The organism is Ammoniphilus soli (assembly GCF_040813775.1).
On sequence record NZ_JBEGDL010000004.1, the window covers coordinates 227,928 to 285,598 of the forward strand.

At 46.5% G+C, this 57,671-nt stretch carries 57 protein-coding genes, 1 other RNA gene and 1 pseudogene (2 of these 59 cut by a window edge); 3 read left to right on the forward strand and 56 right to left on the reverse strand.

Going from position 1 to position 57,671, the window contains the following annotated elements:
- From ABLT31_RS11375 to uidA, 22 genes and pseudogenes are all read right to left on the reverse strand, one after another.
- Positions 1-646, reverse strand: partial view of an endonuclease/exonuclease/phosphatase family protein gene (locus tag ABLT31_RS11375; protein WP_367751633.1) — the 5' portion only. 143 nt of this gene lie to the left of the window's left edge; 646 of the gene's 789 nt are visible here — the first part of the coding sequence; the start codon lies at positions 644-646; the stop codon falls past the left edge of the window.
- 5 nt (positions 647-651) lie between these two features.
- Entirely contained in the window at positions 652-2,304 is a 1,653-nt protein-coding gene (locus tag ABLT31_RS11380) for a PTS transporter subunit IIBC (protein WP_367751634.1), read from the reverse strand.
- Positions 2,305-2,327: 23 nt separating this feature from the next.
- Complete coding sequence (locus ABLT31_RS11385) at positions 2,328-3,998, reverse strand: glycoside hydrolase family 13 protein (protein ID WP_367751635.1); 1,671 nt, start codon at positions 3,996-3,998, stop codon at positions 2,328-2,330.
- Positions 3,999-4,245: 247 nt separating this feature from the next.
- On the reverse strand, positions 4,246-4,983 hold the full coding sequence (locus ABLT31_RS11390; protein ID WP_367751636.1) for an SDR family NAD(P)-dependent oxidoreductase: 738 nt from the start codon (positions 4,981-4,983) through the stop codon (positions 4,246-4,248).
- Between the two features lie 286 nt (positions 4,984-5,269).
- Positions 5,270-6,133: a class II fructose-1,6-bisphosphate aldolase gene (gene fba / locus ABLT31_RS11395; protein ID WP_367751637.1), complete on the reverse strand. Its 864-nt coding sequence runs from the start codon at positions 6,131-6,133 to the stop codon at positions 5,270-5,272.
- 89 nt (positions 6,134-6,222) lie between these two features.
- Positions 6,223-6,990 (reverse strand): IclR family transcriptional regulator, encoded by a 768-nt coding sequence (locus tag ABLT31_RS11400; RefSeq protein WP_367751638.1) that lies wholly within the window; start codon positions 6,988-6,990, stop codon positions 6,223-6,225.
- Positions 6,991-7,103: 113 nt separating this feature from the next.
- Complete coding sequence (locus ABLT31_RS11405) at positions 7,104-8,015, reverse strand: TIM barrel protein (protein WP_367751639.1); 912 nt, start codon at positions 8,013-8,015, stop codon at positions 7,104-7,106.
- A gap of 85 nt (positions 8,016-8,100) precedes the next feature.
- The gene (locus ABLT31_RS11410) at positions 8,101-9,828 is read right to left on the reverse strand and encodes a thiamine pyrophosphate-binding protein (RefSeq protein ID WP_367751640.1); all 1,728 of its coding nucleotides are present in this window, start codon (positions 9,826-9,828) and stop codon (positions 8,101-8,103) included.
- Between the two features lie 19 nt (positions 9,829-9,847).
- On the reverse strand, positions 9,848-11,290 hold the full coding sequence (locus tag ABLT31_RS11415) for a four-carbon acid sugar kinase family protein (protein WP_367751641.1): 1,443 nt from the start codon (positions 11,288-11,290) through the stop codon (positions 9,848-9,850).
- Between the two features lie 17 nt (positions 11,291-11,307).
- The gene (locus tag ABLT31_RS11420; protein WP_367751642.1) at positions 11,308-12,249 is read right to left on the reverse strand and encodes a transketolase family protein; all 942 of its coding nucleotides are present in this window, start codon (positions 12,247-12,249) and stop codon (positions 11,308-11,310) included.
- Positions 12,250-13,074 (reverse strand): transketolase, encoded by an 825-nt coding sequence (locus tag ABLT31_RS11425; RefSeq protein WP_367751643.1) that lies wholly within the window; start codon positions 13,072-13,074, stop codon positions 12,250-12,252.
- A gap of 250 nt (positions 13,075-13,324) precedes the next feature.
- A complete protein-coding gene (locus tag ABLT31_RS11430; protein ID WP_367751644.1) occupies positions 13,325-14,050 on the reverse strand; it encodes a maleate cis-trans isomerase family protein in 726 nt (241 codons plus the stop codon).
- A 200-nt stretch (positions 14,051-14,250) separates the two neighbouring features.
- Entirely contained in the window at positions 14,251-14,580 is a 330-nt protein-coding gene (locus ABLT31_RS11435) for an MFS transporter (protein ID WP_367751645.1), read from the reverse strand.
- On the reverse strand, positions 14,577-15,578 hold the full coding sequence (locus ABLT31_RS11440; RefSeq protein WP_367751646.1) for an MFS transporter: 1,002 nt from the start codon (positions 15,576-15,578) through the stop codon (positions 14,577-14,579). The genes ABLT31_RS11435 and ABLT31_RS11440 overlap by 4 nt, the downstream gene beginning before the upstream one ends.
- 144 nt (positions 15,579-15,722) lie before the next feature.
- Positions 15,723-17,087, reverse strand: a complete 1,365-nt coding sequence (gene hydA / locus ABLT31_RS11445) for a dihydropyrimidinase (protein WP_367751759.1) — start codon at positions 17,085-17,087, stop codon at positions 15,723-15,725.
- A 222-nt stretch (positions 17,088-17,309) separates the two neighbouring features.
- A complete protein-coding gene (locus tag ABLT31_RS11450) occupies positions 17,310-18,179 on the reverse strand; it encodes a fumarylacetoacetate hydrolase family protein (protein WP_367751647.1) in 870 nt (289 codons plus the stop codon).
- Positions 18,180-18,256: 77 nt separating this feature from the next.
- A complete protein-coding gene (locus ABLT31_RS11455) occupies positions 18,257-18,586 on the reverse strand; it encodes an MFS transporter (RefSeq protein ID WP_367751645.1) in 330 nt (109 codons plus the stop codon).
- Positions 18,583-19,584: an MFS transporter gene (locus ABLT31_RS11460; protein WP_367751648.1), complete on the reverse strand. Its 1,002-nt coding sequence runs from the start codon at positions 19,582-19,584 to the stop codon at positions 18,583-18,585. Before ABLT31_RS11460 ends, ABLT31_RS11455 begins: the two co-directional genes overlap by 4 nt.
- Positions 19,585-19,928: 344 nt before the next feature.
- Positions 19,929-20,639 (reverse strand): GntR family transcriptional regulator, encoded by a 711-nt coding sequence (locus tag ABLT31_RS11465; protein WP_367751649.1) that lies wholly within the window; start codon positions 20,637-20,639, stop codon positions 19,929-19,931.
- 503 nt (positions 20,640-21,142) lie between these two features.
- Positions 21,143-21,303, reverse strand: a pseudogene (locus ABLT31_RS11470) (beta-ketoacyl-[acyl-carrier-protein] synthase II); the annotation flags it as partial.
- A 9-nt stretch (positions 21,304-21,312) separates the two neighbouring features.
- A complete protein-coding gene (locus ABLT31_RS11475) occupies positions 21,313-22,722 on the reverse strand; it encodes an MFS transporter (RefSeq protein WP_367751650.1) in 1,410 nt (469 codons plus the stop codon).
- Positions 22,723-22,859: 137 nt separating this feature from the next.
- Positions 22,860-24,671, reverse strand: coding sequence for a beta-glucuronidase (uidA, locus tag ABLT31_RS11480; protein WP_367751651.1), 1,812 nt, complete (start codon positions 24,669-24,671; stop codon positions 22,860-22,862).
- Positions 24,672-24,877: 206 nt separating this feature from the next.
- Between uidA and ABLT31_RS11485 the strand changes: the two genes are divergently transcribed.
- Positions 24,878-26,044: a helix-turn-helix transcriptional regulator gene (locus ABLT31_RS11485; protein WP_367751652.1), complete on the forward strand. Its 1,167-nt coding sequence runs from the start codon at positions 24,878-24,880 to the stop codon at positions 26,042-26,044.
- Between the two features lie 49 nt (positions 26,045-26,093).
- Here ABLT31_RS11485 and ABLT31_RS11490 read toward each other — a convergent pair whose 3' ends face one another.
- From ABLT31_RS11490 to ABLT31_RS11560, 15 genes are all read right to left on the reverse strand, one after another.
- The gene (locus ABLT31_RS11490) at positions 26,094-26,303 is read right to left on the reverse strand and encodes a small, acid-soluble spore protein, alpha/beta type (protein ID WP_367751653.1); all 210 of its coding nucleotides are present in this window, start codon (positions 26,301-26,303) and stop codon (positions 26,094-26,096) included.
- Between the two features lie 214 nt (positions 26,304-26,517).
- Positions 26,518-26,874, reverse strand: a transfer-messenger RNA (tmRNA) gene (gene ssrA, locus ABLT31_RS11495).
- Between the two features lie 72 nt (positions 26,875-26,946).
- Positions 26,947-27,408 (reverse strand): SsrA-binding protein SmpB, encoded by a 462-nt coding sequence (gene smpB, locus ABLT31_RS11500; RefSeq protein WP_367751760.1) that lies wholly within the window; start codon positions 27,406-27,408, stop codon positions 26,947-26,949.
- 598 nt (positions 27,409-28,006) lie between these two features.
- Entirely contained in the window at positions 28,007-30,340 is a 2,334-nt protein-coding gene (gene rnr, locus ABLT31_RS11505) for a ribonuclease R (protein ID WP_367751654.1), read from the reverse strand.
- 85 nt (positions 30,341-30,425) lie between these two features.
- On the reverse strand, positions 30,426-31,181 hold the full coding sequence (locus tag ABLT31_RS11510; protein ID WP_367751655.1) for an alpha/beta hydrolase: 756 nt from the start codon (positions 31,179-31,181) through the stop codon (positions 30,426-30,428).
- Positions 31,174-31,881, reverse strand: coding sequence for an alpha/beta hydrolase (locus tag ABLT31_RS11515; RefSeq protein WP_367751656.1), 708 nt, complete (start codon positions 31,879-31,881; stop codon positions 31,174-31,176). Before ABLT31_RS11515 ends, ABLT31_RS11510 begins: the two co-directional genes overlap by 8 nt.
- A gap of 170 nt (positions 31,882-32,051) precedes the next feature.
- A complete protein-coding gene (gene secG, locus ABLT31_RS11520; protein WP_367751657.1) occupies positions 32,052-32,294 on the reverse strand; it encodes a preprotein translocase subunit SecG in 243 nt (80 codons plus the stop codon).
- Between the two features lie 139 nt (positions 32,295-32,433).
- On the reverse strand, positions 32,434-33,720 hold the full coding sequence (gene eno / locus ABLT31_RS11525; protein ID WP_367751658.1) for a phosphopyruvate hydratase: 1,287 nt from the start codon (positions 33,718-33,720) through the stop codon (positions 32,434-32,436).
- Between the two features lie 34 nt (positions 33,721-33,754).
- Positions 33,755-35,293 carry a 2,3-bisphosphoglycerate-independent phosphoglycerate mutase gene (gpmI, locus tag ABLT31_RS11530; protein WP_367751761.1) on the reverse strand — a complete coding sequence of 513 codons (1,539 nt, stop codon included), beginning with the start codon at positions 35,291-35,293 and terminating at the stop codon, positions 33,755-33,757.
- Positions 35,290-36,036, reverse strand: coding sequence for a triose-phosphate isomerase (gene tpiA, locus ABLT31_RS11535; RefSeq protein ID WP_367751659.1), 747 nt, complete (start codon positions 36,034-36,036; stop codon positions 35,290-35,292). The genes gpmI and tpiA overlap by 4 nt, the downstream gene beginning before the upstream one ends.
- A 10-nt stretch (positions 36,037-36,046) precedes the next feature.
- Entirely contained in the window at positions 36,047-37,228 is a 1,182-nt protein-coding gene (locus ABLT31_RS11540; RefSeq protein WP_367751660.1) for a phosphoglycerate kinase, read from the reverse strand.
- A gap of 98 nt (positions 37,229-37,326) precedes the next feature.
- Positions 37,327-38,331, reverse strand: coding sequence for a type I glyceraldehyde-3-phosphate dehydrogenase (gene gap, locus ABLT31_RS11545; RefSeq protein WP_367751661.1), 1,005 nt, complete (start codon positions 38,329-38,331; stop codon positions 37,327-37,329).
- A gap of 287 nt (positions 38,332-38,618) precedes the next feature.
- Positions 38,619-38,882: a glutaredoxin family protein gene (locus ABLT31_RS11550; RefSeq protein WP_367751662.1), complete on the reverse strand. Its 264-nt coding sequence runs from the start codon at positions 38,880-38,882 to the stop codon at positions 38,619-38,621.
- A gap of 3 nt (positions 38,883-38,885) precedes the next feature.
- A complete protein-coding gene (gene rpoN, locus ABLT31_RS11555) occupies positions 38,886-40,268 on the reverse strand; it encodes an RNA polymerase factor sigma-54 (protein ID WP_367751663.1) in 1,383 nt (460 codons plus the stop codon).
- Positions 40,269-40,649: 381 nt separating this feature from the next.
- A complete protein-coding gene (locus ABLT31_RS11560; protein WP_367751664.1) occupies positions 40,650-40,862 on the reverse strand; it encodes a hypothetical protein in 213 nt (70 codons plus the stop codon).
- Positions 40,863-40,936: 74 nt separating this feature from the next.
- Here ABLT31_RS11560 and ABLT31_RS11565 point away from each other — a divergent pair, with 74 nt between their 5' ends.
- Both ABLT31_RS11565 and clpP read left to right on the forward strand, forming a co-directional pair.
- Entirely contained in the window at positions 40,937-41,104 is a 168-nt protein-coding gene (locus tag ABLT31_RS11565) for a hypothetical protein (RefSeq protein ID WP_367751665.1), read from the forward strand.
- Between the two features lie 127 nt (positions 41,105-41,231).
- A complete protein-coding gene (gene clpP, locus ABLT31_RS11570) occupies positions 41,232-41,822 on the forward strand; it encodes an ATP-dependent Clp endopeptidase proteolytic subunit ClpP (protein ID WP_367751666.1) in 591 nt (196 codons plus the stop codon).
- A gap of 245 nt (positions 41,823-42,067) precedes the next feature.
- Here clpP and ABLT31_RS11575 read toward each other — a convergent pair whose 3' ends face one another.
- The 19 genes from ABLT31_RS11575 to hprK form a co-directional block, all read right to left on the reverse strand.
- Positions 42,068-42,328 (reverse strand): HPr family phosphocarrier protein, encoded by a 261-nt coding sequence (locus tag ABLT31_RS11575; protein WP_367751667.1) that lies wholly within the window; start codon positions 42,326-42,328, stop codon positions 42,068-42,070.
- A 59-nt stretch (positions 42,329-42,387) separates the two neighbouring features.
- Positions 42,388-43,323 carry a DNA-binding protein WhiA gene (whiA, locus tag ABLT31_RS11580; protein WP_367751668.1) on the reverse strand — a complete coding sequence of 312 codons (936 nt, stop codon included), beginning with the start codon at positions 43,321-43,323 and terminating at the stop codon, positions 42,388-42,390.
- Between the two features lie 10 nt (positions 43,324-43,333).
- Positions 43,334-44,311, reverse strand: coding sequence for a gluconeogenesis factor YvcK family protein (locus ABLT31_RS11585; protein ID WP_367751669.1), 978 nt, complete (start codon positions 44,309-44,311; stop codon positions 43,334-43,336).
- Between the two features lie 9 nt (positions 44,312-44,320).
- Entirely contained in the window at positions 44,321-45,193 is an 873-nt protein-coding gene (gene rapZ / locus ABLT31_RS11590; protein WP_367751670.1) for an RNase adapter RapZ, read from the reverse strand.
- 194 nt (positions 45,194-45,387) lie between these two features.
- A complete protein-coding gene (gene trxB, locus ABLT31_RS11595; protein WP_367751671.1) occupies positions 45,388-46,347 on the reverse strand; it encodes a thioredoxin-disulfide reductase in 960 nt (319 codons plus the stop codon).
- Between the two features lie 94 nt (positions 46,348-46,441).
- Positions 46,442-48,061: a tetratricopeptide repeat protein gene (locus ABLT31_RS11600; RefSeq protein ID WP_367751672.1), complete on the reverse strand. Its 1,620-nt coding sequence runs from the start codon at positions 48,059-48,061 to the stop codon at positions 46,442-46,444.
- Between the two features lie 175 nt (positions 48,062-48,236).
- The gene (hisIE, locus tag ABLT31_RS11605) at positions 48,237-48,860 is read right to left on the reverse strand and encodes a bifunctional phosphoribosyl-AMP cyclohydrolase/phosphoribosyl-ATP diphosphatase HisIE (protein WP_367751673.1); all 624 of its coding nucleotides are present in this window, start codon (positions 48,858-48,860) and stop codon (positions 48,237-48,239) included.
- Positions 48,857-49,618 (reverse strand): imidazole glycerol phosphate synthase subunit HisF, encoded by a 762-nt coding sequence (gene hisF / locus ABLT31_RS11610; RefSeq protein WP_367751674.1) that lies wholly within the window; start codon positions 49,616-49,618, stop codon positions 48,857-48,859. The genes hisIE and hisF overlap by 4 nt, the downstream gene beginning before the upstream one ends.
- A 1-nt stretch (position 49,619) precedes the next feature.
- Positions 49,620-50,360 carry a 1-(5-phosphoribosyl)-5-[(5-phosphoribosylamino)methylideneamino]imidazole-4-carboxamide isomerase gene (hisA, locus tag ABLT31_RS11615; RefSeq protein WP_367751675.1) on the reverse strand — a complete coding sequence of 247 codons (741 nt, stop codon included), beginning with the start codon at positions 50,358-50,360 and terminating at the stop codon, positions 49,620-49,622.
- Positions 50,353-50,982, reverse strand: coding sequence for an imidazole glycerol phosphate synthase subunit HisH (hisH, locus tag ABLT31_RS11620; protein ID WP_367751676.1), 630 nt, complete (start codon positions 50,980-50,982; stop codon positions 50,353-50,355). Before hisH ends, hisA begins: the two co-directional genes overlap by 8 nt.
- The gene (gene hisB / locus ABLT31_RS11625) at positions 50,983-51,567 is read right to left on the reverse strand and encodes an imidazoleglycerol-phosphate dehydratase HisB (protein WP_367751677.1); all 585 of its coding nucleotides are present in this window, start codon (positions 51,565-51,567) and stop codon (positions 50,983-50,985) included.
- Positions 51,568-51,576: 9 nt separating this feature from the next.
- Entirely contained in the window at positions 51,577-52,851 is a 1,275-nt protein-coding gene (hisD, locus tag ABLT31_RS11630) for a histidinol dehydrogenase (protein ID WP_367751762.1), read from the reverse strand.
- 7 nt (positions 52,852-52,858) lie between these two features.
- A complete protein-coding gene (gene hisG / locus ABLT31_RS11635; RefSeq protein ID WP_367751678.1) occupies positions 52,859-53,488 on the reverse strand; it encodes an ATP phosphoribosyltransferase in 630 nt (209 codons plus the stop codon).
- On the reverse strand, positions 53,481-54,635 hold the full coding sequence (locus tag ABLT31_RS11640; protein ID WP_367751679.1) for an ATP phosphoribosyltransferase regulatory subunit: 1,155 nt from the start codon (positions 54,633-54,635) through the stop codon (positions 53,481-53,483). The genes hisG and ABLT31_RS11640 overlap by 8 nt, the downstream gene beginning before the upstream one ends.
- A gap of 272 nt (positions 54,636-54,907) precedes the next feature.
- Entirely contained in the window at positions 54,908-55,198 is a 291-nt protein-coding gene (locus tag ABLT31_RS11645; RefSeq protein ID WP_367751680.1) for a hypothetical protein, read from the reverse strand.
- On the reverse strand, positions 55,195-55,692 hold the full coding sequence (locus ABLT31_RS11650; protein WP_367751681.1) for an acyltransferase: 498 nt from the start codon (positions 55,690-55,692) through the stop codon (positions 55,195-55,197). Before ABLT31_RS11650 ends, ABLT31_RS11645 begins: the two co-directional genes overlap by 4 nt.
- Before the next feature lie 3 nt (positions 55,693-55,695).
- Positions 55,696-56,346: a pyrophosphatase PpaX gene (ppaX, locus tag ABLT31_RS11655; protein WP_367751682.1), complete on the reverse strand. Its 651-nt coding sequence runs from the start codon at positions 56,344-56,346 to the stop codon at positions 55,696-55,698.
- 6 nt (positions 56,347-56,352) lie between these two features.
- The gene (gene lgt / locus ABLT31_RS11660) at positions 56,353-57,162 is read right to left on the reverse strand and encodes a prolipoprotein diacylglyceryl transferase (protein WP_367751683.1); all 810 of its coding nucleotides are present in this window, start codon (positions 57,160-57,162) and stop codon (positions 56,353-56,355) included.
- Between the two features lie 20 nt (positions 57,163-57,182).
- Positions 57,183-57,671 carry the 3' portion of an HPr(Ser) kinase/phosphatase gene (hprK, locus tag ABLT31_RS11665; protein ID WP_367751684.1) on the reverse strand. Its footprint extends 444 nt past the window's final position, so the window shows 489 of its 933 coding nt (coding positions 445-933); its start codon lies off the right edge, out of view; the stop codon is at positions 57,183-57,185.

The following is a 57,671-nucleotide window of genomic DNA, read 5'->3' on the forward strand; positions in this document are numbered from 1 at the left end:
CTGCAATGGCTCCGCTCACCGTGACTCCATCATCTCTTTCCTCAGCCAGCTCATACGTATCGTAAACACCTTGACGGCTCAGATAATCATATCCTTCTCCTTCGATAAACGCATTATTGTTGAAATCACCCATCAAGAAATAAGGCTCATCCTTTTTAGCCTGGCGAAGAAGATTGTCCACTTGATGCTTAAAGGGCTCTTCCTCGTCATGCCACCAACCCAAATGGCACGAATAGAAGGAAATCAATTCTTCATTAATTCGAATCTTTGCACCGACAATCTTTCTTGTTTTCCAACGATGGATATCCTGGCTTCTGGAGATGAAAAAAGAGTTCGCTTGCTCAATGGGATGCTTGGTCAACAGCGCGAGTCCTTCCTCATATTTTTCCTCATAAGCCAAATGCGAGAGATCCCAAACGGCTTGGTAATCATAAACTTCCAACTTCTCGAGTTCATCCAGAAGAACTCTCACATAATTGTCTTCTGAAACACGTCCGTTTTCCTCTTGCTTCCGATGGAGCTGGCTTACCTCCTGCAGAGCAATGACATCATAGTCTTCAGCCTGAATCGTCTCCGCCAGGCATTTGATTTTCTCCATTTGATTTTCTTCCTGCCAGGAATGGCAGTTTAAAGTTAATAGCTTCATGGTTCTCATGCTCCTAACTTATCTTGAATGTCCGATTTCAAGACATCCGCTTTGGGACCATAAATGGCTTGTACCCCATTGTCTTTCACAATCAGGCCCATCGCTCCATTCTTCTTCCAGTCCTGTTCGGAAGCCACGGCCTTCACGTCTTTTACAGTAATGCGCAGGCGAGTCATGCATGCATCCACTTCTTCAATGTTTTCTCGGCCGCCTAATAGACGGATCACCGCAGAGGCGAGCGAATCTTTGTTATCCTCCTCATTTTGGCCTTTTTCTTGTATTGGCGAAGCAGGCTTCTCTTCTTCAATATAGTTCCCCAAGCGGCCCGGAGTGGCTAATTTAAATCGCTTAATCATAAAGTTGGCGATTGAAAAGTTCAATCCGAAAAAGACCACGCACGCGATCACAAAATTGAGAAGGTCCAGCCATAGACCTGCTTTAATAATCATCGGTGTACGCGTTAAAAGCTCAATGAATCCGAATGAATGAATGCGAACATGAACGATATCCACGATGGCAAAAGCTAAACCGGTCAGTATCGCATAGATCACATAAAGAACCGGAGCGACAAACATAAACATGAACTCGATCGGTTCGGTTACCCCTGTCAAAAATACGGCCAAACCCGCAGAAAAGAACATCGATTTATATTTTGAACGCTTCTCTGGATCCACGTTGCGGTACATCGCTAAGGCGATGCCTAGCAAAGCCGCAGAGGAAAGAATCATTTGCCCTACTTTAAATCGGGCCGGTGTAACCTCATGCAATAACTGATTATAGCTTTGGATATCGCCTGCCACTAACAAGTTATTCAAGTCAGCAATCCAAGCCAGCCACAATGGATCTTGTCCTGCCACCGTCTGGCCCGCGCTCGATCCGGTCAGAATGGTATAGGTACCGCCCAGTTCCGTATAATTCATGGTAACGGTTAACATATGGTGTAAGCCAAATGGCAATAATAAGCGCTCTAATGCCCCAAACACCAACGGCGCAATGACGGGTGCCGTGTTGCGGGATGATGCAATCCAACCCCCGAAATCATTCAATATCCCTTGAATAGATGGCCAAATGAAAGAAAGCACGACGGCCGTAAGGATGGAATGAACAATGACCACAAACGGAACAAAGCGTTTGCCGTTAAAGAAAGCAAGAGCTTGCGGCAGCTTGTCAAAATTATAGTACTTATTAAATATACTCGCTCCCAGAAAACCGGAAATAATTCCAATAAATACGCCCATATTCAAGGCTGGGGCGCCGAGAATAGATGTAAAATAATCTTTTACGACTAAGGGACTGCCGAAGAGCGAGGCCACTGTCGCTTCCGGGTTTAAGAGCATATCTGGTTTTACATTGAATATAGCTCCGGTAATTCGATTGATCAGAATAAAAGCGATTAACGCCGCAAAAGCTCCGCCCGCCCGCTCTTTGGCCCATGATCCGCCAATGGCAACAGCAAATAGGACATGCAAGTTGCCAATAAGCCCCCAGCCGATTTCTTCAACAATATGAGCAATCGTTTGCACTAAAGCCAAATCGCCACCCATCATACCGATCAGCTTCCCGATGGAAATCATCAGCCCCGCAGCAGGCATCACGGCAACAACAACAATGAGGGCCTTCCCAAACTTCTGCCAGAAATCAAAAGAAGTGAATTTCATTTGCCGTTCCTCTCCTTTTTTGTTTAGGTTAATAGATATACTCTAGCTTCATACGGCCTTAATGTGATTTCTTGAATGTCTTCTTCTGCTTCGATAGAATAATTGCTGATTAATAATTGTCTGGATTTCCCAACTATGTTCGCAGGTAGTTCAAAGATAGCTTCCTCTTTGGAGAGGTTCGTGATGATAAGCAGCATTTCATTATTTAATGTTCTGGTATAGGAATAAATATATTCATGGTCTTCCAAAATCAGGTCATAGGTGCCATAAACAGCGACAGGGAATAGCTTTCTCAATTGTATCAATTTCTTATAGTAATGGTAGATCGAATCCGGCTCCTGAAGCGCCTTCTGTACATTGATTTCTTTGTAATTTGGATTGACTTTCAGCCAAGGCGCGCTGGCTGTCGTGAACCCGGCATGGGTTCCCTGATCCCACTGCATAGGGGTTCTTGAATTGTCCCGGCTGTTCTTCCAGATGATGCTCATCATCTCCCGGTGGGATTTCCCATTTTCCATCTCCGTACGATATAGGTTTTTCGTGGCTACATCGTTGTAATCCTCAATGGATGGAAACTGCACATTGGTCATGCCGATTTCCTGTCCCTGATAGATAAAAGGAGTCCCTTGCATCAGAAAATACAGAGTCGCCAGGCATTTCGATGATTCATCCCAGTATTCCTTATCATCGCCCCAAGAGGAGACGGATCGCGGCTGGTCATGATTTTCCAGAAATAAGGCGTTCCAGCCTCTTCCTTCAAGACCCTTTTGCCATTTCGTCAAGGTTTTTTTGAGTCCATGAATGTCGATGCCGGAGGTTTCACCTTTTCCCCACAAATCTAAATGCTCAAATTGGAAAATCATATTGAATTTTCCGTTCTTTTCGCCTACCCATAGGTCAGCCTCTTCAACTTTTACCCCATTGGCCTCCCCTACAGTCATAATGTCGTATTTTTCAAATGTCTCCCTCTTTAGCTCTTCCAGAAAGACATGAATTCCTTCTCGATTCATATGACCGTCAAGGGAAGGAACGTATTTCAGTTTCTTTGGATTAGGCAGGTCAGGAAATCCCGGAACCTTTTTGATGTGTGAGATCGCATCCACCCGGAATCCATCAATGCCCTTATCCAGCCACCAATTGATCATCTCATATAAGTCTTGGCGCACCTTGGGATTTTCCCAATTCAAATCTGGCTGTTTTCGCGAGAAGACATGCATAAAGTACTCTTTTGTTGCTGCATCATATTCCCATGCGGAACCGCTAAAGATGGATTCCCAATTATTTGGCTCTTTCCCGTTTCTTCCCGGATGCCAGATATAATAGTCGCGATAGGGATTGTCCTTCGATGAACGGGACTCGATAAACCATGGATGTTCATCCGATGTATGGTTAATCACCAGATCCATGATCAGCTTCATGTCTCGTTTATGGACTTCCTCCAGCAGCTGATCAAAATCCTTCATCGTGCCAAAGTCAGCCATTATGCCTTTATAATCGCTTATGTCGTAACCGTTATCATCATTAGGAGAACTATAGATCGGACAGATCCAAATCACATCAATCCCAAAATCCTTCAAGTAATCCAGTTTGGAAATGACTCCTTGTATATCCCCGATTCCATCACCATTGGAATCCATAAAACTGCGTGGATAAATTTGATAGGCTACAGCTTCTTTCCACCATTTTTTTTGCATAGATTCTTCCCCCTTACACTGTTACTAGTAGATTAACACAATATTCTCTTTCGTGCAATCGTTTGCGCAAAGTGTTAAAAGAACAGCACACTTCTAAAGATGAAGTGAGCTGTGCAAAAAACACCTAGCAAGTTAATCTCGATTTCACCAACCAGGCACCTCCAATGGCACCTGCATCATTGCCTAATGTTTGTAATAGCTAACTCTGCACCTTGTGCTACTCTTGGAAGTTAGCATTGTCCAGCGTTTAAATAAACATTCCGCCATCTACGACAATGTTTTGTCCTGTTACAAAATGAGAATGGGCAATCAGGGAATACGCAACCTCCGACACATCCTCTGGGGTGGCAATCCTCCCCAGAGGTGTACCGTGAGCAAGATGATTGATATGTTCTTCTTGACCTTCTACCCAACGGGTTTGAACGATTCCCGGAGATATGCTATTTACCCTTACTTCCGGTGCCATCACTCGCGCTAATGATTTGGTCACGCTTATGGCCGCTGCTTTAGAAGCAGCATAAGCAATGGAACTTCCCAGACCCGTCATCCCCGCTATCGAAGTGATATTAATGATGCAACCTTTTTGTTTTCTTAATTCTGGAGCAGCAGCTCGGCAACATTGAAACATGCCCTTCACGTTTACATTCATCGCTCGATCCCAATATTCTTCCTTTAGCCCCTCTAAGTCATGATGTTCAACAAAATTAGTTACACCTGCATTATTGATTAAAATATCTAACCGACCGAATTTTGCAACAGTTTCTTCTACCATGAGACGGACTGCCGCATCATCGGATACATCCGCTTTGGACAAGAAACTTAAGACTCCGTAAGCATCTATTTCTTTTTGTGTCTGCTGTGCTTCCTTTTCAGACCGAGAATAATTGATCGTTATATGTACTCCCTCGCGAGCTAAACGAAGCGCGACAGCACGTCCGATCCCCGTAGCTGCTCCTGTAATCAATGCCACTTTTCCGCTTAACAATGAAATCGCCACCTTTATAAGATTCTTTCAATGATGGTGTTTCGCAACACCTGATTCCAATTAATAAAATAAAAAGAAAAGATCTTCTACAATTTCTGTTTTCCCGTTCCATTTGTTTAATAGATTAATATAATGCCTAACCACAAAGATAGAATAAAAGAACAGAAAAAAAGGGAGGTTCACCTCCCAAGTAAGGGGTGGAGAGTAAGTCCTAAATAGAGTCCAAACACTCCATCTGCTTGCTTTGAATGAGTCGGATTCCAAAGCAAGCATAGCAGTGATTGGTTTAGTTTTTGCCAAATGAACCAAACTCGCGAATTTTCGCTTTTACTGATTCTTTAACAGCATCTCGGGCTGTTCCCATATAAGTACGCAAATAATATAGCTCTGGCTCTTCGTTTAAAGTCTTTCTGACTGTCTCCGCAAATAAGATTTGGTTTTCTGTATTCACATTGATTTTGGAGATTCCTAAAGAAATGGCTTTTCGAATATCATCCGCCGGAATTCCTGTCCCTCCATGCAATGCCAAAGGGATGTTCGTTAACATCCTTACTCTTTCTAGCACATCAAACCGGAGATTCGGCTCTCCCTTGTATGTGCCGTGAACAGAACCGAGGGATGGAGCAAGGCAAGTAACGCCAGTCTCCGAAACAAATCGCTGACAGTCCTCAGGCAAAGCGATCGAACCCTCGCTTTCATCGATGACCATGTCATCCTCTTGACCGCTAATGCGTCCCAATTCCGCTTCAACAGATACGCCAAGAGGAGCTGCTGCACTCAAGACCCTTGCGGTAACCTCTATATTCTTCTCCAAAGGAAGATGGGATCCATCTATCATGACAGAAGTAAAGCCTGCCTGCATGGCTTTCATACAAAGATCAAAGGAAGTGCAGTGATCCAAATGGAGAGCTACAGGTACCGTGATTTCATATTCATGCATCATTAATTGAACGATTGAAGCAATGGGATTCAAACCGCCCATATATTCGACAACGGGCTCTGTCACTCCCAAAATAATGGGTGACTTTTCTTCTTGAGCAGCCTGGATAAATGCCTGGATGAACTCCAGACTGTTCACGTTGAATTGCCCTACAGCATATTTCCGCTGGAATGCATCATGAAGCATTTCCTTCATTGAAACTAAAGGCATTCAGCAATCCCCCCATGTCTTAAGATGCACGATGAGGGCAAGATTTTTCAAACCACAATCAGGGTTACATTTAATGAGTCCCGTACCCTTTAGCCACGATACCCTAATCTGAATGAAATCTTTTTACTCACATCCATCATTTTATTTTTTAATTCCTCCAATGTTTCCGGCGTCATTCTCATGGTTGGCCCGGAAACGCTAACCGCCGCTATCACTTTTCCCGTACGATCGAAGATAGGTGTAGCAATGCAAGTGATCCCCAGTTCGTTCTCTTCTAAATCCAGTGCATACCCTTTCTTCCTTACTTCAATCAGATGGTCGTATAAGGCTTCTTTATCTGTAATCGTGTATGGCGTATGCTTATCGAAATCATATTTCTCGAATATCTTCGTCACTTCGTCCGGAGGCAAGAAAGCAAGAATGGCCTTTCCTACAGAAGTGCAATGCATAGGGGCTCTGGTTCCTACTTTGGAATGCATGCGCAAGGTTTCATTGCCTTCCAGTTTTTCAATGTATACCACTTCGCCGCGATCATAGACAACGAGATGAATCACTTCATTAGTGAGTTGTTCTAATTCCTTTAAAAACGGTTTCGCTTCCGTTCGCAAGTCTATGGATTCAAGCAATGAAGAACTTAACTCTAAAATTTTGTAGCCTAATTTATATCTCTCGGTTTCCGAATCCTGTTCAACATATCCATGCCGGACAAATGTGGCTAACATCCGATAAACGGATGTCTTGTTTAGATCCATTTCTCTTGAGATTTCAGTTACTCCAAAACCTTGCTGCTTTGTGCTTAATATATCAAGTATTTGTAAGGCCCGATCCAGCGATTTTACATTCGGTTCAGTGGACATATGTGATACACTCCGATCTTTCATTTTCAAAAACTATATCTATTAATATATATCACATACGAAGAGAATCCAAGAAACGGTATGCCAACCGGACGGGCCTTACGATCTCGGTGTTACAGCTTACTCCATGCCCTCATGAGCGTACGCTTGCTTTGAGCAATAACAATATCTGATGACTCATTCCCAACAGGTTTAACCTCAAATGCAACGACATTGGATTGCCCTTCTCCTATATATCCGATTTCCATCAATACTTTTAAATACTCTCTTAACTCTTCCACATCATTTTCACTTCCCGGATATCCGAAACGAGGATGTTGATCGCCATAAGTGGGATCTTTCGGGTCCTTAATATAGCAGTTCCCGATATGCGCATGATTGAGGTAATCCCGAGTCGTGTAGAGAGCGTCTCTTGAAGTTTCCCGCTGCATTGGCAAATGGCTGAGATCAAGCATCAATCCGAATGTCGGATCGGCTTTTCTCACTTCTTTTGCCACTTCCACCGCAAGGCGGTTCGACCCGATCAGGCATTTCTTGTCGGTCACATCATCAAAGGTTTCTAGTGAAATGACCAAATTGCCTTTGCTTCTCGCATATTGGCAGATCTCGCTTAATGAATCAGCCAGTAACGCAAGCGCCCGATCTTCATTCCTATCCGGCTTGGGTCCGCTAAGTAAGCCTAGCTTTCCGGCATGCAATTCATAGGCTTGGTCAATCGCTCCCTTAACGAGATCAATGGCGACTCTGCGCTTTTCTTCATCAAAAGAATTCAGATCTGCTTTATTTCTTAGCAATACAGGCTGAGCTCCGAGTCCCGTCGTCATGCGCCCGGATTGAAGCATCCCGGCAACGGTCTTCCTCTGTTCCGGATCGTTGATTTGTGTGATCTCAATAGCCGAAAAGAAATCATCCGTAATGATCTTATTTACGGTTTCGATGATGGGGCCGTCCCCTGCCATCGTTTGCGGATAAGCCATGAAGTGAACAATCCCGACTTGCATGTAATGTTGAATGTCGCCTTTCATTTGTTAACACTCCTTTCATAATCTTCTTTCTCCTCCCAAAAGGGGGAGGAGAAATATTAATCTGAACTTTCCGAAAACAATGAACCTAGTTTACAGCGTAATCCACGGTAGAAAGTCTTCCGTTTGGCGAGAAGCCACATTCAGCAGCAGGGTCAACGATCACTTCAATGAGATAAGGCTTGCCGAGTTCCGCTGCACGTTGAAGAGCTGGTTTGATATCTCTCCAATCGGTGACAAGTTCTCCGCGTACCCCCATCCCTTCAGCAGTTTTTACGAAGTCAATTCCACGCTCGCCATTATCGCATAGTTCATTTGTGTAAATGAGGTCCGTGGAAATGCGGCGCTTTTCATACCACCAGTTTTGCTGTTGGCGAATCAAACCAAGCAAGGAGTTGTTCATAACAAATACAATGATTGGGATATTAAACTTAGCGGCAGTAGCCAAATCCTGCAGGGACATACCTAAACTGCCGTCACCTACGATATTTACGCTTTGACGCTCAGGGAAAGCTAATTTTGCTGCCATCGCAGCTCCAAGGCCCCAACCCATGGTACCTGCTCCTCCAGTAATCAAATAAGAGCGCGGGACATAGGTTTCAAACAGCTGGCAAGACCAGATCTGGCTGATGCCGCAGTCATGAGAAACGAATGCGTCACGATCCAGGAATTCACGAAGCTCTCTTAACGCACGCTGAGGCTTAATCGGTGTGGAATCAAAATCGGTTTTACGCGCCAGTCTGGTGCGTTCTTCGGTTAAATCCAATGGCTTTATTTCTAATGCTGTAGCTGCTACTTCTTGAGTCAGTGCTTTTACGGCCTGGGTCAGCTTCACCATAAAAGACTTAACATCAGCTACCACAGCCAATTCCGTTTCAAGATATTTTCCGATTTGTTTCTTATCTAAGTTGACATGGACAATTTTCTTGTTTGCCTTAAATTCTTCGAAGTTACCGATACTTCGGTCACCGAAACGTCCGCCAAGGTTAATGACCATGTCCGCTTCCAGGATCGTCTTGTTTCCAAGTGGAGTATTCAGCATGGTACCCATACGTCCCGCAAACAACGGATGGTCATTCGGGAAGGTATCAATTCCCATTACTGATGTAACTACTGGTATTTGCAGAGTTTCTGCCAATTCTTTTAGCTCAGCTGTCGCATTGGCCAGGTTTATACCACCTCCGGAAACAATGGCAGGCTTCTTCGCTTCTCTCAGAAGCTCAATGGTTTTAGCAATAAGTTCATCCGTAGCTTGCGGTAATTCCACAGGTACGCTCACAAATTCATCCAGATCAACTTCAACTACCGTTTTTTGTACGTCTACGCATAGGTCGACTAATACAGGACCCATTTTTCCAGTAGTTGCAGTTTCCCAAGCTTCGTGGAATCTTTGTACCGCAGTATTCGCATCGTTCATCAAGTAAACTTCTTTACTTACTGGTCTAGCAATTTCTGTAATCGGCACTTCCTGGAAAGACTGTGTACCGATCAGGTGAGTAGCTACTTGGCCGGTAAAAGCGATCATTGGGACGCAATCCATGTATGCACCATACAGACCGGTAATGAAGTTGGTACCGCCAGGACCGGATGTAGCTGCACATACGCCTACCTTACCGGTGGCACGAGAATAAGCATCAGCCATAAAAATACCGGTTTGTTCATGACGAACGACGTAGGATTCGATATCTGTCAATTCCCGAATCGCATCATATAGTGGAAGAATTGCAACACCGGGAACACCGTAAATCTGTTCTACCCCTTTTTTCTTCAAATAAAGTGCAATTGCTTCTGCTACCGTCATTTTTTGCTTTGCCATAGTGAATCCTCCTTAGTTATCATGAAATGGATTTTATATTCCTGATAATCCCAACTAAAGTATCTCGTTCGCCCACATTCCCCGGAAAAACGATATAGGGTATGTTCGGGAAGGTCGCTTCCGGACCGGTATACCATACAGGAATTCCCGATGCCGCTTGACCTAGAACTTTTGCTTTTTTGATTTGTAATCCTTGTGTTGCGATATCGCTTGATGTAATGCCGCCTTTAGCCACGATAAACTGCGGTGTGACGGATAGGGTTCTCACGATTTCGGCTAGGCTGGCTGAAATCGTCTGGCTAATCGTTAAGTTATCCGCTATATCCGCTGCTGTCACGACCTTTCTGCTGGTAAAGAGGATCGTATCCAGACCATTCGAAATTCTGTCCTCAATTATCGTAAGCGCATGCTCCAATTGAATTTTTCTGGAAGTATCATCTAACAGTTGCACGACGTCCATCTCAACCGTTTTTATATCAAACTCACTCACCAGCTGGTTCAACTGCTCCGTCGTTTTCTTGGTGTGTGAGCCAACAATGATCAATCCGCCGTGGTTCTTCCCCTCTGCCGCGACCATTTCCTCGCCATGTAGAAACGGGCGGGCAGCTATTCCCCCAAAAGATTTGACAAATGAAGCTGCGGTTCGATATAAAAATCTTTTTCCTGCTTCCAAAGCCCGAATGAGTGCCAAGGAGATAATATTCAAATCATCATAAGAAGCCGCATTCACCACGATCGGACAATTATCATGAGCTTCAAGAAGAATATGGAGCACCCGCGCAACACTGCCCTCGCGGATATCTTCAAGAGAAATCGATCTGACTTGTTCAGTCTTTTGCGCCCCTCCCTTTTCGACAACCCAATTGGGAAGATTGGCATCGGTAAAACCGAACACCAGATCATTCGCAAATTCCGTTTCATGAACCGGCACCAGATGATTGCCTTCGCGGAGGTAGTGGGTATCACCAATCGTATATCTGCCGCCTTCAAAGAAAGCTGGAATGATCAAGTGCCCATCAAAAGACTTGCCCGCGCATCTAGTCAGCTCTTTTGCCATCACGTCGATTTCCAATGGGTAGTGACCGCGCAGGGTTGAATCACCTCGGCTAATCACCGAAAAATCAACTTGCAGTTCATCAGCCACTGCACAAAGATTCATGATGATCTCACGATTGATCCTTTCAGTCATCTCTGGCGTATAGCTTCTGGTATTCGCCAGAATATAAAGGACATTTCTTTCGTCAGACAATCCTTGGCGAATCCATTCTTTGGTCCAATCTGTAATGACGTATATATCATGAACGGTTTGTACACCGGTTGGATCATCATCGAGTACGACTAACTTATGGCCATTTTGTTTCCACAATCGGCGAATCTCATCGCCCATGTCATCTTCTTCAATGATAGGAGGAAGGCAGGCAAACACATCTTCAACGGTTTTATGGCTGGATGTTCGATTCATTTAACATCCTCCTCTCCTTATACTGTTACGGTTAAAAGCTCTTCGACCGCCTTGATGACATTGGCTGCTCTTAATCCAAAGAAATCTAGCAGTTCATTCATTTTGCCGGATACGCCGAAACGGTCTTGTGTTCCCACTCTGCGCAGCGGAGTTGGCTGATATTCGGCAAGGACTTCAGCCACGGCACTGCCTAAGCCTCCGATGATGGAATGTTCTTCAACGGTAACGACGCGGCCGGTCTTTTTGGCGGTTTGCACAATCGCCTCTACGTCTATTGGCTTAATCGTATGAACATGGATAATTTCCGCATGAATCCCTCGCTTTTGCAATTCCTCCGCTGCCTTCAAGGTTTCACTGAGCATAATGCCTGTAGAAACAATCGATACATCAGAGCCTTCACGATAACGAATCGCCTTTCCGATCCGGAACGGATCTTCGGCTTGGGTGACGATTGGAGTCGGAAGCTTCCCGACGCGCAAATATACGGGTCCTTCATGGTTGTATGCAGCTTCTACAGCCTTTTCCATTTCAACGGAATCTGCAGGAACCAATACAGTCATGCGAGGCAAGGAACGCATAAGTGAAATATCCTCTAAAGGAAGATGGGTAGCCCCCTCCTGTGCAGCTGACGTTCCGGCATTATGCCCGATGATTTTTACATTGTTATTGGCATAGCAGACGGAAATCCGCATCTGGTCGAAACCGCGGCCGGTCAAAAAGTTAGCATAAGCGTTAGCAAAAGGGATTTTTCCCGCTAGCGCTAGTCCGGCAGCTGTCCCTACAAGGTCACATTCCGAAATCCCAATATTGAAGAAACGCTCTGGAAATTGATCTCTGAACAAATTGGTTAGATTCGATTTCGCACAATCCGCATCCAACACAACCAAATCCTGATGCTTGCTGCCCAAGCGGATAAGCGCTTCACTGTATCCTTCACGCGGTTCTTTCAATTGAGCCATTTATGCCAACTCCTTTAACGCAGTTTCTAGTTCCTCATCGCTTGGAGCCAATCCATGCCATTTGCTTGTATTTTCCATAAAGGAAATCCCTTTCCCCTTAACGGTGTGAGCCAAAATGACTGTAGGTCTTCCTTTCGTTTCCTTCGCTTCTCTAAACGCATGATCTACTGCATCTACATCGTGGCCGTCGATTTCGATTACATGCCATCCGAAAGACTTCCATTTTCCAGCTAAATCTGCTGCGCCTTTTACATTTTCCACATAGTCATCGAGCTGGATCTTATTCCAGTCCACAATCGCGCAAACACTATCCAACCCGAAATGCGGAGCCGTCATAGCCGCTTCCCAAACCTGACCTTCCTGAAGTTCACCGTCGCCAATCATGACATACTGGCGGCTGGACTTACCATCCAATTTTGCAGCCAACGCCACTCCGTTAGCGACTGAAAGCCCTTGACCAAGCGAACCGGAAGAAATATCCACGCCAGGGCAATGTTCACTGCACGGATGACCATGCAATCGGCCATCGACGTCACGGAAAGTCATGAGTTCTTCCTCTGGAAAAAAACCTTTCAGCGCTAGTACAGAATAGTAAACCGGAGTACAATGACCTTTCGAAAGGAAAAAGGTATCGCGGTCTGGCCAATTTGGATTTTGGGGATCGACATTCATGTGTTCAAAGAATAGCACCGAAAGCAATTCCGTAGCGGATAGGGAGCCGCCCGGATGACCGCTCCCCGCGTGATTCGTCATTTTGACAATGTACCTGCGAATCTTCTTCGTGATTTCTTGGTATTGCTCTAATTTATCTGCGGTGAAAGCCATACAATGATTCCTCCTTTTTATTTCTAATTAAGAAACATCGTTTCACATATATTTTGTTTTTTAAAATTGTTTCTATATGAGAAACATCGTTTCTTTATTTGGGTGTGAATTATTCTGCCACCAAGAGCGTCGTCTTTACTACTTGCTGCAAGCTGCTTCCGGTCAATCGTTAGGCTTACTTTGAGAAGAGAGCACTCAAGTCTACGAATTGAATGCTCTTTTACCCAATACATAGTAAAAAGATTAATCCCTAGATTTGAAACAGCCTTCCCCATCCTTTTACCTTTTGCGGATCCACGTCTACCATTTTTAAGCACTGCCATATCAACACGTTAATCGTATCGTACATCGTTAAGCCATACGTATCTTCGTAATATTCCACTCGGTTGACCGCTGGGAAGTTCGTGCATACAACGCTTAATGCATCCGCAGGAGAAGCGGATACCGCCTGGATCATGTTCTCGATTCGGCTTTGGTCCACTTGGCTGAACGAACGGTTGACCGTTTGCGCACATCCTTCCATCTTAATCGTTTCAATGCCGCCATGTTTCTTGTATTGCTCGGTAATTAATTGATTGATCTCCGGAATATATGGGGTCACCAGGTGCAACGACTGGATGTTATGGGCTTTAAACGCTTCCATTTGCGCTAACATAGACGTCGTTGCAGGAATGCCCGTTCTCCTCGTTATCGCTGCACAAAGTTCCTGGTCAACGTCAAAACCAAGCCACCCCCCGGATGTTCCGTTCCATGCAATCACATCCACTTCGGCATGCGCCAACAGTTCTGCCGCGTGCAGCATCGGTTCAAAGTTGAATTGGGCTAAGGCATCCTGTTCCAGAGAAATCTTTGTTACTTCAAATCGTCCATAATGGCAAGTCACCTCAGGCACGTCATGCAGCATGCGGGAACATACCGGCTCTAAAATCGTGTTCGAAGATGGGGTCAACATTCCAATTTTTTTAGGTTCTTTCATCTTATATTCCTCCGCTTATTTTTTTATTTTGTTCTCATATATAAAAATCTGATATAATAAACTTTAAGATATTTTTCTACGACTGATAAAGGGTTGCTGTAGGCATCAGCTGCAGCGTAAAATCATTCCTGTGATCGATCTCAGCTTCGCTTCTGTCGTCGATCCGGCACCGGTGTCGCGCCAACGATCCATGTGCCTGCTTATGTCCCTACTTTTTTCGTGTAATTGATCATGGAACCTGCAGTTGCCAATAATAATCCCGCAAAGGCAAGCACCATGAGGGCAATGAAAAAGGATCCCGTAAAGGATACGATCAAGCCTACATAGATCGGCGTGATGACGCCCGCAACATTCCCCGCAAAGTTCATGCATCCGCCAACCACTCCCACATGCTGGCGTTGGGCAATCGCAGCCGGCACGCTCCAGAACACACCTCCCCAACGAAGGAAGAACAGCGTAACGGCAAGCAAGCCGATGGCGACATACAAGGACGTTGTTTTCGTTAGCAAAAAGATAGACACTGAGCTCATGTCCCTGCGATACCGAAAACCGTACGCATCACCGTATTATGATTTCCGCCGTTTTCTCGCCATTTGTCTACGACCCATCCGCCCACTAATTCACCGACAAAGCCCGCTCCAAAAATAATCAAGATCGAGGAACCAATGCTCTTAATATCCAAATTTTGCGTTTCGGCTAGGTAGTTCGGACCCCATGTCATCAGTCCGTAAAAGACGGTATTGAAAGAGAACCACCCCAAGCACATCCCCCAGAAGTTTCGGCTGCTCAAGTAGGTTTTCATGCCTACATTGAGAACCGCCTGCTTCTTATTCGCCTCGTATTCTTCCTCTAGTGCTCTTCTTATATATTCGCGCTCCGCTTCGTTGACTCGCGGATTGGTTTCAGGGGTTCCTTTGATCACCAGATAGCATAACCAGGCAATGATAATGGTCAAAATTCCGGCTCCAATTAAAGCTCCCCGCCAACCCCCAAACCAAGTCATAAACGCGATAATGATCGGGCCCCCGATAGCCGTACCCAGCGGCGCACCACTGTCTAGCAAGGTAGCTCCGCGTCCTCTTTCCTTGGAAGTCAGCCACACCGATTGCAGCTTTGCCCCACCCGGAAATACCGGCGCTTCGGTAATGCCCAGCAACACGCGAAGAAAGATGAGCATTTTGCTTCCATGGACAAATCCGGTTAGCGTTTGCACAATCCCCCAAAGGATTCCCGCTCCAACCACCATCTTATCCGGTCGGTAACGATCCGCCAGCCAGCCTGAAGGAATTTGCATCAGGGCATATCCCCAGAAGAATGAGCTTAAGATGATACCGACAATCGCAGGGTCCAGATTTAAGTCTTTTTGAATTTCCGGCATCGCAATCGAAAGCACGGCGCGATCCACATAGTTGATGGCTGCAAGAACCAGCAAGACATAAAATACGTGCCAGCGGACTCGCGTCGGTTTCCCTAATTCTAAGACTTTTGTCTCGTGTGAGGTACGAACACCTTCACTTTGATGTTGCATAGACATCCCCCTTTTTCGAAAAATTTAAAAACAAACGAAGCTATCGCCGGACATGGCCTGTACCTTGTCCACTCTATCACCCCCTTTCAGTTGGCTTAGATTTAATAGATTAATTGAGATTTTTTAATCTAATTGTCCCATCTCTTATCGAGCAAGGAACCGGCCTCGTCCTGACTCGCTTGTCAGTGAACCCTCCCTTACAATTTCTTCGCCGCGGGATAATACATGAGAGATTACTCCTTGAACTTCGATTCCTTCATATAGGTTATAATCGGTGCCTTGTTTTTGCGTATCTTTTGATATCACTCTAGAACGACTCGGATCCAGGATGACCAGATCTGCATCACTCCCTACAGCGATCGTTCCCTTTTTCGGATGAAGCCCGAAAATCTTCGCCGGGCCTGAACTCGTGATCTCCACAAACTTTTGAAGGGAGATTCGCCCTTGATGAACCCCAAAATGATATACGATAGAAAATAGGTCTTCTATACCAGGGCACCCATTCATAATTTCAGAAAAATTATTTACTCCCAACTCCTTTCCCCCTTTAAACGGGATAGAAGAATGATCCGAGGCAACAGTCGAAATCAGTCCGGATGAAATCCCTTTCCATAGGGCTTCCTGATTCGATTCTTCACGAAGGGGCGGAGAACAGATATATGGGGCACTTTCTTCAAATGACATCTCCAAATAGCTGCTATCTAGCACTAAATAGTGTGGGCAAGTCTCGGCATAAGCTTCAACCCCTCTTTTTTTCGCCAATTCAACCTGGAACAAAGCATCTTCGCAGGAGACATGAACAATGTAAATGGATGCATTGGCGGCTTCCGCAATCCGCAGCGCCCGATTGGTCGCTTCCGCTTCAAGAGAAGTCGGTCTAGTATAAGCATGGTAAATAGGATCATTGTTTCCTTTCATAATGGCCTCTGCGACAAGTTCATCAATCACATCCCCATTCTCAGCATGAACGTTGATGATGATTCCCGCTTCGCCAGCTTTCTTCATTAACTTATACATTTCTAAATCATTTACCATGAGGTGCCCTTTATAGGCCATAAATAATTTAATTGACTGGATTCCTTCTACTTGTGCCAAGAGCGGAATTTCTTCTAGAACCTTCTCGTTGCATTCATTAATGATGCAATGAAAGCTATAATCAATGTACGCTGGTTTAGCTTTCTTCTTCCATTCTCTAACGTTTTCTAATATAGACTGGCCCTTTTTCGGATCAGTAAAGTTAATGATGCTTGTAATTCCTCCAACAGCTGCTGCCTTCGTACCACTTTCAAAACCATCCACGGTACCTGGGAATGCCAGGTGGGTATGGACATCAATCGCCCCTGGAAAAACATATTGATCGGAGGCATCGATCACCCTATCGCCAGCGGATGGGATGATGTTGTCGGCGATTGTCGTGATTACCTCTCCCTCAATCAGGATATCTGCCTTGAAAGAATCGGCCGCCGTTACAATTGTTCCGTTTTGAATAATCGTTCTCAAACCAAACACCTCCATCATGGTCTAAATGGCAAACTAGGTGCACAAATCAAGAAATAAGTGTTTTAACCACCTTCAACTCATTGTCTGAAACAAGTATCACTCTGCTCATTCTGCCTACTGTCGACAGTTAAAGGGTATATGCGAGAGTAACAGATTATTTAAACCTTAAACTAGCACCTCCATTTCAGAGATTCCTATATTATAGCCTTTCCTATTCACTTTGTTTCTTAATTAGAAACATTGTTTCTTTTGTATTTCAACGGTTACCTCATCCCCATCGTTTAACCAGGTTCTGCGCGCTTCCGAGTACCCCATGATTACACCTTCAGGAGTCCCTGTAAGAATGATATCCCCTGGATTTAAGGTCATATGCTGAGATATGTAGCTCACAATTTCTTCACAGCTAAAAATCATATCTGAAGTATTGGAGTCTTGTCTCGTATTTCCGTTAACCAAACACCGAATGCGTAATTCATTAGGATTATCCACTTCTTCCTTACTGACTAAATACGGTCCTATAGGGCCAAACCCATCACAAGTTTTACCCAATAGCCATTGAGAGCTTTTCGATTGCCAATCACGTGCCGACAAGTCATTTGCAATGCAATAACCATAGACATAGGAAAGAGCCTCTTCCTTCTCAATATCTTTAGCAGCCTTTCCTACAACAATAGCCAACTCAGCTTCATAATCAATTTGCAAAGACTTCGAAGGCAATATGATCTCCTGCTGATGGCCTGATAGCGTGTTGCTAAACTTGCTGAAAAGGATAGGCGTGTCTGGATAGGGCATTTTGCATTCTTCTGCATGCCGTTTATAATTTAATCCTACACATATAATTTTTTGTGGTTCCGATACACAAGGTCCAAACTCCAGTGAATCCTCTTGAAGGAATAACGAATCCTCCTGATAAACGGTATCCACCAATTCAGCTAAACTTTCTCTACCTTTTTCCCCATCTTCTATCAAATTTGATACGGTTTTGGGAATGTACTTGTGTTCTCTGCACTGTTTTATCGCTTCTTCTACATCTAGTATTCCTTTTTCGGTTTTAACTCCCAATGTCAATCTGTTTCCTTTGTAAAAATTAATTGTGATCATTTTTGACCTCCAAGAGCCCTGTTTTTATAACTGTCTTTATCCGGCACCGGTGTCGCGCCAACGGTCCATGTGCCTGCCTATGTCCCTACTTTTTTCGTGTAATTGATCATGGAACCTGCAGTTGCCAATAATAATCCCGCAAAGGCAAGCACCATGAGGGCAATGAAAAAGGATCCCGTAAAGGATACGATCAAGCCTACATAGATCGGCGTGATGACGCCCGCAACATTCCCCGCAAAGTTCATGCATCCGCCAACCACTCCCACATGCTGGCGTTGGGCAATCGCAGCCGGCACGCTCCAGAACACACCTCCCCAACGAAGGAAGAACAGCGTAACGGCAAGCAAGCCGATGGCGACATACAAGGACGTTGTTTTCGTTAGCAAAAAGATAGACACTGAGCTCATGTCCCTGCGATACCGAAAACCGTACGCATCACCGTATTATGATTTCCGCCGTTTTCTCGCCATTTGTCTACGACCCATCCGCCCACTAATTCACCGACAAAGCCCGCTCCAAAAATAATCAAGATCGAGGAACCAATGCTCTTAATATCCAAATTTTGCGTTTCGGCTAGGTAGTTCGGACCCCATGTCATCAGTCCGTAAAAGACGGTATTGAAAGAGAACCACCCCAAGCACATCCCCCAGAAGTTTCGGCTGCTCAAGTAGGTTTTCATGCCTACATTGAGAACCGCCTGCTTCTTATTCGCCTCGTATTCTTCCTCTAGTGCTCTTCTTATATATTCGCGCTCCGCTTCGTTGACTCGCGGATTGGTTTCAGGGGTTCCTTTGATCACCAGATAGCATAACCAGGCAATGATAATGGTCAAAATTCCGGCTCCAATTAAAGCTCCCCGCCAACCCCCAAACCAAGTCATAAACGCGATAATGATCGGGCCCCCGATAGCCGTACCCAGCGGCGCACCACTGTCTAGCAAGGTAGCTCCGCGTCCTCTTTCCTTGGAAGTCAGCCACACCGATTGCAGCTTTGCCCCACCCGGAAATACCGGCGCTTCGGTAATGCCCAGCAACACGCGAAGAAAGATGAGCATTTTGCTTCCATGGACAAATCCGGTTAGCGTTTGCACAATCCCCCAAAGGATTCCCGCTCCAACCACCATCTTATCCGGTCGGTAACGATCCGCCAGCCAGCCTGAAGGAATTTGCATCAGGGCATATCCCCAGAAGAATGAGCTTAAGATGATACCGACAATCGCAGGGTCCAGATTTAAGTCTTTTTGAATTTCCGGCATCGCAATCGAAAGCACGGCGCGATCCACATAGTTGATGGCTGCAAGAACCAGCAAGACATAAAATACGTGCCAGCGGACTCGCGTCGGTTTCCCTAATTCCAAGACTTTTGTCTCGTGTGAGGTACGAACACCTTCACTTTGCTGTTGCATAGACTTCCCCTTTTCGAAAAAATTAAAAACAAACGGTTTATTTCAGGACATGGCCTGCATCTTGTCCCCCTATCACCCCCTTTTCATATGTAAACCTCTTCATAACTCCTGATTGCAAAAGGATGATATGCAACTATTTTTAAGTCAAGAATGATTAGATAAATGAATATCTCTTTATCTAAGGAAAGCACGCATTGTTTTGTTCTCTTTTTAAGGAATGGATAATCACCCATTCGTATACGCTTACAAAATTTAAAAATTAAATGATTCAAAAAATTACGTGCAACAAATCAGATTTCAATAAACCTAAAAAACGTATCTGATCTAATTATGGGATCAACACCTTATGATCCCATAATTCCTTTTATGTTCAAAAGTGTAGTGTTATCAAGGCTGCTGGTTATCTTCTTAAAATGCAGGAGATCGTTTGTAATATGCTTAGCCATAGCAGCTGAAGCTTTTTCAGCGTCTCTGGCCAACATGAAATTCAATATCTCTTCATGCTCTTTATATAGCGTCCATTCTCTTTTATCTCCCTTAAAATTCATAACTCGGTAATAGTGACTTAGTGAACGCAGGTCATATAGTTGTTTCTGCAGTCTGCTATTCTGACTATACCTTGTGATCAATTCGTGAAACTCGGCATTCAAGTCAATAATACTTTCACGGTTATGGTCTTCCTTCTCTAAGTATTTTCTGGTTTGGACAATCACGTTCTCGATTTCGGAAAGTTGCTCTTGTGTAGCTAGTCTTGTTGTCAATTGAGTAGCCAACGACTCAAGAACGATTCGACATTGATATATCTCTTCAAAATCCTTTACCGTCGGATTAAAAACAGAAATTCTTGATTTGTCATCAACTACTAATAACCCTTCTTTTTCTAATATCTTTACCGCTTCTCTAACCGGGCTTCGGCTAACATTAAATTCCCTTGCAATCTTTGCCTCATATACCCTTTCACCCGGTTTGAAAACTCCATTAAAAATCATCTCTCGAATAGACTGATAGATTTGGTCATAGTAAGGCAATGATTTTTCGACTGCATATTCATCCATATTCTTTCCCTCTCCTATTTTCTTTTTACTGTATTTTATTTTTTCTTAAAATAGGGCCCCGTAAACACACGTAGATAGGCACAACCCATTAAACCCCTAATATTCCATCGTTCATAATTATTATAGATAATAATATAATGACTACTGTCGACAGTTTTCGTCTCAAAAAAATAGGGATTTCTCATATCTCCCCCGAAAAGTCAAACTTAGTTGAACCTACTTTTAAATAATCAATCGGTCCACTCATATGTGTGTACTGTCGACAGTTTTTAGTAAAAAGTAACAACTTACTGGATTAAGAATATCCCTTTTGCAATAATTATAAATGGATTTGACAAAAACATCTAGTGTTTTTTGCCAATCTAAAAGCCAACAAATTATCAACTGCTGTGAAATTTATATTAACACAGGTAATTCGAAGATTCAATATATTATTTTAATTCACAAAGAAGACTGCTTAAAAGCAGCCCTCTTTTTTAAATAACGTCTCCCATCGTACAATTTCATTCGTACTTTTTCAATACAATGACGGCATTGTGACCACCAAAACCAAAGGAATGGGATAGCCCTATCCTAACATTCGCTTTACGTGCAACGTTCGGTACATAGTCTTAATTGTTGGAGGAATGATGCCTTCTTGAAGAACTTTTGCTAACGCAATGGAAAAGCTGGCTTAATTCTGGGCTCTTCTCAGTTCTAAATCCTCGGCTAGCTGGATTGTACGTTTCCGGTTCAACGGGTAACCGAATACTATAATCAAGAAAATCACAACAAAGGTGATGGCAGGGACGAGAGTAGCTAGCGTATGAATGCCATCTAGCGCAGCTTCGGTTTGCACCTTTTGAGCGGCATCATATCCGACGGCAGCGACTGCCAAACCGCCGATCCCGCCAGCAATCGCTTGGCCTATTTTGCGTGCCATGGAATAAATGGAGTAAACGGTTGCGTCTTCCCGCAATCCTGTTACATATTCATGATAATCGATCACGTCGGTTATAAATGCCCAAATCACTAGATTAAAGAAGGCGTATCCAAACATAGCAATCGATAAAAGGGCTATAAATTGAGTGGACGTTAAGTCCGGCAAAAAGTATAAAAGAACATATACAAAGGCTGCAAGCAATACCCCCGCGGATACCGTTTCTTTTTTCCCGAATTTCTCCACTAATGGCTTTACCATCGGCATGGCAATAAAAACAGTGACGGATTGGAGAAGTCCTACCATGCTTAACGCCTTGGCGTTGCCAAAATAATCTTTAAACAAATACACGTTAACGGCACTGATCAGCATAAAGCACACCATAAACGTGAGCGATGCAGTAAGGATCCAAAGTAAAGGCTTGTTTTGCAAAAGACCTTTTAATGTTTGGCCTACGGTATTCTTTGGTTGAGAAGTTGCAGGTGCAACAATACGTTCCGTAGATAATTTATAACACATCATGTAACAAGAGAGGGCAAGAAGGCCAAAAATAATCGCTACCATCAAAAAACGGTCAGCATCTGCCTTATTGTCTACAAACAGGACCAATGGTCCGGCCACATTAATGATTAAAGCAGCTAAATAAGCGCCCATGGTTCGGTATGTGGATAAGGTTGTACGCTCCACAGGATCACTCGTCATAACGGATGCCATGGATCCGTAAGGTATATTTACTGTACTATATAAAGTTCCCCATACAAGATAGGTGATGAAAGCGTAGGCCAAATAAAACCCGTCAGACATGCCGGGAATTTTTACGAACATCAATACGCCTGACAGGACGAGCGGAAAAGACATTCTGAAAATCCACGGCTTGAATTTTCCATGCCGGCTCGGTCTTCTTGTATCAATGAAACGCCCCCATGCCACATCCGCAAAAGCATCCCATAATCGGGCAATTAAAAAGAGTACCCCTACCGTCGCTGCACTGATATTAAAAATATCGGTATAGTAAACCATGAGGAATGAACTGACTAGCATAAAAAAGAAATCATTGCCGAAATCACCAAATAAGTAGCCAATCTTATCTTTCATTCCAAACTTGCTCATTTCCCCATTTGCACTTGCCGTATCCGTCGTTTTTACAAGAGCCCCTTGATTCATATTTTCCCCTCCTTTAAGCTTTCTTTTGCAACCCTTTACAAAAATGTGAAAGTGGTTGATCCCCTTCTTCATTCTTTGATAAGGGGGAGTCCGTTTTTGGAATACATCCCCCAATCCAGACTCCCATTTTCATGGAACTATTTTGCTCTATTTTGCTTGTAGCCAAAATCAGGAATCGCAGACCATCTGTTGCGCAACTCGTGCGCTGCAAACTTCGGCTTTCTTTCCCGCGTAAAAATCCCCTTCTTGTTCCCCTGAACCCTCATCACTCCTTGACTGGTGTTGAAATCAGCAAAATTCCATACGTGTTCGCCGACAAAGTTGGAAAATTCATCAAAAACCTGGTGATTGGCCCGCAAGAACTCCACCTGATACTCTTCGGTAAACATGACCGGGTCCACATCATGCAATCCGGCTACAGTGTCCGCTCCGTACTCCGTCATGAGGATCGGCTTTCCGGGACAGCGTTTGTTCCAGCCAGCCAATTCTTCACGAAGCTTCACCTTCGCGATTTCTAATTCTCCGCCTTCCACGTACCAGCCGTAATAGCGGTTTAGTCCCAGCACGTCGACAAGTTCGGCGATTTTGCAGGTTTCCGGTGTAGACCACAAGTGCGTGACGATGGTTACCGGTCTTTTCTGCGGGTCGCATTCCTTAGCCAATTCCACAAGCGGCTTGAAGTATTCATAGGCCCCCTCTTCCTCAGAAGCCGGTTCATTGGCAATCGACCACAAGACCACGGATGGATGGTTTTTATCTCTGGCGATCAGTTCGCGAATGATATCCTGATGATGTTCAAAGGTTTGGATATGTTCCCATGTATTTCTCTTTTCTCTCTCCCCGAAAAGAGCTGCGGCAAAATTCAAATGCACCCCTACGGCTGGCGTTTCGTCAATTACGACGATTCCTTCCCGGTCCGCAAGTCTCATCAATTCTTCCGAATAAGGATAATGCGCCGTGCGAAACGAATTGGCCCCGATCCACTTCATCAATTGGAAGTCCATCACATTCACCGCTTCATCAAAGCCTCTGCCGTGAATGGGAGAGTCCTCGTGCTTTCCGAATCCCTTAAAATAAAACGGCTTGTTGTTAATCAGGAACTGACCGTCTTTTACCTCCACTGTTCTGATGCCAAATGGCTGCTCGTACACATCCATGATCTCTCCGTCTTCCAACAGCTCTACCTTAAGAGTATACAGATAACCTTGAAGCGGCTCCCATAAGCTGGGATCTTCTAATCTGAATTCACCTTTTTCCCCGTGTGCTTCTGCCACAACCCTATCCGATTGGTCCACAACACTTGCCTTAACCTTTGCCTCCCCTTCCATCGCCACATCATAGCGCACAATTCCCATCGCATTTTCAATGTCGGTGATAATGGTGATATCCTTGACATACGTTTGCGGGGTGGTATAAATTTTGACTGGCCTATGGATGCCCGCATAATTAAAAAAGTCGAAATTCGGGGTGTTTTTCACTACTTTCCCCATGCCGGGAATTTCTCTTTCTGAATAAAATCCTACAGGTAGGGTAGATTCGTCCAGAATATTGCTTACAGCGACGGTTACCCTATTTTTGCCGGCTTTCAGGAAGGGATTGATTTCCGCCTCAAAGGGAGTAAATCCGCCTTTATGTTCAACGGCAAGCTCTCCGTTCACATAAACCTTCGCCACATGAGTAGCAGAGCCTAGTCTTAATACAATCCTCTGGGAAAAGAATACACTCGGAACCGTAAATTCTCTTTCGTACCATACCCATCCTACATGATTGCGAATGCTGGCACTCACTCCTATATCGTTGTAAGAGGATGGAACCGCCATGCTCATGGTGTCCGTCAGTTTTTCTTCATGCCACTTTTCCTCAAATCCCTTTCCGGAATCCAGCTTGAAATTCCAAATTCCGTTTAAATCAATGATGCTTCGTGAGTCTGTGATGACTGGATACAACATGCTTCCCACTCCTTTGTTTTAGTTTCTATATGAACGTTCCGTACTTGAAATCGTTTACGTAATTCATTATACTCAGCATATCGCAAAGGTAATAGGACGGTAATTGCTTTATTACGACGATTTTAACATGGAAAGGGTTTCTTAAAATGAGCGAACATTCTTCTCTTCTTATTTCCGCAGCTACAACCCTCTTTTATTTAAACGATATGAACACATTTGTGTTAAAAAAGGACGGTTCAATCCTTTTAGCGTTTGAGAGGAATCCATTGCCGGAATTTATGAAGGAGATTCAGCACAAGGATTTTTCGATCCTATGGATGGAGACCCTGCAGCATGCGGATTCTTGCTGCCTTTATACCAATGCCTTCGGTCTTTCCTATTTAGCTAGTTTGGTTAAAATAGAGGGAGAAAAAACCGAGCTTTTTGTCATGGGTCCCTTTTTGAAGAAAACACCGGATACCAATAAACTTAGGACAGCTATCGATATCGATCAAAAGAAGCAAATTATACTTGAAGAGTTCCTGCGGGGACTCAAACTGATGGGCAGTTCAAAAATAAGGAGCTTGGCCAACATCCTTTATAATAATAGCGGCCTATTCCAGCATGCTCCGCTTCATGCCGTGAATGAACAGCCTGAGACTTTTCATGCGCGAAAAGTGCCATCCATACACCATGCCTTGCAGCAGCCGGATGAAGAATATGTGGATTTGATTGAACTGAGATATCAGCTGCAGAAAGAATTGATGCATGCCGTTGAGCGCGGCGATAAGGATAAGGTACAGGAAACTTTTCTAAAATCCATCGATCTGTTTGATTTTTCCGAGCGTCTTCCGAATCAACCGATCCGGATAATGAAAAATGCAGCTATCGTTTTAAATACTCTCCTGCGCATTGCAGCGGAAAACGGAAAAGTCCAACCCTTCTTCCTTCATCACTTGTCGGAGAAGTTCGCCATTCATATTGAGAGAGTGGAAAGTTTGGAATCCCTAAATAAGCTGATCGAAACCATGTGTTATGAATATTGCGATTTAGTGAAAAACCATTCCATCGTTGACTATTCCCCGCTTATTCAAAAAGCGGTAAGCTTCTTGACTGTGCGCTTCAGCCACCCATTCAACCTAAAGGATCTTGCCCAACATTGCTTAGTCCACCCTGCCCACTTATCCAGGCAATTTAAGAAAGAAACCGGAATGACCATTACCGATTTTCTTCATAAGCTCCGGATAGAGGAAGCCAAAACCATGCTGAAAATGGAACGCACTCCCATTGATATCATTGCAGGGAATGTTGGTTTTGATGATGCCGGCTATTTCACGCGCGTCTTTAAAAAGTGGGAAGGCATGACCCCAACAAAATACAGAAACTCTAACTAAGGACAAAAAAAAGCCTTGAGACTCTAAATCCTCTCAAGGCTTCTTTTCATTAATGGATTCTTCCGGATAGGGCTTGCTCCGCAAATCGAACCAAACGCTTCGTGATTTCTCCACCGACAGATCCATTCACGCGGGATGTTTGATCCGCCCCTAATTGTACTCCAAACTCTTGAGCGATTTCAAACTTCATCTGATCAATCGAACGGGCTGCTTGCGGAACAAGCTTCTGATTGGAATTACGACTTTCTTGTTGCCTCATGAAAATCAACCTCCATAGGTAAAATTATGAATATCATTGTGAAGGTTAGGATCTCACCTTTTTGGAGGGTTATTCACAGTTAATTATGTCAAATATTTACAAGTGCACGATCATGCTGTAAACCTATTTAAAATAAAAAAACATCCCGTCCATATAGGACAAGATGTTTATTCGATAATATTTAGGAACAAATAAAAAACTCCACCAGTATGTATGGTGGAGGCGGTGGGAATCGAACCCACGTCCGAAAGCAACGCAACATAAGCTTCTCCGAGTGCAGTCGCTGCATTGAGATTCGCCGCCCCGACGCCCAACGACAGGCTTCAGGATTGGCTAGTTACCTACATTTCACTTTCCGGTCAGTAACCCTCCGGACGAGCTATCCCACTGAGATGACCTTCTATAGCAAACATGGGCGATCTGCTATGGAAGGATTAAACTGCAATTAAGCAGCTAATTGTAATTTAGGTTGTTTTGCAGTTATATTTAACTCCGCGTTGTTAACGAGGCCCGCAGCCCCCCGACTCGCTACTCATGCCCGAACTACCCCCGTCGAATCCAGAACGCCCCCGTAAAGGGATATCAAGTACTTCAAGCACGTACTAATAATATAGCATAGGCTATAGCACATTTCAAATGGTAATTATCGTAAACGTTCCTTGATTGCCTTGGCCATCTCGCGCTGGGCATCCTTTTTCTTCAGATCTTCCCGCTTATCGTATTCCTTTTTCCCTTTGGCTGTAGCCAGCTGAACTTTAGCTAGTCCATTCTTTAAGTAAATCTTCAAAGGAACGAGCGTATATCCCTTCTCCTTAATCAACCCGATCAGCTTGTTGATTTCTTCCTTGTGCAGGAGAAGCTTTCGTGTTCTTAACGGTTCATGATTATAACGGTTCCCCTGCTCATACGGACTAATATGCATGTTATGCAGGGTGACTTCACCCTTCCTGATCTGAGCAAAGCTGTCACGCATATTAACCTTGCCCTGGCGGATCGATTTGATTTCAGTTCCCGTCAGAACAATGCCAGCCTCATATTTATCTTCAATATGGTAATCGTGGAATGCCTTTTTGTTTTGTGCAACCAATTTTTCCCCTCGTGTGATCGCCACTTTCTTCACCTCATCATGCTTTAGCGTGTTCCTATTATACCAGAGGACCGAGATGAAAAAAAGCGAGGATCCATTTTGAGCAATTATAAAGGAAAAAAGTTCCCATAATACAAAGGGCTTGTTCCAAAAAAACTCTACTTATTTAGAAAATGGCTCTGTTAAGGCGGACATAGGGTTCGCTAATCTCGTGAAAAACAGCTATAGGAGCCTTTTTCGGACATTGAGTTTGTTATTTACTAAAAAATGGTGAAGTAGAGCAGAATCTTAACAAAATAACGGAACTTATGTCCACTCTACTCTCAATCAAGGCGATTTTTTCCCATTTAACGAATCTTACGTCCGCAATGGAACAGGATGGGCAAAATCAACCATGACAGATAACAGAGCCTAAAAAGGAAGAAAAGTAATAAGAGAATAGTTGGAAAAAGTCCACTTATCATCAATAAAACGATCTAAAACTCAGTCTTTATCGTGATTAGTAGTACAATTTCCAACTATTTCATATCAAATCTCATAAAATTTTATTGTAAGTGGAGATTTTCCAGCTATTCCATTGGCTCCACCTAACCTAAGCTACTTTTGAGAAACCTGATTACTTCTTCTTTTTCTTCTTCGGCTTCGCCTTCTTCGGCCCTTTCTTATTGCCGGCTTTCGCAGCTTCTTTCCAGAAAGGCTGGTCGCCTTTTTTCTTGCCAGCTGCTACCGCTACCTTGCCAGGCTTGGCTTTTTTCTCCCGCTTGCCAGCTTCGATCACGATCTTGGCTTTCTTCGGTTTCCGCTCGGCTCGCTGTGCCATGCCCACGACTTCAAAATCAACGGTATGCTCATCTTTATTGACACCCACGACACGGATATTGACCATGTCGCCAATTCGATAAGATTTTTTCGTCCGTTCACCGACAAGGGCATAGGTTCTTTCATCGTAATGGTAATAGTCATCCGTGAGGTAGCTCATATGAACGAGCCCTTCAATCGTATTCGGAAGCTCCACGAACATCCCAAAGTTGGTTACGCTGCTGACCATTCCCTCAAATTCCTGGCCAACTTTATCTTCCATAAACTCAGCTTTCTTCAGGTCGTCTGTTTCCCGTTCCGCATCAACGGCTACGCGCTCCCGTTCTGAGGTATGGCGGGCGATGTCAGGCAGCTTTTCGGCCCACTCTTCCTTTTGCTCCTCCGTCATCGGGCCTTGCTCCAGCCAATGGCGGATCAGGCGGTGTACGATCAAATCGGGATAACGGCGGATAGGGGATGTAAAATGCGTATAGTACTCAGCCGCTAATCCGAAGTGGCCATTATTGGCTGCCTCATACTTCGCTTGCTTCATGGATCGCAGCATGACTTTGCTAATGACGGTTTCTTCCGGTGTCCCATGTACCTGATCTAGTAGCATTTGCAGGGCACGAGGATGAATGTCGCTAGGTGTACCTTTGACTACATAACCAAAGTTTTGAATAAACTGGAGGAAGTTGCGCAGCTTTCCTTCGTCCGGGTCTTCGTGTGTCCGGTAAATGAAAGGCTGATTCAGCCAATGGAAGTGCTCAGCCACCGTTTCGTTGGCAGCCAGCATGAACTCTTCGATGATCTGCTCAGCAATCGTCCGATCGCGCAAAATCACTTCGGTCGGTTTGCCCTCCGGATCAACGAGGATTTTCGATTCTTTAAAATCAAAATCAATCGCCCCTCGCTCCATCCGCTTGTTCCGGAGCCTCAATGCCACATCTTTCATCATCCGGAACATCGGAACGAGCGGTTCGTATCGGTCAATCAGCTCCTGATCTTCCTCTTCGAGGATTTTATAGACATCCGAATAGGTCATTCGCTCATTCGTTTTAATTACGCTCGCGTAGATATCATGGCGAACAACCTTCGCGTCTTCATCCAATTCCATGTCGCACGTCAAGGTGAGCCGGTTAACCTGAGGATTCAAACTGCAGATTCCATTGGATAAACGATGGGGCAGCATCGGAATCACGCGGTCCACCAGATAAACACTCGTTCCTCGTCGATAAGCCTCTTCATCCAAAGGAGAGCCTTCCTTTACATAATGGCTTACATCCGCAATGTGAACTCCAAGCAGATAATTTCCGTTATCCAGCTTTTCTAGAGACACCGCATCATCCAAATCTTTCGCATCGGCGCCATCAATGGTCACCATCACACGGTCGCGAAGGTCTCGGCGGCCTTGGCCCTGCAATTCTTCTTCCGAAATTTCATCAGGAACCGACTCAGCTTGGACCATGACATGGTCATCAAACCCTTCGGCCAGCTCGTATTTATGAATAATCGACAGGATGTCGACACCTGGATCGTTCTTGTGGCCAAGGATCTCCACAATCTTACCTTCCGGGTTGGTACGTCCATCCTCGGAGTACTTGGAAATCTCAGCGATGACTTTATGCCCATCGACTGCTCCCATACTCATGTTTTTAGGAACGAAAATGTCCTTGGACATGCGCTTGTCATCCACAATGACAAAGCCATAGTTCTTTTCATCAGAGTAGGTTCCTACAAAACGATTATTCGCCCGCTGCAGGATCCGGATAATCTCTCCTTCCACCCGGGAACCGCTTTTTACTTTCGGGCTTGGACGACAGAGCACGATATCCCCATTCAAGGCACCGTTCATATCATGAGCTGAAATGTAAATATCCGGTTCACCGGCCGTTTCCTGAATGACAAAGCCGAACCCCTTTGCATTACCCTGCAGCTTTCCTTTGATCAGATTCATGCGCTCAGGAACACCATAGCGATTCGAGCGGGTACGGATAATTTTACCTTCCTCTTCCAAGAGGTTTAAAAGCTTGATGAACTCCTTGAAATCCGTCGCCGATTCGACGCCAAAAGCTTCCTCCAGCTCTTGGACCGTCATCGGATGGTAAGCCTCTTCCCTCATAAATTCTACAATTCTTTGTTCAGTGACCACACTTGTCACTCCTTTTTCTCTATATAGTTATCAGACCAGAAAACTTGGTGGGGGCCATGCCCTCGATAAGGATAAAAAAAGGAGGTTATCTCCCCTCCACATCCCAAGTAATCTCTTCAAAATATGTGGCAATGTCCATAAATAGCTGATGCCGATCATGGTCTAACGTGATGATATGGCTGGATTGAGGATAATAAATGATTTTCTTATAGTTTGACCCAATTTGGTTGTAGATATAATCAGCACTTGCCGGATTGACGGTTTCGTCCTGCCCGCTCTGGCCAATGAAGATGGGCGTCTTTATTTGCGGCAAGTCTTGCTTGACGGTTTCAATCAACTGCTGGAGACTATGAACGGAGGCCAGCGGCGTCCTCGAGTAGGGAAGGATGTGCTTTTCAATGTGAGGTGCTTTTTTCTCCCGTGACCCTGGGACATAAGGAACAATCCACTTAGCCCAGCGGGCATGCTTGATCCGGGTATCGCGAACGAAAATGGGCGAACTGAGGGTAGCTATGGCGCGAAATTCATATTGCCTCGCCAGCTTCAAAGCCAGGATCCCACCCATCGAGAGACCGACGGCATATACGGTATGACATCCGGCATCCACCAGCTGATGGTAGCCTTCTTCCGCTGAATAAAGCCAATCTTTCCACGTTGTTTTTCGCAATTGCTCAGGAGAGCTGCCATGACCAGCTAAAAGAGGAGCGGAAATAGCAAATCCGCTCCCTCTAAAAAATTCCGCTGCCGGCTTCATTTCCATCGTGGTTCCAGTGAACCCGTGCAGCAGGAGAATCCCTCGACCATTATGACCTTTATGAAAGATGGAACGAACTTCAAACACGAACCTCCGCTCCCTCCAATTCCTTTGTAAGAAAATCCTCAACCAAAGCGAAAACCTGCTCTTTCTCACAATCATGGCATAGTATATGCTTCGATTGGGGAAAAAAATGAATTTCCTTCACTTCGGATTGAATCTGCTGATAAATGTAATGGGCGCTTCTGGGTTCCACCAAGTCATCGCATTCCCCTTGGAGAATGAGGGTGGGCACCGTCACTTTATCCAGTTCAGGTTTCAGAACCTTCACTAATCTACGAAAATGAACGACCGCACGTACAGGGGTAGACATCGTCTTCTGCATGTAGCGCTTCATAAGATCGCGTGAATCCGCTTTAAAATTGGACTTAATAGCTTCTGCCATATTCGCGAACATTTGTCCCGGATTCATATAAAATACGCTAGCATTCAACAGAACAAGCTTCGCAACAGGATATTTTGTAGAGAGATAGGCAGCGATCATGCCTCCCATCGAAAAACCAATCACATAAACGACAGAACATTCCTGGAGCAACTCACGAATCTCTTCTTCTGCTTTCTGGATCCAGTCTTTCCATGTGACTTTCTTCATGTCTTCCTTGAAAGCACCATGGCCCGGTAACGTTGGCATGGCGATTTTCCAGCCATGCTTGCTCAGATGAACGGCAAGGGGTTCTACTTCATGAGGGCTGCCCGTAAAGCCATGAAGAAGCAAACAACCTATCATAGTACCTCTCCTTATTCCATGTGTGGCATATAATACGCAAGATTGGGTTTGTACCCACATTTTCCAATATACCATAAATCCTCTCGAAGTTACCTTACAATTTTGTAACAATTTGAAACCAAATAGAAAAGGAAGTAACCCCATCCGGCTACTTCCTTCCCTATTTCCTATTATACTGCGCCTCTAGTAAAGAATGCTACAGCAATCGCCAAAATCATAAAACCAGCTGCCAGTACGATGGTGATTTTATTCAAAATGGCATCAATGCCACGCGCCTTCTGCTTACCCATCATCTGTTCCGCTCCCCCTGCAATCGCGCCAGACAAGCCTGCGCTTTTACCGGATTGAAGCAATACGACTACGATTAAGCCAATGCAAAAGATAACCAGTAAGACTTTAAGAAAAAGAGCCATGCCCAGTACCTCCATACTCCTAGCCCATATGAGGCCTAGGTTGTCCATTCTAAGTATATACTATATAACTTTAGCATAAAGCTGGCTGGCTTACAAGAACAAAAGGGATAGCTCATTCGCTATCCCTTTTTTCAAAAACTTATCCCTTTAAATTATAGAAAGCCTTTCTTCCGCCGTATTGGCTCACTGGACCTAGCTCGTCTTGGATGCGAAGCAATTGGTTGTACTTCGCTACGCGATCCGTACGGGAAGGAGCACCGGTTTTGATCTGACCTGCATTTGTCGCAACTGCGATATCCGCAATGGTAGAATCTTCGGTTTCCCCGGAGCGGTGAGAAATAACCGCTGTATAACCTGCACGCTTCGCCATTTCAATCGCATCAAACGTCTCAGTCAATGTACCGATTTGGTTTACCTTAACCAAGATGGAATTCGCTGTGCTGGCTTCGATTCCGCGAGATAAGCGCTCGGTGTTGGTTACGAACAAGTCATCTCCAACCAGCTGAACACGCGATCCGATTCGGTCAGTCAGCATTTTCCAGCCATCCCAATCATCTTCGGACAAGCCATCCTCGATCGAGATGATCGGATATTTATCCGCAAGGGTCGCCAAGTAGTCAACCATTTCCGCTGTTGTCTTGGTCACGCCTTCGCCTTCTAGATGGTAAGCTCCGTCCTTGTACATTTCCGTTGCCGCCACGTCAAGCGCAAGGAAAACATCTTTTCCAGGCTCATAGCCCGCTTGCTTGATCGCTTCAAGGATCGTGGTAATGGCTTCCTCATTCGAACCTAGGTTAGGGGCAAAACCGCCTTCATCCCCTACTGCTGTGTTCAAGCCTTTTTCTTTTAATACGGATTTCAACTGATGGAAGATTTCAGCGCCCATGCGAAGAGCTTGAGAGAAGTTTTCGGCTCCCACAGGCATAACCATGAACTCTTGAATGTCTACGTTGTTGTCCGCATGCTCCCCGCCATTTAAGATGTTCATCATCGGTACAGGCAATTGCTTGGCATTGAATCCTCCAAGATACACATATAAAGGAATATCCAATTCATTCGCTGCCGCACGCGCTACCGCCATGGATACGCCAAGGATAGCATTCGCTCCCAGCTTTCCTTTGTTCGGCGTTCCGTCCAATTCGATCATCAACTGATCGATTCCCACTTGGTCTAGGGCGTCCAGGCCAATCAATTCTGGTGCAATGATTTCATTTACGTTATCTACCGCTTGAAGAACACCCTTGCCTAAATAACGGGACTTGTCCCCATCGCGAAGCTCTACGGCTTCATATGCACCTGTGGATGCCCCGGATGGCACCATCGCACGGCCAAATGCGCCGGTTTCTAAGTAAACTTCAACCTCAACTGTAGGATTTCCACGAGAATCTAGTACTTCTCTTGCGTAAACGTCAGAAATAATGGTCATGGCTTTGTTCGCTCCTTCTTGTCTATGAATGAATTTAGTATAAAGACTTTCCTGTCATTTCCTTAGGTTGGTTTACACCCAATAGCTTAAGCATCGTCGGAGAAATATCCGCCAAAACTCCATCCCCGCGCAGCTCTAGACCATCCTGTGTGATGATCAAGGGAACCGGGTACGTACTATGTGAAGTAATGGGGTTTCCATCCGGATCCAACATTAAATCGGCGTTTCCATGGTCTGCCGTAATCAAGGCTACCCCGCCTTTAGACAGAATGGCGTCGACCACCGCACCCATGCAACGATCCACAGTTTCTACCGCTTGAATGGTAGGTTCCATTCTTCCCGAGTGACCCACCATATCGCAGTTGGCAAAGTTAAGGATAATCACATCATGGAGATCCTTGTCCAACTCCGCGAGCAGTGCATCGGTAATTCCTTGAGCGCTCATTTCCGGCTTAAGGTCATAGGTAGCGACATCCTTCGGAGAAGAAATCAGGACGCGGGTTTCTCCCTCAAATTCCTCCTCGCGGCCACCGCTGAAGAAAAACGTCACATGAGGGTATTTTTCCGTCTCGGCAATTCTCAATTGCTTGAGGCCTTGTTGACTAAGAACTTCCCCAAGCGTATTATCCAGATTCGTCGGCTTATAGGCCACATACCCTTGGACCGACTCACTGAATTTGGTCAGGCAGACATAATAGAGGTTCTTAGGCATCTTTTCTCCGCGATCAAATCCTCGGAAATCCTCATTCGTAAACACTTGAGACAATTGAATAGCCCGGTCTGGCCGGAAGTTAAAGAAAATAACGGCATCGTTGTCTTCTACCAGGCCATTAGGGCGACCTTCGCTGTCGGTAATGACGGTTGGCATGACAAACTCATCAAAAATACTTTTTTCATGAGATTCCTGTACTGCACGCAATGGATCTTCATAGGCCGGTCCTTCGCCATAAACCATGGCGCGGTAAGATTTTTCCGTGCGCTCCCAGCGCTTGTCCCGATCCATGGCATAATAGCGCCCTTGGACTGTCGCAAATTTCCCAATGCCCAGCTCTTGCATCTTTTGCTGCGTTTCCTGAATGTACCGTGTCGCGCTGTCCGGGGTAACATCTCGCCCGTCCAGAAAAGCATGTATGTATACATTATCAACCTGCTGTTTCTTGGCAAGCTCCAGTAACGCAAAGAGGTGGCGAATATGGCTATGCACACCGCCGTCCGACAGCAATCCATACAAGTGCAATTTGCTGCCCTTTTCCTTCACATGACGCATCGCACCTAAAAAGGTTTCATTTTCGAAAAAATGGCCTTCGCGAATTTCCTTGGTGACTCTCGTCAAGTCCTGATAAACCACCCGGCCGGCGCCTAAGTTTAAATGTCCTACTTCAGAATTCCCCATCTGACCGTCGGGCAGACCGACGGCTTCCCCGCTGGCTTGCAAAAGGGTATGAGGGTACTGGTTCCGGAAACGCTCAAAGTTTGGCTTGTTGGCTTGAGCCACCGCATTTCCATAGGTTTCCTCCCGGATGGCAAAACCATCCAGGATAATTAAAGCAACGGGTTTCGATCTGCTCATTATTCGGCTCCTTTCACTAAAGCAAGGAAGGACTCGGGCTGTAGGCTCGCCCCGCCGACTAGCGCTCCATCGATGTCTTTTTGCGACATGAATCCGGCAATATTGTCCGGTTTCACACTTCCCCCATACTGGATGCGCACCTGATTGGCCAAGTCCTGGTCATACTGGTCAGCAATCAGCTCTCGGATGAAGCCAATAACTTCATTGGCATCTTCAGCCGAAGAGGTTTTTCCGGTACCAATCGCCCAGATCGGTTCATACGCAATCACCAGGTTTACGATTTGTTCCGCGCTGACATCCCTCATCGCGGCTTCCATCTGCACCTTGACCACTTTCTTGGTTTCTCCCCCTTCTCGTTGCGTCAAATCTTCCCCTACGCAAACAATCGGAGTGATTCCATGCTTTAACGCTGCATGAATACGCTGATTTACCGTTTCATCCGTCTCACCGAAAAAAGCGCGCCGTTCGGAGTGACCGATAATGGCAAATTGAACCCCCAGCTCCTTCAGCATTAAAGGACTGATTTCTCCCGTAAAAGCGCCTTCTTCTGCCCAATGGACATTTTGCGCCCCAAGAGAAATGTTCTTGCCCTTCAAAGTTTCAGCCAAGGCAGGAAGCAGGGTATAAGGGGCACAAATTACCGCCTCCACCTGATCTCCCTGAGTGGGAAGCGCGTCAGCAAACTGCTTCGCTTCCGCGATGGTCTTGAACATTTTCCAGTTTCCTGCAATAATTGGTTTTCTCATGATCATCACCCTATTTATCTTCCAGGATCGTTACCCCTGGAAGCTGTTTTCCTTCCATAAATTCTAAGGAGGCCCCGCCGCCGGTTGAAATATGTGACATTTTTTCTGCCACTCCAGCTTTTTCTACTGCCGCTACCGAATCGCCGCCTCCGATGATGGTCGTTCCCTGCACCTTCACCATGGCTTGGGCAATGGCTTCTGTCCCTTTCATAAACGTTTCCATTTCAAAAACGCCCATCGGTCCATTCCATACTACGGTTTTGGATGCGGCAACAACTTCCTGATACGTTGCTGTCGTTTCTGAACCAATATCCAAGGCTTGCCACCCCTCTGGAATGGCACTTACCGATACCTGCTGGGTATTGGCATCATTAGAAAAACGATCGGCCACTAGCACATCCGTTGGAATATAAAATTGGACGCCCTTATCTTTCGCCTTTTGGATAAAAGAAGCCGCTAAGTCCACTTTATCCTCTTCCAGCAAGGAAGCTCCCACATCATGCCCTTGGGCCTTAATGAAGGTGTTGGCTAGACCTCCGCCAATGATTAGGTTGTCCACTTTATCCAGCAGACTTTCAATTACCCCAATTTTATCCTTCACTTTCGCCCCGCCGATAATGGCAGTAAAAGGACGTTCTGGTTTGGAAAGCGCTCCGCCCAGGAACTCAAGCTCTTTCTCCATTAAGAATCCTGACACGGCAGGGATGAAATGTCCAATCCCCTCCGTAGAAGCATGAGCCCGATGCGCCGCACCAAAGGCATCATTGACGAAAAGATCAGCGAGGGAAGCAAATTGCTTGGCTAATTCCGGATCATTCTTCTCTTCCCCAGGATGGAACCGCACGTTTTCTAATAACAGCACGTCCCCGTCCCGCATCTCCTGGACTTGGGCCGTTACGGCCTCACCCACCACTTCCTTCGCACTCGCCACCGGACTGCCCAATAATTCTGACAATCTTTCAGCTACGGCTGTCAATCGCATCTCCTCGTTCACTTTCCCCTTCGGACGACCCAAGTGGCTGGCAAGAATCACCTTCGCCCCTTGCTCCTTCAGGTATTGGATCGTAGGGATCGCCGCGCGAATTCGCGTATCATCAGTAATCGTCCCTTCACTCATCGGGACATTAAAGTCTACTCGGCAAAACACCTTTTTTCCTGAGACTTCTACATCTCGAACTGTCTTTTTCTGCATAGCTGGCCTCCTTGATCTATTGAGGGCAATATATACGGAAAAGGGAGAAATCCATATGCAACTTCTCCCTTTCTCAACACACGATTATTATTTTACTTTTACAAGCCCTTTTTGGCAATATAATCCGCTAAATCCACTACTCGGTTAGAATAGCCCCATTCGTTGTCATACCAAGAGACAATCTTGACCATATTTCCTTCCAGCACCATTGTAGACAATCCATCAACCGAAGAAGAATGAGGATCGCCATTATAATCCAAGGATACTAAAGGTTCGTCAGAATAAGCCATGATGCCTTTCAGCGGACCTTCTGCAGCTTCTTTCAGAGCGGAGTTGATTTCTTCAACCGTCACATCCACATTCAGCTCTGCAACCAAATCTACAACGGATACGTTAGGAGTAGGCACCCTCATGGCAAAGCCATTCAGTTTTCCTTTCAGTTCCGGAAGTACCAATCCAACTGCTTTCGCAGCCCCGGTTGAAGTCGGGATGATGTTCTCCGCTGCAGCACGTGCTCTGCGCAAATCCTTATGCGGCAAATCCAAGATCTGCTGGTCATTCGTATAGGAGTGAACAGTCGTCATTAATCCACGACGGATCCCGAACTTATCGTTGATTACCTTGGCAAACGGAGCCAAACAGTTGGTCGTACAAGATGCATTGGAAATCACATGATGATTGGCCGCATCGTATTTATCTTCGTTTACGCCCAAAACGATGGTGATGTCTTCATTATTAGCCGGTGCAGAAATGATGACTTTCTTCGCTCCGCCTTCCATATGCTTCGCAGCATCTTCGCGCTTCGTGAAGCGACCTGTGGATTCCACCACGATATCTACTCCGAGCTCCCCCCATGGAAGCTGTGCAGGATCGCGCTCTGCCAATACTTTAATCTCTCTGCCGTTCACTGTAATATAACCATCTCCTGCACGAACCTCTGCATCCAGTTTGCCATGGACACTGTCGTATTTGAGCAAGTGCGCTAACGTTTCGGCATCTGTCAAATCATTTACTGCAACAATTTCTACCTCAGGATGATTGAGTGCAGCACGAAATACATTTCTTCCGATTCTACCGAATCCGTTTATTCCTAATTTTACCATAAGTCATTCCTCCTCTGGTTTAGCCAGCTATATGTGATTTGAATTTTGCATCCTCTAGACTTTTTATCCTGCTTAGTATGTTTCAGGTATGGATCAAATATTTAAAGGGACAATTTTCGTCCATACATATTCATTTATGTCCCACAAGACTTATTTTCTCATGAGATTTTCCAATTGTCAATGAGCAAATTGGAAAAACCGCACATGAAAAATTTCTGAGAAGAGCAAAAAAAATCCCAAGAAAAGAACACACCTTCTTTTCTTGGGATTTCTATTGAGATATTTGACTACCCCTTGCTTGCCAAACGCTTATCCAGTTCCCTTCGCAGCCAAAGCTCTGCCATTTTGGAGACAAAAACCTCTTCCCCATCAATATGCACAACGGGAATCGTCCATTTATATTTTTCATAAATTTCCTCATCCGTCGTGATATCAAACAGCTCTAGCTCAATAGGGTAATCCTGGGCGACGCGCTCCACCCGTTCCTTGACATCATCGCAGAGACAGCATCCGTCCCGGGTAAAGATCGTCACTTGAAAGGACTTCACCATTTTTTAGTACCTCTTTCTTTTTGCCGAGGATAAAATCCCCAGTTCCTCCCGGTATTTCGCTACCGTTCTTCGGGAGATCTCAATCCCTGCTTCATTCAGCAACTCACAAAGCTTCTGGTCCGATAGCGGCTTTTTGCGATCTTCCTTATCAATCAATTGCTTTAGCTTTGCCTTCACGCTCTCAGAAGAAGTAGCATCTCCATTCGCTGTCGTAAGGCCAGAGGAGAAAAAGTATTTCAGCTCAAATACGCCTCTAGGCGTTTGCACATATTTATTATTGGTGGCCCGGCTAATGGTTGATTCATGCAGATCCACGATTTCGGCGATTTCTTTGAGGTTCATCGGCTTCAAGCAAGCAATTCCCTTTTCAAAGAATTCCTTTTGCTCCTTTACGATAGCCTCGGTTACCTTATAGATCGTCATTCTCCGCTGCTCAATGCTTTTAATCAGCCACATCGCTGAATTCATCTTATCATGAATATACTTTTTGGCATGGCCGTCTTCTTTCAACAGTCTCTCATAGTAGCTGCTAATGCTCAATCGAGGGCTGGTAGAATCATTGACAAGGATAATGTATTCGTCGTCCACCTTTTCGACGGTTACATCCGGAATGACATATTTGGGCTCATCTCGGTAATAATCTGAGCCAGGACGCGGATTTAGCGTACGAATGACGTCCGCCGCCTCTTGAACCTCCTGAGGTGTCACCTGGAGTTCCCCGGCAATTTTGCTTATCCGTCCTTCCGCCAGATCCATGAGGTACTGTTCCACAATAGCGTGTGCCAACGAATCCTTCTTTCCATCGTACTCGAGCTGGATAATCAAGCATTCCTTCAGATCCCTCGCCCCAACGCCTCTCGGCTCCAAGCTTTGGACGACCCACAGCGCCTGCTCAACCGCTTCCAGATCAACTCCCAAAGTTTGGGCCACCTGTTCGAGGGCAAGTTCCAAGTAGCCTTTTTCATCCAGATTGCCAATGATATATTTAGCCGTTTCCCGAATCGATTCAGGCAGCTGACGTATATAAGAAAGCTGCTCCAGCAGGTGCTTCTCTAACGAAACATCATTCCTTGCCACCCAATCCAACGGATTGTATTCGTTTTCATACGATCTTATGGAAGTACCAGCATAATCCCCTTGCGCCCGGTCGCGTATAAACTCCGACCAATCCACGTCCCCTGTTGCCGAAGAGGAAGACTTGATTTCGGTTTCCCTGTTCATTTCCATATCTAAAGGTTCAATGACCGGGTTTTCGCTAAGCTGTTGGTTAATGTACTCCAGTAAGTCCAGTGCCGAGAATTGAAGAATCGTGATCGCTTGACGCAGTTCTGGCGTCATCACTAACTTCATAGACTGCTCTTGATAGAGTCCGTACCCCATCTGCATCATTATCACCCCTTAATTATACTGTCAGTATTTATAACTTCGTTACAAAATATATGGACAGCACGAGGAAAACTTGTAGCTTATGCGCGAGCCAAGTTTTCTTGTGAGAAATCTCCGATACTTGCATTAAGAACTATATATTCGTGATAATAAGCGAAATCCCTGCTTAAATCTACTGGTATTTTTAGAAGAAAGACTTGGTGGCTCGCGTCCAGCAGTTCTGATACTATACATTTTATCAGAATTAAAGGTCTACCCTTGTTGTAAATGAGGGAAAAGCTGCAAGTTTTCTCCTTGCTGTCCAAATAATGTTAAATTGCCTTTAAATAAACAATGCCCTCTTACATGTTACGTTCGAGGGCTTATCCACTTGATGGACTTTTAGTCATTTCTTGGAACTAATTGATCACCCGGAATCGTGCCCGAACAGTTTGGGCAAACATACTGGGAAAAATAATCGCCAAACCCTTTCACGATTGATTCAATATCTCTTACGCCTACTTTGAACCGGCTGGCTTTGGAAGTGTCCCATGACCCTGATGTCGAAGTAATATAGCATGTTGGACAGCAGAACCGGTGAATTCCATCCCTCATCCCTGTCACTCTCCCCTTTTTTCTTTAAGATTACAAGAATCCCTTAGGAGATGTACAGATCATCTTATAGAATCATGTCAAAAAGACAAGAAATTTGTGGAAAACAAATGATTGAAAACGCTTACCCCTTGGGATATACTAGACTTAACCCTGATACCATTGTTCAGGTTTCTCTCCACTCCTATCTTTTATTGGCCACCGAAGTTATCGGTGGATTTTTTTTTCATTTTACCCAGGTATAAAAAAGCGCAAAAACCGTCTAAGCTAGTATCGGGCCAATAAAATGATTTGACCATTATTGACCTTCCCCGAGGTTTGATGTAGTATGAAAGAGTAAGCAGATTTATCCAGTTGAGAGGAGGAAATCCCATGTTAGTCCCTACCGTCATTGAACAAACCAATCGCGGGGAAAGAGCTTATGATATCTACTCCCGTTTGCTGAAGGACCGGATCATCTTTTTGGGAACACCTATTAACGACCAAATCGCCAACAGCGTAGTTGCCCAGTTGCTTTTCCTTGCCGCTGAGGACCCGGAGAAAGATATCAGTATTTACATAAACAGCCCTGGCGGATCCATTACTGCCGGAATGGCTATTTATGACACGATGCAGTTCATTAAGCCGGACGTTTCCACCATCTGCATCGGCATGGCAGCCAGCATGGGGGCCTTCCTATTATGCGCTGGAGCTAAGGGCAAGCGTTTCGCTCTTCCCAACAGCGAGGTCATGATCCATCAACCGCTGGGCGGCGCTCAAGGGCAAGCGAGCGATATCGAGATCAGCGCGAAGCGCATCTTGCGCATGCGTGACCACTTGAATTCCATCATGGCGGAAAGATCCGGCCAGCCGAAAGAAAGACTAGAACGAGACACCGATCGAGATAATTTCATGAGTGCCATTGAAGCAAAAGAATACGGCCTTATTGATGACGTTATCCAAAGAATTGATCAGAAAAAATAAATAAAGCATGAAAAAAGGCTGTTCCAAAAAGGTCGGTAAAACCAATCTTGACGGACAGTCTTTTATTTTTTCACCTCGGGAAAGTTGGTCAATCCAATTCATTCGAACTCACCTTCAAAATCCGCCAACACTTTCCGCCCTAAACTAGGCGGGTACAATTAAATTAAAATGAAAAAACCGCCTACCTCCGTTGATTTCGGTTACAAAAACCATCCATCAACCTTGATAAACGGTGAAACTGAGTACTAAACTTCCTCTTTTTCAACGAGCTTAACTAAGCTGGAAACGGCATCTTCTGCATCATTGCCTTCCGCCAGAATAGCGATTTCCATACCATTGGTAACAGCAAGGCTCATAATTCCCATAATGCTTTTTGCGTTGACCTTCTTGTTCTCTTTCTCAACAAAAATTTCAGACGCATAACGGTTAGCTTCCTGGACAAAGAAAGCAGCTGGACGCGCTTGCAACCCTGTCTTTAATTTTACAATAGCTTGTTGACGAACCAACACCATGACCTCCAATTCTACCTCGTGCTTATCTTATATCTTTTATTATATCATAAAGGTTAGATTTCTTTACGCTGAAGTTTTTCAGCCATTTCATTGAGTTTCCGCAATCGGTGATTGATGCCGGATTTACTCACTTTTCCGCTCGGAAGCATTTCCCCTAATTCGGCTAGGTTCAAGTCTGGGTATTTCAAACGCAATTCGGCTACTTCCCTCAGCTTGTCCGGGAGCTGGTCTAGCCCTATCCCCCGTTCGATCATTCTGATATTCTCAATCTGCTTCATTGCTGCGCTGACGGTCTTGTTCAAATTGGCCGTTTCGCAGTTGACCAGCCGATTGACGGAGTTGCGCATATCCTTCACGATGCGAATATCCTCAAAATAAAGCAGTGCTTGATGGGCCCCAATCAAACTCAAGAATTCCGTTATTTTTTCAACTTCCTTCATATACATGACAAAGCCTTTTTTTCGTTCGATGCACCGTGAATTCATCTGGAATTTGTTCGCCAGTGCACAAAGATCCTTACAATGCTCCTCGTACAAGGTGAAAATTTCCAAATGATAGCTATTCGATTCCGGATGATTCACCGAACCCCCAGCTAAGAATGCTCCGCGCAAGTAGGCCCTCTTGCAGCAGGACTTTTTCACCGTTTCCTTCGGGATCCCCTGAGAGAAAGTCCCTGCCCCGTAAATCTTCAGGCTTTCAAGAATTTCCCTCGCGTGCTGGGGAAGCCTCACGATATACACGTTGTTTTTCTTCAAGCGCATCTTTTTTTGAACGAGCAGTTCCGCATGGGCCTGAAAATACTCTTTCACCAGCATGTAAATCCTGCGGGCAATCGCTGCATTTTCCGTTACCACATCCAGAACAAATCGATTGTTGCCGAACTGCAGGCTTCCATTCATCCGAATCAAAGCAGCCAGCTCGGCCTTTGCGCAGCATGGCGCCGCTTCTAGCTGCGTTAATTCCTTTTTCGTTAAAGCTGCAAAAGACAAACCATCCACCTCACTTCTGCTCCATGAGCGTGGCGATGACTTCCGCCACCTTATGTGCATCATGGCGCAAGTAGGTCTCATACATCACGAAGTTATCTTCCATGATCTGGAATCCGTAATTAAGCAGGCGTTCCCGATCATACCGAACCGGAGAGGCCCCTTTTTCCCGGTACCTCTCGAGTACAGGCTCAGGAATCTTCGCGCTGTTGACCAGTATTGTATCAAACAAATCCGCTCCTACATGATTGTACAGAGCATTCACATGATCTGACGCCGTGTAGAAATCCGTTTCCCCCGGCTGGGTCATGACATTGCAAATATAAGCTTTTCTCGCTTTCGACTCTTTTATCGCTTTAGAAATCCCTGGGACGAGCAAATTGGGCAAGATGCTTGTATATAAGCTCCCAGGCCCTAAAAGAATCAGTTCGGCCTCCTGGATCGCTTGGATCGCCTCTTCTAGCGGCTGAACATCCTTTGGCTCCAAAAAGACTCGCTTGATTTTTTTGCCTATCTTGGGAATTTGCGATTCACCCGAAACGATCGTTCCGTCTTCCATTTCTGCCTTCAGCACAATGGCTTGGTTGGCAGCAGGCAGCACCTGGCCGCGAACGGCCAGTACACGGCTGATTTCCTTGACAGCCATGACAAAATCACCTGTAATTTCTTTCATGGCGGCAATGAATAAGTTTCCTAAACTATGTCCCGCCAAACCGCCGCCACCGGAAAACCGGTACTGGAATAATCCCGCCAGCAGCGGTTCCGTGTCAGCCAAGGCGACGATAACATTGCGAATATCCCCAGGAGGGGGCATGGACATTTCTTCACGGAGACGGCCGGAGCTACCCCCATCATCTGCAACGGTGACAATGGCTGTCAAGTCGAACGGCTTTTCCTTCAAGCCTCTCAGCAAAACCGAAAGCCCCGTTCCTCCGCCAATGACGACCACCTTGCCGTTCGGCATCTCTTCTTCCGCTATCCTTTCTTCCATGCCTTTCCCTCACTTCCGGTCGCGTTCAATATCTCGATGGCTCACTCGAGTCAAATACTCGTCTTTGAATTTTTGTCCCAGGTGCTCCGCAATGGACACGGAGCGATGCTTCCCTCCGGTACAGCCAATCCCGATGACAAGCTGGGATTTTCCTTCCTTCTGATAATGCGGAAGGGTGTAGCCGATAAAATCTATTAAACGATTGACAAAATCGACGGATTCATCCCATTTAAACACGTAACCGGAGACCTCTTGATCCAATCCCGTTTTGGGGCGCAAGTCCTCCACATAGTGGGGATTCGGCAAAAACCGAACATCAAAGACAAGATCGGCATCAATCGGAATTCCATATTTAAAACCAAAAGACGTAATATTTACGGTCATTTGGGATTGCATCGTGGAAAAATAATTCGAGATCTTTTCTTTGAGCTGAACCGGCTTCAATTGGCTTGAATCCAAGATCAGGTTGGCTCGGCCCTTAAGCTCCTCCAGCATCCTTCTCTCCGCAAGGATTCCTTCCATCGGAAGCCCTTCAGGAGCCAAAGGATGACGGCGACGCGTTTCCTTATAACGTTGTACCAAAACTTGATCCGATGAATCCAGGAATAAGATCTGGTAGTGAATATGCTCCATTTCCTCCAACCGGTCCAAGGCATCGGAAAGGGTATCAAAGAACTCCCGTCCTCTTAAGTCGATCACAAGAGCTACTTTTTTAATTCGGCCTCCCGATTGTTCAATCAGCTCTGCAAATTTCGGAATGAGCAATGGGGGCAGATTGTCTACACAAAAAAAGCCTAAGTCCTCCAAGCTTTGTACAGCAACCGTTTTTCCAGCACCGGACATTCCTGTTATAATGAGTAAGTTAATTTGCTTCTCGGACATGGATTCCTCACCTCTTCTCCCTAGAATACCACCAAACCGGTCGATCAACAATTTTTTTGTGGCTTCGCGCAAAAAAAAGTAGCGTGATTCCAAAGAACCACGCTGTGAAAATATATATTATAAGGGGGTCAATTTGATAATTTTATTATATGCAAGGAATGTTTCAAGTGTGTTACAAAAAGATTAAACTTTTATTAAGACTGCTTGGCTTCCTTCTCTTTGAGCTGTTCTTCCAAGTTCTCCACATAATGCTGGGCGCTGAGGGCAGCGACTCCCCCATCCCCTGTTGCGGTAACCACTTGGCGGAGCATTTTCTCCCGAACGTCTCCTGCCGCAAAAATCCCCGGCACGCTCGTCTTCATCTTTTCATCGGTCAGCACATAGCCCGCCTCATTCGTAATGCCAAGCCCTTGAACAGCTTTCGATAGGGGATCCATCCCCACATAGATAAATACCCCATTGCAAGCAAACTCTCTTTGCTCGCCGGTATTGGCATCCTCCAAAAGAACGCCGGTCACCACATTGTCGCCCTTGATTTCCTTCACATGGGTATTCCAGATCACTTCAATCTTCGGATTTTCAAACGCGCGCTTCTGCAGAATCTTCTGGGCCCGGAACTGATTCCTGCGGTGAATGATGGTGACCTTCGTCGCAAAGCGAGTCAGGAACACGGCTTCTTCCACAGCCGAATCTCCTCCGCCGACTACGACAAGCTCCTTGCCTTTGAAGAAAGCCCCATCGCATACCGCACAATAGGATACCCCGCGGCCGGAGAAATCCTTTTCCCCCGGAACGCCCAATTCCCGATGCTCAGCACCCGTTGCCACGATGATGGACTTGGTCAGATACTCTTTTTTTCCGGCGCGAATCGTTTTGTATGGAAAGCCATCCTGGATTTCCGTAATATCCCCATAAGCATATTCGGCACCGAATTTCTTCGCATGCTCGAACATCTTATTGGAAAGATCCGGACCCAGAATATGATCATAGCCCGGATAGTTTTCGATTTCTTCCGTATTGGCCATCTGTCCTCCGGGAATTCCCCTCTCCAGCATTAAAGTGGACATATTCGCACGAGACGTATAAACGGCAGCTGTCATTCCGGCTGGACCTGCTCCGACAATCACCACGTCGTAGATTTTTTGTTCAGACATAATGGTATCCCTCTCTCCCTATTATGGAAAATGTAATATCTGATGTAAGTATACAACATAATTAAAATTATTACAAATAAGAAAAGAAGGAACCCTATGCCTCAGGGTTCCCTCCTTTATTCAGTGCTGTTTCCATTGTTTCCGCATGCTTTTTCAGCGTTTTAGGTGAAGCCTGATAATAGGCCGCCACCTCTTCCAAGTCAGCTCCGGTAACCATCCACTCCAAGGCGGCTGCCCACGCTTCCGGCTTGCGGATCACGGGGATTTCCGGATAAGCGCAATGAATGTATTCCGACCAGAGCTCCCCGACCTTGCCCTGATCGGCCTCAGCCAAGTCAGGTCTCAGCATTTCCAGTACGCGATGCCAGGTCTTGCGCCAAGGGACTTTCGTTTCGGAGGAATAGCCGAGCGTCTTCAGCACAAAGCTGGCGATTTTTTTTAATTCCTCATCCTGTCCGGCTTGCTGCACGAACTCCAGCAGCGCTTCAATAACCTCCTGGTCTCCTAGCCATTCGAAAGCTTGCAGGACTTGCAGCTTGGTTTCCCGGTCGCCATGGCGCAGTGCCCATAAGAAAGACGAACGGATGAAGGGATCGTGCTCCACCTCTTCTTGCAAGGAAGGCTCAGGAAGATGACTGCTGCCTTTCTTTTTCTTCTTTCCGTAGGATGGGAGGTGATAGTAATAAGGAATATCCTTAGGGAGGTCTTCCCCTGCTTTCAGTCGCTCCAAGTAGTAAGAAGCCACCGGAGAACCTGGATCCTCTACTTTAACCAGCTTCCAGTACTTCTCCGCTTCCTTCATGCGGCCGGAATTATAGGCAGCCACCGCACAGTAATGGAAAAGATGAAAATCAAGCTGCCAAGCATAAGCAGCCATCTTCTTAAACAGCGCATAAGCGGTTTCGTGCTCTCCCATGACCCCCAAGGTAATGCCCAGCTTATAGGCTTGATCGTACTGGAGCGGGATCATTTTTCTTAAGTTACTCAGAAGCTTCTCAAGCGCTTCTTGGTCCTGCTGCTGGTAATAAAGAATGGCCAGATTGCATAGCGCATGGACGTTATGAGGCTCCTGTTCCAGTACCTGATCGATCGTCTCGAGGGCCTTCTCAAACTCCCCTTTATAGTAATAACAAAGGGATAAATTGTTGCTGGCTGCCAGGAAGCCGGGATAATCCTGGGTTAGCTTGAGCAAAAGCTTCTCAGCCTGCTGAAAGCTCCCTTCCTCCATCAGGATGCGCGCTTTCTCATGAAGCTGCGTCTGCTCATCCTGAAGGCTCAGATCTGTCTCTGCCTCATAGGCAGGAGGGTACTCCAGCTCCGTACTGAGATACTGAAGCAGCTCTTTGGCATCTTCGGCATAGCGGCCAGCGGGATCGTTCCTCAAATAGGTTAGGGCATGCTCCTCGGCCTTTTCCAGCAAATCGAGATACACATAATTACAGGCGAGAAAGTAGTGGCATTCCACCGCATTCTCATCCATTTTCTGCAGCACGTGATGCAGAATTTCATTCGATTCCTGATACTTGCCCAGATGCCCGAGCACGCCAGCCATATTGCAGAACAACAGCGAATTATGGGGCTCGATCTCTACGGCCTTTTTATAGTAGTGCAAGGCTTTCGGATAGTTATATCGATCAAGGGACTTATTGGCACGCTCAATATAAAAGTCGGCACTTACCGTTAACGGAATAACATTTTCGGGATTTAAAGGCATACTGACTCCTCACTCCATCGTTATGCTACCAGTATACCACAACTAAGGGGGATGGGGAGAATTGGAATATGCTAGAAAACTTGGCTGTCCAAATGATGGAACGAAGTTATCAATTCTGACAGTATGAAAAAAAGTTTTGGCCTGCGCGTCCACAGACCAAAACTTTTTTGATGGATTATTTTTTATGACGTTGGGATAATTCCTTTAATACTTCATCCAGCGGCAAGCGCTGCTCTCTCAATAGGACAAGCAAATGATAGATGAGATCGCTGGCCTCGTAGCGCAGTTCCTGAGGGTCACGGTTTTTTGCGGCGATAATGACTTCGCTCGCTTCCTCCCCCACCTTCTTCAGGATCTTGTCCACGCCTTTTTCAAATAAGTAGGTGGTATACGCTCCTTCCGGACGCTCCGCATCGCGCTTGGCAATTAAGCTTTCCAGATCCGTCAGAATGCCAAAGCGGTCCTGCAGCGGTTCATCCTGGCCATGGATCGGCTCAAAGCAGGTATACGTATTGCGGTGACAAGCAGGACCTGCCGGCTGGACTTTAATGAGCAGCGTGTCCCCGTCGCAGTCCAGCGAGATGCTTTCCACCTTTTGCGTATTCCCCGAGGTCGCTCCTTTATGCCAGAGCTCTCCGCGGGAGCGGCTCCAGAACACGGTTTCTCCCGTTTCTAGAGTCTGCTGCAAGGATTCCTTACTCATATAAGCCATCATCAGCACTTCTTTGCTTTGGGCGTCCTGAACGATGGCAGGCACAAGCCCTTTTTCGTCAAACTTGATGTTTTCCCAGGCGATCATATGCGAACTTCCACTCCTTTTTCCCGAAGATGGGATTTGACTTCTCCGATCGAAACTTCCTTGTAATGAAAGATGGAAGCTGCCAATCCGGCGTCTGCTTTCCCTTCTGTAAAGGCCTCAAGGAAATGCTCCGGATTTCCCGCCCCGCCGGAAGCAATGACGGGTATGCCTACCGCTTCCGAAATGGCGCGGGTCAGTTCAAGGTCAAATCCATCCTTGTGTCCATCTGTATTCATGCTCGTGAGGAGGATTTCTCCCGCCCCCAGCTGTTCGGCCTGGCGGGCCCACTCGACCGCATCTCTGCCCGTTTCCTTGCGTCCTCCGTGCGTGTAAACCTCCCAGCCGGAGCCGTCTTCTTTACGCTTGGCGTCAATGGCCACGACAATGCACTGCGAACCGAACACTTCCGCTCCTTCGCGGATCAGTTCGGGACGCAAAACGGCTGATGTATTCATCGATACTTTATCGGCTCCAGCGCGCAGCACCCGGCGCATGTCGTCTACGCTATTGATCCCGCCTCCTACGGTGAACGGAATCGTGACTTTCCCGGCGGTTTCCCGGATGACTTCGACCATCGTCTCGCGGCCCTCATGGGAAGCAGAAATATCAAGGAATACAAGCTCATCTGCTCCTTCTTGGCTGTATAGCTCAGCCAACTCCACCGGGTCTCCTGCATCCCGCAGGTTGACGAAGCTGACCCCTTTCACCACGCGTCCGTCCTTGACGTCCAGGCACGGGATAATTCGTTTCGTAAGCAATTTACTTCACCTCTACTTCCTTGACCGCTTCCGTTAAGTTCACCCGATCGGTATACAAGGCCTTTCCGACGATCGCCCCGCATACGCCATCGCTTGCATATTGGGCAAGGTTCTCCAGGTCCTTCATCACACTTACACCGCCGGAAGCGATCACCTGTACCTCAGCTGCCCGAGCGAGTCCTACGATTTCCGCAACATTCGGTCCTTGCAAGGTTCCATCTCGTGCAATATCTGTATAGATAAAAATTTCCGCACCTTTTTTAGCCAACTCCTGTGCGAGAGCCTCCGCTTTGACTTCAGAAGTTTCCAGCCACCCATGGGTCGCTACATAGCCGTTGCGGGCATCAATCCCGATGGCGATGCGTTTTCCGCCGTAACGCGCGAGAGCCTCTTCCACAAAAGGACGATTCTGGATAGCAGATGTCCCTAAAATGACGCGGCTGACCCCGCCCTCTAAGTATCTTTCTACCTGTTCCATATTGCGGATCCCGCCGCCCACTTGCACAGGCACCCCAATCGCTTGGGCGATTTCCAGGATGACGGCGTCATTGACCGGAGCTCCTGCCTTCGCCCCATCCAGGTCAACCAGGTGAACCCAAGAGGCTCCCTGCTCTTCCCATTGTTTGGCCATATCGACGGGAGAATCCCCATATACCGTTTCCTGATTGTAATCTCCCTGTACGAGGCGGACACATTTTCCGCCGCGGATATCAATCGCAGGATAAATCAAAAACTCAGCCATGCTTGACGCCCTCCTTCACCATCTTTGCAAAGTTGTCCAAAAGCTTCATGCCTACATCCCCGCTTTTCTCCGGATGGAACTGGGTCGCGAAGACGTTTTTGCGACCGATGATCGCGGGCACTTCCTGAAAATAGTCGGCTGTCGCAATCAGCGTATCCCGATCCGCCGTCTCCGGCTGAAGGAAATAGGAGTGAACGAAATAAGCATAGCCTTCTTCTACATCCTTGACTAACGGACTGTTCGGCTGCAAAAACTTCAACCGGTTCCAGCCCATATGCGGGATTTTATAGTCTCCCTGGAAACGTCGCACCGTCCCGGGAAAAATCCCCAGCCCTTCATGCTGTCCATGCTCTTCGCTTTGGCTGAACAAAAGCTGCATGCCCAGGCAGATGCCAAAAAGCGGACGCCCGGAGTCGGCAAATTCGCGGATGGCCTCGACGAATCCTTGCTCTCTCAGATTGCGCATGGCATCTCCATATGCCCCAACGCCAGGAAGAATGGCCCCTTCGGCTTGAAGGAGCAATTCTTTCGAATCTACAATCTCATACTCATAGCCCAAACGTTCCACGGCCTTGCTGACGCTATGCAGGTTTCCCATTCCGTAATCGATGATGGCAATCATTTATAACATCCCCTTTGTCGATGGAACTCCTTTGACTCGCGGATCAATGGAGGTCGCTTCATCCAAGGCGCGCCCGAGGGCCTTGAAAATGGCTTCGATCATGTGATGGGTGTTCATGCCGTAATGCAGGATGATATGCAGGTTCATTCTTGCTTCCAGCGCCAGCTTCCACATGAATTCATGCACCAGCTCAGTTGGGAATTGTCCCACTTGCTGGCTAGGGTATTGGGCCCGATATTCCAAATGCGGGCGATTGCTCAGGTCAATGACCACTTGAGCCAAGGTTTCATCCATCGGCACGAAGGAATTTCCGTAGCGCTTGATGCCTTTTTTATCCCCGAGGGCTTCTCTTAATACTTGTCCCAAGCAGATGGCGATGTCTTCGACGGTATGATGATAGTCGATGTCAATATCGCCCACGGCCTTCACGGCCAAATCAAATTGTCCATGCTTGGTGAACAAATCCAGCATATGGTTCAGAAAAGGGACTCCCGTATCGATCTCGGTTTTTCCTTCGCCGTCAATGTTGAAGCTAAGCTGAATATCAGTTTCGTTGGTTTTGCGATGGATCTCACTGCTGCGCATGATGAAAAGTTAACCCCTTTCTTTCTTCAAACGGAATTCAATGGCCCTTGCATGAGCGGTCAAGCCTTCGGATTCGGCTAGCGCGATGATCTTGGAACCATTGTTGAGCAAGTCGGTTTTGCTATAGGAAATCAAGCTGGATTTCTTGATGAAATCGTCCACATTCAGCGGCGAAGAAAAACGCGCTGTCCCATTGGTCGGCAGGACATGGTTCGGACCGGCAAAATAATCGCCGATCGGCTCTGAACTGTATTCCCCTAGGAAAATCGCCCCTGCGTTTTCAATTTGCCCGATATACTGGAAAGGATCCTGAATCATCAGCTCCAAATGCTCCGGCGCCAGCTGATTGACGATTTGGATGCCTTGCTGCAAATCGTTCACTACGCAAATCGCTCCATAGTCCCGGATCGATGCTTCGGCAATCTCCCGGCGAGGAAGCTCGGCCAGCTGGCTCTCCAGCTCCGCTTGCACTTGGGCGGCCAGTGTTTCACTGGTGGTAACGAGAACGGCAGATGCCATCGGATCATGCTCCGCTTGAGAAAGCAGATCTGCCGCAATATATACAGGGTTGGCCTGTTCATCCGCAAGCACCACGATTTCGCTTGGACCCGCCACCATATCGATGTCCACCAGGCCGAACACTTCCCGCTTGGCCAAGGCGACATAAATGTTTCCTGGCCCTACAATTTTATCGACCGGTTTGATGGTGTCTGTACCGTAAGTAAGCGCGGCAACCGCTTGTGCGCCTCCCACTTTATAAATCTCGGTTACCCCAGCTATCTTCGCTGCGGAGAGGACGCCTGGATCGATCCGGCCTTCTTTATCCGGCGGAGTCACCATGACGATTTCCTCCACGCCTGCTACTTTAGCGGGGAGGGCATTCATAAGTACCGAGGAGGGATAAGCCGCCCGTCCCCCTGGCACATAAATCCCTACGCGCTTGAGCGGACGGATGATTTGCCCGAGCAAGGTTCCCGTCGGAGAAGTTTGCATCCACGATTGGCGCGCTTGCTTTTCATGGAAGGTACGGATATTTTCTGCCGCTTCCTTCAACGCTTCGAGTACCTCTTCAGAGGTTTCGGCTAGAGCAGCCACGATCTCTTCATTAGTTACGGTGAGCTGCTCTAAGCGAACGCCATCGAATTTTTCCGTGAAGCGGCGAACGGCCGCGTCTCCTTCCTGCTTGACGGCGGAGAGGATTTGCAGGACCGCTTGGCGCTGCTCATCGGTCCCTGTTTCCACATCCCTTTTCGTCGAAAAGTTGTTCACGTCTACAATCTTAATCATGACTCTACTCCTCTCTTGAAACCACAGAGGCAAATTTATCTACGATAAAATCGATCTCTTCATTTTTCATGCGATAGCTCACCCGGTTGGCAATCAGGCGAGTCGTGATTGGAATGATTTCTTCCAGCTCCACGAGGCCGTTTTCTTTTAAGGTACGACCGGTGGAGACGATGTCGACAATCCGGTCAGCCAGTCCAATCAAAGGAGCTAGCTCGATGGAACCGTTGAGCTTAATGACTTCCACTTGGGCCCCTTGCTCCCGGAAGTAGCGAGAGGCCACTTTCGGATATTTCGTAGCGACACGCGGCGCATCCGTCGGCTTCCAATCCGGAAGACCGGCAACGGACAGGCGGCAGTGGCTAATTTTCAGATCCAGCAATTCATAGACATCCCGATCTTCCTCGAGCAAAACATCTTTTCCTACCACTCCGATATCCGCTACCCCATACTCGACATAGGTGGGAACGTCGGTCGGCTTGGCCAGGATAAAATCCATATTCACTTCATCCACAGGGATGATCAGCTTGCGTGAATCTTCAAACTCGGGGGGAATCGAAAGACCTGCCTTGCGGAGCAGTTCTACCGCTTCTTCAAAAATCCGCCCTTTAGGCATCGCAACGGTTAGCCTAGACATGGCCGTTCCCTCCTCTCATATCAATGATCTCGTCATACGCTTGGGTAGGCAGCTCGGTTCCGGTAACCACGATCGCATCCTGGCGCAATTGGGTGGCTTTTTGTATCGCTGCTGTACGGCTTTCCTGATCGAATATAATGTAGACTTTGCGCTGTTCCTGCGGCGCTTGAAGCTCGGAAGACTGAAGCAGGCGATCCATCTTGATCGCAAAGCCTGTGGAAGGATAGTCTACGCCGAAACGGGAAAGCAACTGATCATATCTACCTCCCCCGCAAACGGGCCAGCCTTGGTTGGCCGCATAGCCTTCGAAAAGAATCCCGGTATAATAGTTCATGCTGCTGAGCAAGTTCAAATCAAAGATTACATGTTCCGTTACTTCATAGGCCTGCAGCGCTGCCCATAATTGCTGAAGATTGCGCACCGCTTTGCGGGCTCGTCCATTGATGGTGAGCGCTTCGGCTTCCGCCAGCTTCTCGGCTCCCCCGCGAAGCTTGAGGATCCCATGCAGCCTGGTCTTTTGATCGGCTGGAATATCGAGGGCCTCTACGTCCTGGCGGAAACCTACATAGTCGGAGTTATGGAGCCGTTCTTTCAATTTCTCCCGCTGTTCCTCTTCCGCTACCGTTTCTTCCAGCAAGCCTTCCATAAAGTTCACATGCCCAATGGCAATTTTAAAATTCGTCAGACCGGCCGCTTGTAGAGAAGCTACGGCCAGGGCAATCACTTCGGCATCGGCTTCAACGGTCGCATCCCCAATCAGCTCGACACCGCTCTGAATAAATTCAGCGTTTCGGCCGGCTTCGTTCTGCTGAGCGCGGAACACGCTCGTATTGTACATGAGTCGGAGCGGGCGAGGCTCGTCTTTGAGCAAAGACGACGCTACCCGAGCAATCGGTGCGGTCACGTCAGGACGAAGAACCAGCGTTCGGCCTTGACGATCGAGAAGCTTGAAGAGTTTGCTTTCTAGCGTAGCGCTAGCCTCTCCCACTGTATCATAGTATTCCAATGTAGGAGTCAGGATTTCCTGATACCCCCACCTTTTCATGCAGGTATTCAGCTTTTCTTCCACGAAGCGCTGCTTCGCTAGCATTTCTGGCAAATAGTCTCGCATCCCTAATGGCTTTTCAAAGCCGAGCGGCTTGGTCATGGTGGGTCACCTCAATTTATCCGATTCGCTTTAGTCTGCTAATAAGATAAAGCGTTATTTGTTGTTTGAATTCTATCATAGACAAATAAAAAGCGTCAACCCATTATATAGTATTTACACCGAATGGGGGATTTGCGGTTTTACGCGTAAGCTCTCAAAATTCCGCATAAGCCTGGATTTTTTTCCGCAAATGGTCTCGAGACTTACGCGTAAGTTCTCAATGGCATCTGGATGCCAAAAAAACCGAGCTTGTAGTTAAGCTCGGTCCTTCACTATGTATTATATACATACCCTCGATGGAACAAATCCGCTGCGACCAAGGATCCCGGCACATGCAAATACCAGACATAAAACTCCCGCAGCTTCGGGACGGTGATCCATTCCTCTCCTTTGAGCTTGTTCAGCCCCACCCGAACCGAGAACATCATCCAGTACACGCTCCAATTGATCATCGGAAGATATAAGACAAAAAACCATAGAAAATTGACGGATTCTTTTTCACCCAGATAAAAACGCCATAAGGTGGCAAGGACCAGCATGACTGAAAATTTCCAAAGCTTCATTCCGTCTCCTCCGGCCCTCTCCGAATGATTTTAGCCGGGTTTCCGCCGACGAAAGCCCCGGGAGGGACATCCCGATGAACAAGGGAAGCGGCAGAGACCACGGCGCCGTCCCCGATGGTGACGCCCGGCAAAATCGTCGAGTTCGCCCCAATCATGACATTGGAGCCAATGACCACATCGCCAAGCCTGTACTCCTTAATCAAGTACTCATGAGCCAGGATCGTCGAGTTATAGCCGATGATCGTATTGGAGCCAATTTTAATTCGTTCGGGGTATAAGATGTCTGGCACCACCATAAAGGCCAAGGCGGTATGCTCTCCGATTTCCATGCCGAGAAAGGTGCGAAACAGCCAATTTTTCCATGCCGGAAAAGGGATATAGCGGCCGATTACGACCACGGAGGTATTGCGGAAGGCTCTCCAGAAACCGATGGTCCGATACACCTGCCACAGCGAATTCGGTCCCTGGACAGGATAGCGTTCCGTTCGGCGCATGGATTATTTCTCTCCTTTGACGATAGCAATCAAGTCTGTCATATCTTCAAGGATGTACTCAGGCTGAAACTGCTTCAAGAACTCACTGCCCTTTAGGCTCCAAGCCACCCCTGCGGAATGGGCGCCAGCGTTGTGCCCCGCTTGGATATCAAATTGGGTGTCCCCGACCATGAGCGTCTTCGCCGGATCGGCTCCGAGGTTTTCCATCGCCTTTAACACCGGTTCCGGACTCGGCTTGTGTTTTTCGGTGTCTTGGAAAGTAATAAAGGTACTCATGAAAGGAGTTACCCCACAAACATTGGCTCCCATTTCCGCGGTTACTCGCTGCTTGGTGGTCACTACGCCCATCGTAACCCCCAGCTCCTTCAATTCGGCCAAGGTTTCGCGGACACGGGGAAATTCGCGGATCCATTCGTCATGCACCAGCTCATTATACTCGCGATAAGCTTGGACCAGCTCACCCTGCTTTTCCGTCCCGCCGAAGAGCTCCATCTGTTCATGCAGAGTTTTTCCCATATGAGGAATCAGATGTTCCCTCGTATACTTACCGGGAAAATGCTTCTCCAATACATGGAGAAAGGAAACGATGATCAGCTCGTTGGAGTCGATCAGGGTTCCATCTAAATCGAATAATACCGTGTCATATCTAAGCAAGCTTCATCACTCTCCATATTTTTCCTTAGCATAACCCAGTTTCCGCCTGACCACCCAAAGGACCAGAGCCAAAACGATCAAGAAAATACTGATCACCTGGGCCATGCGAAGCGTATCCGTCAGCATCAAGCTGTCTGTTCTCATTCCCTCGATAAAGAAACGGCCTAAGGAGTACCACATGAGATAAGTCAGAAACAATTCGCCCCGATGCAAAGGCAGCTTTCTGCGGATCAACAGCAGCAACCCTAATCCTAGCAAGTTCCATAATGACTCGTAAAGAAAAGTCGGATGATAATACATCCCATTAATGTACATTTGATTGATAATAAATTCCGGTAAATTCAAGGACTCCAAAAACTCCCGGGTTGTCGGCCCCCCGTATGCCTCCTGGTTCATGAAATTTCCCCAGCGGCCGATGGCTTGCCCTACCAAAAAGCTTGGTGCGCATATATCGGCTATTCTCCAAAAGCTAACCCCCTTGATGCGCGCAAAGACGACGCCCGTCAGGATCGCCCCAATGAGCGCCCCATGAATGGCCAGCCCGCCTTTCCAAACGGCTAAAATATCGCCTGGATGATCCCGGTAATAATCCCATTCAAAGGTCACATAATACAATCGGGCAAACAAAATGGAGATCGGAACGCCATACATGACCAGATCAAGGAACAGCTCCGGATTCATCCCCAGTCTTTTCCCTTCCCGCATGGCCAGGAGCAAGCCCACGAAGGCGCCTGTCCCTAAAATCAAGCCATACCAATGGACCGCAATCGGGCCCAGCTGGATGGCTATCGGATCTATCGGTGTAATGTCCGCCATGTCCTGTCTTCCCCTTTTCTTTAAATTTCTTCGGTAGCTTCTTCAATCGTATCCGTTAATCTCTTGCTGAAGTGGACCGCCGCATTATATCCCATCCGCTTCAGCCTGAAGTTCATCGCCGCCACCTCGCAAATGACCGCCATATTGCGCCCAGGGCGAACCGGAATGGTGATCTGCGGGACTTCCGTATCCATAATCTTCAATGTCTCTTCATCAATGCCTAAACGCTCGTAGTGCTTTTGCGCATCCCATAGTTCCATGCGGATGACGAGAGCAATTCGCTTGTAATTGCGCACAGCCCCTGCTCCAAACAGCGTCATGACGTTAATGATGCCGAGACCGCGAATTTCTAATAGATGCTGGATCAGTTCTGGCGCACTGCCAATCAATTGATTCTCCTGGGTTTGGCGGATTTCTACGGCGTCATCCGCAATCAGCCGATGCCCGCGTTTAACCAGCTCCAGGGCGGTTTCGCTTTTTCCGATTCCGCTTCCGCCGATCAGCATGAC

Excerpts from the sequence above, each read along its gene's own strand:
- ABLT31_RS11485 (WP_367751652.1), top strand. The coding sequence starts at position 24,878 with ATGAACACATTTGTGTTAAAAAAGGACGGTTCAATCCTTTTAGCGTTT.
- ABLT31_RS11430 (WP_367751644.1), bottom strand. The coding sequence starts at position 14,050 with ATGAAAGAACCTAAAAAAATTGGAATGTTGACCCCATCTTCGAACACG.
- ABLT31_RS11415 (WP_367751641.1), bottom strand. The coding sequence starts at position 11,290 with ATGAATCGAACATCCAGCCATAAAACCGTTGAAGATGTGTTTGCCTGC.
- ABLT31_RS11640 (WP_367751679.1), bottom strand. The coding sequence starts at position 54,635 with ATGACCAAGCCGCTCGGCTTTGAAAAGCCATTAGGGATGCGAGACTAT.
- uidA (WP_367751651.1), bottom strand. The coding sequence starts at position 24,671 with ATGTTGTATCCAGTCATCACAGACTCACGAAGCATCATTGATTTAAAC.
- fba (WP_367751637.1), bottom strand. The coding sequence starts at position 6,133 with ATGCCTTTAGTTTCAATGAAGGAAATGCTTCATGATGCATTCCAGCGG.
- tpiA (WP_367751659.1), bottom strand. The coding sequence starts at position 36,036 with ATGAGAAAACCAATTATTGCAGGAAACTGGAAAATGTTCAAGACCATC.
- ABLT31_RS11385 (WP_367751635.1), bottom strand. The coding sequence starts at position 3,998 with ATGCAAAAAAAATGGTGGAAAGAAGCTGTAGCCTATCAAATTTATCCA.
- ABLT31_RS11435 (WP_367751645.1), bottom strand. The coding sequence starts at position 14,580 with ATGAGCTCAGTGTCTATCTTTTTGCTAACGAAAACAACGTCCTTGTAT.
- gap (WP_367751661.1), bottom strand. The coding sequence starts at position 38,331 with ATGGTAAAATTAGGAATAAACGGATTCGGTAGAATCGGAAGAAATGTA.
- eno (WP_367751658.1), bottom strand. The coding sequence starts at position 33,720 with ATGACCATTATTTCTGACGTTTACGCAAGAGAAGTACTAGATTCTCGT.
- hisG (WP_367751678.1), bottom strand. The coding sequence starts at position 53,488 with ATGTCTAGGCTAACCGTTGCGATGCCTAAAGGGCGGATTTTTGAAGAA.
- rapZ (WP_367751670.1), bottom strand. The coding sequence starts at position 45,193 with ATGTCCGAGAAGCAAATTAACTTACTCATTATAACAGGAATGTCCGGT.
- ABLT31_RS11410 (WP_367751640.1), bottom strand. The coding sequence starts at position 9,828 with ATGGCAAAGCAAAAAATGACGGTAGCAGAAGCAATTGCACTTTATTTG.
- ABLT31_RS11460 (WP_367751648.1), bottom strand. The coding sequence starts at position 19,584 with ATGCAACAGCAAAGTGAAGGTGTTCGTACCTCACACGAGACAAAAGTC.
- lgt (WP_367751683.1), bottom strand. The coding sequence starts at position 57,162 with ATGGCGGACATTACACCGATAGATCCGATAGCCATCCAGCTGGGCCCG.
- secG (WP_367751657.1), bottom strand. The coding sequence starts at position 32,294 with ATGGCTCTTTTTCTTAAAGTCTTACTGGTTATCTTTTGCATTGGCTTA.
- ABLT31_RS11585 (WP_367751669.1), bottom strand. The coding sequence starts at position 44,311 with ATGGAAGAAAGGATAGCGGAAGAAGAGATGCCGAACGGCAAGGTGGTC.
- ABLT31_RS11465 (WP_367751649.1), bottom strand. The coding sequence starts at position 20,639 with ATGGATGAATATGCAGTCGAAAAATCATTGCCTTACTATGACCAAATC.
- ABLT31_RS11600 (WP_367751672.1), bottom strand. The coding sequence starts at position 48,061 with ATGCCTTTAAATCCCGAAAATGTTATTCCGTTAACGGTAAGTGCCGAC.
- ABLT31_RS11420 (WP_367751642.1), bottom strand. The coding sequence starts at position 12,249 with ATGGCTCAATTGAAAGAACCGCGTGAAGGATACAGTGAAGCGCTTATC.
- hisB (WP_367751677.1), bottom strand. The coding sequence starts at position 51,567 with ATGCGCAGCAGTGAGATCCATCGCAAAACCAACGAAACTGATATTCAG.
- ABLT31_RS11405 (WP_367751639.1), bottom strand. The coding sequence starts at position 8,015 with ATGAAAGGCGACATTCAACATTACATGCAAGTCGGGATTGTTCACTTC.
- ABLT31_RS11380 (WP_367751634.1), bottom strand. The coding sequence starts at position 2,304 with ATGAAATTCACTTCTTTTGATTTCTGGCAGAAGTTTGGGAAGGCCCTC.
- trxB (WP_367751671.1), bottom strand. The coding sequence starts at position 46,347 with ATGTCTGAACAAAAAATCTACGACGTGGTGATTGTCGGAGCAGGTCCA.
- ABLT31_RS11450 (WP_367751647.1), bottom strand. The coding sequence starts at position 18,179 with ATGATCACAATTAATTTTTACAAAGGAAACAGATTGACATTGGGAGTT.
- ABLT31_RS11645 (WP_367751680.1), bottom strand. The coding sequence starts at position 55,198 with ATGAAGCTTTGGAAATTTTCAGTCATGCTGGTCCTTGCCACCTTATGG.
- ABLT31_RS11455 (WP_367751645.1), bottom strand. The coding sequence starts at position 18,586 with ATGAGCTCAGTGTCTATCTTTTTGCTAACGAAAACAACGTCCTTGTAT.
- hisIE (WP_367751673.1), bottom strand. The coding sequence starts at position 48,860 with ATGATCGCCTGGGAAAACATCAAGTTTGACGAAAAAGGGCTTGTGCCT.
- ABLT31_RS11425 (WP_367751643.1), bottom strand. The coding sequence starts at position 13,074 with ATGGCTTTCACCGCAGATAAATTAGAGCAATACCAAGAAATCACGAAG.
- hisH (WP_367751676.1), bottom strand. The coding sequence starts at position 50,982 with ATGATTGCCATCATCGATTACGGAATGGGAAACCTGCATAGCGTCAGC.
- ABLT31_RS11650 (WP_367751681.1), bottom strand. The coding sequence starts at position 55,692 with ATGCGCCGAACGGAACGCTATCCTGTCCAGGGACCGAATTCGCTGTGG.
- ABLT31_RS11490 (WP_367751653.1), bottom strand. The coding sequence starts at position 26,303 with ATGAGGCAACAAGAAAGTCGTAATTCCAATCAGAAGCTTGTTCCGCAA.
- ABLT31_RS11565 (WP_367751665.1), top strand. The coding sequence starts at position 40,937 with ATGTCAAAAAGACAAGAAATTTGTGGAAAACAAATGATTGAAAACGCT.
- rpoN (WP_367751663.1), bottom strand. The coding sequence starts at position 40,268 with ATGCAGATGGGGTACGGACTCTATCAAGAGCAGTCTATGAAGTTAGTG.
- ABLT31_RS11560 (WP_367751664.1), bottom strand. The coding sequence starts at position 40,862 with ATGAGGGATGGAATTCACCGGTTCTGCTGTCCAACATGCTATATTACT.
- hisA (WP_367751675.1), bottom strand. The coding sequence starts at position 50,360 with ATGGCTGAGTTTTTGATTTATCCTGCGATTGATATCCGCGGCGGAAAA.
- ABLT31_RS11540 (WP_367751660.1), bottom strand. The coding sequence starts at position 37,228 with ATGCAGAAAAAGACAGTTCGAGATGTAGAAGTCTCAGGAAAAAAGGTG.
- ABLT31_RS11550 (WP_367751662.1), bottom strand. The coding sequence starts at position 38,882 with ATGGTGAAGTCCTTTCAAGTGACGATCTTTACCCGGGACGGATGCTGT.
- ABLT31_RS11400 (WP_367751638.1), bottom strand. The coding sequence starts at position 6,990 with ATGTCCACTGAACCGAATGTAAAATCGCTGGATCGGGCCTTACAAATA.
- clpP (WP_367751666.1), top strand. The coding sequence starts at position 41,232 with ATGTTAGTCCCTACCGTCATTGAACAAACCAATCGCGGGGAAAGAGCT.
- ABLT31_RS11440 (WP_367751646.1), bottom strand. The coding sequence starts at position 15,578 with ATGCAACATCAAAGTGAAGGTGTTCGTACCTCACACGAGACAAAAGTC.
- ABLT31_RS11475 (WP_367751650.1), bottom strand. The coding sequence starts at position 22,722 with ATGAATCAAGGGGCTCTTGTAAAAACGACGGATACGGCAAGTGCAAAT.
- ABLT31_RS11515 (WP_367751656.1), bottom strand. The coding sequence starts at position 31,881 with ATGATAGGTTGTTTGCTTCTTCATGGCTTTACGGGCAGCCCTCATGAA.